This window comes from Pseudomonas sp. S3_E10 (assembly GCF_054667615.1).
The window spans coordinates 3,939,891-3,996,553 of the sequence record NZ_CP162743.1 but is presented as its reverse complement, the minus strand read 5'-3'; the positions used below and the strand labels follow the sequence as shown (position 1 = coordinate 3,996,553).

Genomic DNA, 56,663 nt, shown 5'->3' with positions numbered 1-56,663 from the left:
GTTGCTGGCAGGCCTTGAAGAGCAAAGCGGCAAGCATCCGCAACTGAAGGATGTGGTTGAGGTACTGACGCCTTGCCAGCATCGATTGTTCGATTTGGGCGGTGAGCTGGCGATGCCGGTGTACAAGGCGTTGAACGCCGCGGAAGTGGATCGGCTGGAAGCGGCGATTGATCGCTGGAATGAAGAGGTCGGGCCACTGGAGAACTTTATCCTGCCCGGTGGCTCGGCGCTGATTGCCCAGGCCCATGTGTGCCGTAGCCTGGCGCGCAGCGCGGAGCGGCGATGTCAGCACCTGAATGCGGTGGAGCCGTTGGAAGGCGTTGGGTTGGCGTATATCAATCGGTTGTCGGACTTGCTGTTTGTGGCGGCGCGGGTGATTGCCAGGCGCCAGGGAGTAGCGGAGGTTTTGTGGCAGGCGGCAGCCAAGCCACACTGAACCGCACTCCAAAGGGTATGCCCCGGTCAAATGTGGGAGGGGGCTTGCTCCCGATGAGGCCCGTCAGAACACCATCACTCCTGCGGCCAGAACGCCCTGATACCTGCCACACCCTGCGCCCCAGCCTCCCAAGCCTTCTCTCGTTCAGCCGGCCCAACACCACCCAGCAAAAACACCGGCTTGCTGAACCCACGGATCAACTCCATCGCCTGCTCCCAGCCCAACGGCTGCGCGTCAGGGTGGGTCTGGGTCGGTTGCACCGGCGACAGCGTGACAAAATCCACGTCCATCAATTGCGCCAATGCGAGTTCTTCAGCGTTGTGGCACGACGCCGCGAGCCAGCGGTCCTTCGGCAACGGTCGGCCTTTGCTCGCGTATTTACGCAGCTGGGCCGAGGTCATGTGCCAGCCGGCCGCAGGAAAATCCCCCAGCCATTCAAACGGCCCCTTGAGCATCAATTGTGCCTTGCCCGCGCACAGGCCCACCGCATCCACCGCCAGGTCGCGGTATTTGGGGTCGTAGCCGTTGGGCGCGCGCAGTTGAACCAGCTTGATGCCGCCAGCCACAGCCTTCTGAATCCCACGCAACAGTGTCGGGGTTTCCAGTTCGCCAGGAGTGATCAGGTAATCGGCGGGCAAGCGCGCGGCGGCAACGATCGGCGCGTTAGCGGCCGGGAATTCATAGTTGAGCAAATCCCGAGGCGCCACCCACTCCAAGGGTTGACCCTCGGCGCCATGCGGTTCGCCGGTAAACGCCGAAACTTCCCAGACATCCAGTAATACCTGTTTGTCCGGGTAGTCGTGTTGCACCTTGATCAGCGGCCGCGCCGTGGTGACCTGGATGCCCAACTCTTCCTGCAACTCGCGGGACAAGGCGGCGGCGACCGATTCATCCGCCTCCACCTTGCCGCCGGGAAACTCCCAGAGGCCGCCTTGATGCTGAGTATCGGCGCGGCGCGCCAGCAGGATCCTGCCATCGACACCGCGGATCACCGCTGCTGCTACATGCACTCGTTTCACCGCGCTCATCCTCCAGGCTTCAGGTACGGTATTCCGCGTTGATCTTCACGTACTCGTGGGACAGGTCGGTGGTCCAGATGGTTTCGCTGCAATCGCCACGGCCCAACTCGATACGGATGGTGATTTCTTCCTGCTGCATCACCGCCGAGCCCTGGGCTTCGGTGTAGCTCTCGGCGCGGGCGCCACGGCTGGCGATGCACACGTCACCGAGGAACACATCGATCTTGCTCACATCCAGGTCCGGCACACCGGCACGGCCAACAGCGGCGAGGATGCGGCCCCAGTTCGGGTCGGAAGCGAACAGCGCAGTCTTGATCAGTGGCGAGTGGGCCACGGTGTAGCCGACATCCAGGCATTCCTGGTGATTGCCGCCGCCGTTGACTTCGACCGTGACGAACTTGGTCGCCCCCTCACCGTCACGCACGATGGCCTGGGCCACGTCCATGCACACTTCGAACACCGCCTGCTTGAGGGCCGCGAACAGCGGGCCGCTGGCCTCGGTGATTTCCGGCAGGTTGGCCTGGCCGGTGGCGATCAGCATGCAGCAGTCATTGGTCGAAGTATCGCCATCAATGGTGATGCGGTTGAACGACTTGTTGGCACCGTCCAGGATCAGGCTGTGCAACACATCGCGAGAGACTTTGGCGTCGGTGGCAATGTAGCCGAGCATGGTGGCCATGTTCGGACGGATCATGCCCGCGCCTTTGCTGATGCCGGTGACGGTGACGGTCTGACCGTCATGCACGAACTGGCGGCTCGCGCCTTTTGGCAGGGTGTCGGTGGTCATGATGCCAGTCGCGGCGGCGGCCCAGTTATCCACAGACAGGTCATCCAGTGCGGCTTGCAGGGCGCCTTCGATTTTCTCGACCGGCAGCGGTTCGCCGATGACGCCGGTGGAGTAAGGCAGCACTTGGCTGGCATCCACGCCGGCCAGTTGAGCCAGCTTGGCGCATGTGCGCGCGGCAGCCACCAGGCCAGGCTCGCCGGTACCGGCGTTGGCATTGCCGGTGTTGGTCAGCAGGTAACGAATGGAGCCTGCAACACGTTGCTTGGCCAGGATCACCGGTGCGGCGCAAAACGCATTGAGGGTGAACACACCGGCGACGGTCGAGCCTTCGGCACAGCGCATCACCACCACATCCTTGCGCCCCGCACGTTTAATGCCGGCCGAAGCGATACCCAGTTCAAAACCGGCAACCGGGTGCAATGTGGGCAAAGGACCAAGACCAACAGCCATGAATGCGCTCCTTAAAATTAGGTGATGTCTGTGCCGCCATGATCGACGGTGAAATTAATGGCAAAACGCCGCGACGGCAGAGGCCGGTCGCGGCGCGGAGTGTTGCAGCGTCAGGCGAAAATCTTATTCGATCTGGCCGTGGCAGTGTTTGAATTTCTTGCCCGAGCCGCAATAGCACAGCTCGTTGCGGCCCAGCTTCTGCTCGTTGCGCACCGGTGTCTGGGCCAGGGCCACATCGACCTCCTCGCCCAGTACTTCAGGTGCGTCCAGACTCGGTGCTTCGTCGTGCTGGAACTGCATGCGCGCCGCCAGTGCCTCGGCTTCCTGGCGCAGGCGAGCTTCCTCTTCGATAGGGTCTTCGCGACGCACCTGAACGTGGGACAGCACGCGAATCGAATCGCGCTTGATCGAATCCAGCAACTCGGAGAACAGCGTGAACGACTCGCGCTTGTATTCCTGCTTGGGGTTCTTCTGGGCGTAGCCACGCAGGTGGATACCGTGACGCAGGTGGTCCATGGTCGACAGGTGGTCTTTCCACAGGTCGTCCAGCACGCGCAGTACGATTTGTTTCTCGAAGGTGCGCAGCGCTTCGGCACTCGCCTGCTCTTCTTTCTCGTTGTACGCGGCCAGCAACTCGGCCATCAGTTTTTCGCGCAGGGTTTCTTCGTACAGGTGGTCGTCTTCGTCCAGCCATTGCTGAACCGGCAAGTCGACACCGAAGTCGCTCTTCAATGCCGCTTCCAGGCCGGCGACATCCCACTGTTCAGGCAGGGACTGTGGCGGAATGTGCGCGCTGACGGTGGCGTTGAGCACGTCCTGGCGGAAATCGGCGATGGTCTCGCCAATGTTGTCGGCGGCCAGCAACGTATTACGCATGTGATAGATCACTTTACGCTGTTCGTTGTTGACGTCATCGAACTCGAGCAGTTGCTTACGGATGTCGAAGTTGCGGCCTTCAACCTTGCGCTGGGCCTTCTCGATGGCGTTGGTCACCATGCGGTGCTCGATCGCTTCACCGGACTGCATGCCCAGGGCCTTCATGAAGTTTTTCACCCGGTCCGAGGCGAAAATGCGCATCAGGCTGTCTTCCAGGGACAGGTAGAAGCGGCTGGAACCGGCGTCACCCTGACGACCGGCACGACCACGCAACTGGTTGTCGATACGACGCGATTCGTGACGCTCGGAGGCGATCACCTGCAGGCCGCCGGACTCCAGCACGGCCTGGTGACGCTTCTGCCAATCGGCCTTGATCTGGGCGATTTGCTCAGGGGTCGGGTTGTCCAGGGAGGCCACTTCCACTTCCCAGTTGCCGCCCAGCAGGATGTCGGTACCACGACCGGCCATGTTGGTGGCGATGGTCAGTGCGCCTGGGCGACCGGCCTGGGCAATGATCTCGGCTTCTTTTTCGTGGAACTTGGCGTTGAGGACCTTGTGCTCGATGCCTTCCTTGTTGAGCAGGTTGGACACGTGCTCGGAAGTCTCGATGGTGGCGGTCCCCACCAGGATCGGACGGCCCTGGGCCATGCCATCCTTGATGTCGTTGATGATCGCCGCGTATTTCTCTTCGGCGGTCAGGAACACCAGGTCGTTGAAATCTTTACGCGCCAGCGGCTTGTTCGGCGGGATGACCACTACCGACAGACCGTAGATCTGGTGGAACTCGAACGCTTCGGTGTCGGCCGTACCGGTCATGCCGGACAGCTTGTTGTACAAACGGAAGTAGTTCTGGAAGGTGGTGGACGCCAACGTCTGGCTTTCGGCCTGGATGTTGAGCATTTCCTTGGCTTCGATGGCCTGGTGCAGGCCTTCGGACAGACGGCGACCCGGCATGGTACGGCCGGTGTGTTCGTCGACCAGTACCACCTGGCCATCTTGCACGATGTATTCGACGTTGCGATGGAACAGCTTGTGGGCACGCAGGCCGGCATACACATGGGTCAGCAGGCCCAGGTTGTGCGCCGAGTACAGGCTTTCGCCTTCAGCCAGCAAACCGATCTGGGTCAGCATGTCTTCGACATACTGGTGGCCGGCTTCGTTGAGTTCGACCTGGCGGGTCTTCTCGTCGATGGTGAAGTGACCTTCTTTGGTCACCACGCCTTCCACTTCCTCGATGTGCTGCTCAAGGCGCGGGATCAACTTGTTGATCTCGGTGTACAGGCGCGAGCTGTCTTCGGCCTGGCCGGAGATGATCAGCGGGGTACGAGCTTCGTCGATGAGGATGGAGTCGACTTCGTCGATCACGGCAAAGTTGAGTTCGCGCTGGAATTTTTCTTCCATGCTGAACGCCATGTTGTCGCGCAGGTAGTCGAAACCGAATTCGTTGTTGGTACCGTAGGTGATGTCGGCGGCGTAGGCGGCGCGCTTCTCTTCCGGCGGCTGGAACGGCGTCACGACGCCGACGGTCAGGCCGAGGAATTCATACAGCGGGCGCATCCAGTTGGCGTCCCGGCGAGCCAGGTAGTCGTTCACCGTCACAACGTGCACGCCCTTGCCGGACAATGCGTTGAGATAAACACCCAGGGTTGCTACCAGGGTCTTGCCTTCACCTGTACGCATTTCGGCAATCATGCCTTCATGCAAGGTCATGCCGCCGATCAACTGCACGTCGAAGTGGCGCATGCCCATGACACGCTTACCGGCTTCACGGGCAACCGCGAACGCTTCGGGCAGCAGTTTGTCGAGGGTTTCACCTTTGGCTATGCGGGCCTTGAACTCTTGGGTCTTGGCGCGCAATTGCTCGTCCGACAGGGCAACCATCTGCTCTTCGAAGGCATTGACCAGCTGCACCGTCTTGAGCATGCGTTTGACTTCGCGCTCATTCTTGCTTCCAAAAAGTTTCTTTAACAAAGGCGCAAACATATCGGCAGGTTCTTCCACACATAGGGATGGAGGGCGCACCGTGAGTGGCCCGAGCAGCCCTCACGGCCGCATGCGAACGCGCATTCTACCCGGAATCGTGGGTGAGGAAAGTGGCGTTATTCCCCGATGCGGGCACGGCGCTGTGAGAGGGCTTGTTTAAAATAAGGGCTTTTGTCGGAACTTCAACCCATGCCGCGCAGAAGTCACCTATTGATTTCACGCAAAAAACCGCGTCGACGCTTTGCCTGGAAGGCGTGCAGGCGCTTTCTGCTAAGATGGCCGCTCTGTTACCTAAGGTGTCCAATCATGGCATTTCGCCCTCTTACAGCCCGCGCGCCCAGCGTGTTGCTTCGCGAAGCCAAGCCGTTGAAAGCCATCTTTGGCCATGCGCAACGCTTAGGCCATTTGCAGCGCCTGCTCGAAAGCCAGTTGCAACCGGCCGCACGTGAACATTGCCATGTGGCGTCCTGGCGTGAAGGCAACCTGCTGCTGATTGTCACAGATGGCCATTGGGCGACCCGCTTGCGCTATCAGCAAAAACGCCTGCAGCGTCAATTAATGGCCTTTGAAGAGTTCGCCAGCCTGACGCGCATCCAGTTCAAGGTGCAACCGCCGACCGTTCAGCAAGGCGCGGCGGGGCACACCATGGACCTGTCGGAAAGTGCGGCCGAGACCATTCAGGCCACGGCCGACGGGATCAGCGACCCGGGCTTGCGCGCCGCGCTTGAGCGGCTGGCCGCCCACGGCAAGCCCAAGCCCTGAACCGTTACTTGCGCTTGCCGCCGCCCAGCAAAGACCCCAACAAGCCGCGCACCAATTGCCGCCCCATCTGATTGGCCGCCTGTTGCATCGCTGATTTGAGCGCCTTGCCCGCTGCCGTTCCCAGAAACGCACCGGCCTTGTCGGTAAAGCTCGGCTCCTCGGCAGCTGGCACAGCGTCTTCGGCAGGGCTCAAGTCCTTGCGTGCCATCAGCACTTCATAAGCGGACTCCCGGTCGATCGGTTTGTCATAGCGCCCTTGCAGGGGTGAACGGGCAATCAGTGCCGTGCGTTCGGCCTCGCTGAGCGGCCCGATACGCGATTGCGGCGGCGCTACCAGTACCCGTTGGACCACCTCCGGCGTGCCCTTTTCCTGCAAGGTGCCCACCAACGCCTCACCGGTGCCCAGCTCGGTAAGCACCGACAAGGCATCAAATGCCGGGTTGGGCCGGAAACCGTCTGCCACCGCGCGCAGGGATTTCTGCTCTTTAGTGGTGAATGCGCGCAGGCCGTGCTGGATGCGCAAGCCGAGTTGAGCCAGCACCGTGTCCGGCAGGTCGCCAGGCGATTGAGTCACGAAATACACGCCCACCCCTTTGGAACGAATCAAGCGCACCACCTGCTCCAGGCGCTCTTGCAAGGCCTTGGGGGTGTCGGCGAACAACAAATGCGCCTCATCGAAAAACAGCGCCAGCAGCGGTTTATCCGCATCGCCACGCTCGGGCAGTTGCTCGAACAATTCGGCCAACAGCCACAGCAGGAACGTCGCGTACACCTTCGGCGCCTCGTGCACCAGGCGGCTGGCATCCAGCAGGTGGATACGCCCGCGCCCATCACTGGCCGGCTGCAGGATATCTTCCAGCTGCAGGGCCGGCTCGCCGAACAACGCCTCCGCGCCCTGCTGTTCCAGCACCGCCAGGCGCCGCAACAGTGCCTGGCTGGAGCCGGTGGTCATCAGCGCGGCATCGTCACCCAATAACTCCGGGTGATAGCGCAGATGGTTGAGCAGTGCCTTGAGGTCCTTGAGGTCCAGCAGCAGCAAGCCTTCGCGATCCGCCACTTTGAACGCCGCATAGAGGGCCGACTGCTGGCTGTCCGTCAGCTCCAGCAAGCTGCCGAGCAACAACGGGCCCATTTCGCTGATGGTGGTGCGCAACGGATGACCGGACTGCCCGTGGATATCCCACAACGTGACGGGATACTCCTGAGCCGTGTAATTCAGGAAAGGCATGCCGGCGATACGCTCGGCCACCTTGCCCTGTGGAAAAGCCGCGGCGCCCAGGCCGCAGAGGTCACCTTTGATATCCGCGGCAAACACCGCCACGCCCGCATCACTGAAGGCTTCGGCCAGGCGTTGCAGCGTGACCGTCTTGCCCGTACCCGTGGCGCCGGCAATCAACCCGTGACGATTGGCCAGGCGCATGGCCTGGGCGATGGGCTGGCCATCAAGGCCGGCACCTATAAGGAGTTGCGTGGAGTCAGGCATTTCGTCACCCATGGTTAATCTTTAGTGTCGCCAGGTCGATAAGACAGATGTGAGACCCACAAAGTCTAAAAAACGCTCAGATAGTTCCTACAGGGAACAACGGAAATATCAAACTTTTTTTGACGCTACCCTCCAGCGTGTTCCACAAGGACGCGCGTTGGATATTTATGACCTTAGCGGACCCTTCAAGCCATGAATAAAAATCTGCGTTTCAGCCATAAGATCCTGCTTGCAGCCTCCCTTATTGTCATCGCCGCCTTCGCGTTGTTTACCCTCTATAACGATTACCTGCAGCGCAATGCCATACGCGAGGACCTCAACAGCTATCTGCATGAGATGGGTGACGTCACCGCCAGCAGCATTCAGACCTGGCTGAGCGGGCGTATTGCGCTGGTGGAAAACGCCGCACAGAACATCGCCATCAACCCTGAGCCCAGCGTCGTCGCGAGCCTGCTGGACCAGAAAACCCTGACCTCGTCGTTCATGGCCACCTACGTGGGTGACAGCCAGGGCGCGTTCACCATCCGCCCCGACACCAAAATGCCGGACGGCTTTGATCCGCGCGTTCGCCCTTGGTACAAAGGGGCGCAGAGCAGCAACGGCTCGACCCTGACCGAGCCCTATATCGATGCCGCCACCGGCAAGTTGATTATTTCCATCGCGACCCCCAGCACCAAGGGCGGCCAGGCTGTCGGCGTGGTCGGCGGCGACCTGAGCCTGCAGACACTGGTGGACAACATCGGCGCGCTGAACTTCGGCGGAATGGGCTATGCGTTCCTGGTCAGCGCCGACGGCAAGGTGCTGGTACACCCCGACAAAAACCTGGTGATGAAGACCCTCGCCGATGTCTACCCCAGCCACACGCCGGCAATCAGCGGCAACTTCAGCGAAGTCGAGAGCAACGGTAAGGTCAACATCGTCACCTTCACACCGATCAAAGGTTTGCCGTCGGTGAACTGGTATCTGGGAGTATCGGTGGATAAAGACGAAGCCTACGCGATGCTCAGCAAATTCCGCACCTCTGCCGTGATTGCCACCGTGATCGCCGTGGTGATCATCATCGCCCTGCTGGGCATGCTGATCCGCGTACTGCTGCAACCGCTGCACGTCATGACCCGCGCCATGCAGGACATCGCCGACGGCGAAGGTGACCTGACGCGCCGCCTGGCCATCCAGAACCACGATGAGTTCGGCACCTTGGCAAATGCCTTCAACAGCTTCGTAGAGCGCATTCACACATCGATTCGCGAAGTGTCCTCGGCCACCGAGCACGTCAATGAAGTGGCCCTGCGGGTGGTAAGCGCCTCCAACTCGTCGATGGTCAACTCCGACGAGCAGGCCAACCGAACCAACAGCGTGGCCGCCGCGATCAATCAGCTGGGGGCTGCCGCCCAGGAAATCGCGCGCAACGCCGCGCAGGCTTCAAACCAGGCCAGCGATGCCCGCCACTTGGCTGAGGACGGCCAACAGGTGGTCGATCGCAACATCAAGGCGATGACCCAACTGTCCGAGATGATCAGCGCCTCCAGCAGCAATATCGAAGCACTTAACAGCAAGACCGTGAATATCGGCCAGATTCTCGAGGTAATCACCAGTATCTCTCAGCAAACCAACCTGCTGGCGCTGAACGCTGCCATCGAGGCGGCACGGGCCGGTGAAGCGGGCCGTGGGTTTGCGGTGGTGGCCGACGAGGTGCGCAACCTGGCCCATCGCACGCAGGAATCGGCACAACAGGTACAAACCATGATCGAAGAGCTGCAAGTCGGCGCCCGGGAATCGGTGACCACCATGAGCCAGAGCCAGCGTCACAGCCATGACAGTGTGGAAATCGCCAACCTCGCCGGTGAACGCCTCAATAGCGTGACCCTGCGCATTGGCGAGATCGACGGTATGAACCAGTCAGTGGCCACCGCCACCGAGGAGCAAACCTCGGTGGTGGAATCGATCAACATGGACATCACGGAAATCAACACCCTCAATCAGGAAGGCGTGGAAAACCTGCAATCGACATTGCGTGCCTGTGCCGATCTGGAACAGCAGGCTGCGCGGCTGAAACAGCTGGTGGGCAGTTTCCGCATCTGAGCCACCCAGGCGCCGGACCGACGCCTGCACGATGAACACCAACCGAACATCTATCCTTAGCTCAGGTCCACGTTTAGGAGAGCAATGGATCGGAGGGATGTTCATCGTGCATATCGCTGACATAACCATGTTCTACGCCCCAGCCAGCGGCGGCGTACGCACTTATCTGGATGCCAAGCACCGCCGCCTGGCCCTCAAACCCGGCATTCGCCACAGCCTTTTAATACCCGGCGCGCACTTGAGCGAACGCGATGGCGTGTTCAAAGTGCCGGCGCCCGCCCTGCCCTTCGGCAAGGGCTATCGATTCCCGGTGCGCCTGGCTCCTTGGCGAAATGTCCTGCGCGATTTACAGCCCGATCTGATCGAGGTAGGAGACCCCTACCTCACTGCGTGGGCCGCACTGGATGCTCGGCGCCAGCTGGATGTGCCGGTCATCGGTTTTTACCACTCCGACTTACCGCTGCTGGTGAGCAACCGCATGGGGCCGTGGTTTACACCCAATGTTGAAGCCTATGTCAGAAAACTCTACGGGAATTTTGACCGGGTACTGGCGCCAAGCCAGGTGATGGCCGACAAACTCATAGGCCTGGGGGTGAAGAATGTCTTCGTCCAGCCCCTGGGGGTGGACCTGCAGACCTTTACTCCGCAGGCCGGCGACCCGGGCTTGCGCGCCGAACTGGGGATCGACCAGGACACCCGCCTGCTGATCTTTGCCGGGCGCGGCTCCAAGGAGAAAAACCTGCCGGTCCTGCTGCGCTGCATGAAACGCCTGGGCAACGGTTACCATTTATTGCTGGTGGGCTCCGGCATGCCGGCCAGCGTGCCGGGCAACGTCACCGTCATCGACGGGTTTCGCCCGGCCCCTTACGTTGCCCGTCTGATGGCCAGCGCCGACGCCTTGCTGCATGCTGGCGACCAGGAAACCTTTGGCCTGGTCATCCTCGAAGCCATGGCCTGCGGCACCCCCGTGGTCGCCGTGGCAGCCGGCGCATTCAATGAGATCGTCAATGAACGCTGCGGTCTGTTATGCAGGCCCAACCACCCACAGGCGATGGCCGACGCCGTACGCGAGTTGTTCAACACCGACAGCCGGCGCCTGGGAGCCCAGGCTCGGCGTTATGTGGAACAGCATTACGCATGGGACAGCGTGGTCGACAGCCTGCTCGGGCATTACCATGCCGTACTGGGCAGCCACGACACGATGCTTTGTCATGGCTGAAACCGCCGTGTTACTGGTGCTGCACGATGTCGCGCCGCACAATTGGGCGGACTATCGTCCCTTTGTCGAGGCCGTGGACGCACTCGGCGCGGTGCCTATCACGTGGCTGGTGGTGCCGGACTTTCACCATCGCGATGCCTTGCACGATCACGCTGAGTTCCGACGCCTGCTCGACAGCCGCGTCGCCAGGGGTGATGAACTGGCGTTGCACGGCTACTACCACTGCGATGACCAACCGGCACCGCGCACGCCCAAAGACTGGCTCATGCGCCGCGTGTATACCCACGAGGGTGAGTTTTATCGCCTGTCATATGTCCAGGCCCTGAATCGACTTCATGAGGGCATAGCAGTATTCCAACGCAACGACTGGCCATTGTCGGGTTTCGTCGCGCCCGCTTGGTTGATGAGCCAAGGCACCCGCCAGGCATTGCGCCAATTACCGCTGAGCTACACCAGCGACCCGCAGCACCTGTACCGGCTTCCCGACTTCACGCGTATCGACGCCCCCGGCCTGGTGTGGAGTGCCCGCAGCGCCTGGCGCCGGCACCTGTCCAAAGCCCTCAGTGATTGCTGCGAGCACCGTTGGAAGACAGCCCAAGTCATCCGCCTGGGCCTGCACCCGGTGGACATGCGCCACGAGTTTTCCCGTCGCTATTGGCTTGAGACCTTGCAGCGCATGCTGAACGCGGGACGCATCCCAATGACCAAAGCCGCCTGGCTCGCTACCCGATCATGAACCGAGCCTTGTGCCAGGGCGGCTCAAGCGTCCTCTTCAGGTGCGGCAGGCGCTTCATCCAACGCCTGCAACTGCTTCCACAACTGCGCAGCGTCCGGGAAATCCGTGCCATCCTCGGCGTCCAGCGCATCCGGATCATAACGACTCAGGCACCCCTCACCGAGTGTGGCGGGCGCCCTGGACGTGGCTTTATCGAGCGGATCGTTCATGGCGTTGTCCTGACGGTCAGCTAACAACAAAAAAGGCCTGAAGCGATTAAACGCCCAGGCCCTTTCTTCAATCAACACGTATAAATCAGAACACCACAGTCTTGTTGCCGTGCACCAGCACTCGGTCTTCCAAGTGATATCGCAAGCCACGCGCCAAGACCATTTTCTCGACATCGCGGCCGAAACGCACCATGTCTTCAATGCTGTCGCTATGACTGACGCGCACCACGTCCTGCTCGATGATCGGACCGGCGTCCAACTCTTCGGTGACGTAGTGGCAGGTTGCGCCAATCAACTTCACGCCCCGCAGGGAAGCTTGGTGGTAAGGCTTGGCGCCGACAAACGACGGCAAGAAGCTGTGATGAATGTTGATCACCTTGCCGGCATATTCGCGGCACAGCTGCGGCGGCAGGATTTGCATATAGCGCGCCAGTACCACCACGTCGGCTTCATGTTGCTTGACCAGGCGGGAAACCTCGGTGAACGCCGGCTCCTTGTCCTGCGGGTTGACCGGCACGTGGTAGTACGGGATGCCATGCCATTCGACCATGCTGCGCAGGTCGTCATGGTTGGAAATTACACAGGCGATTTCGCAGTCCAGCTCATCGCTGTGCCAACGGTGAAGCAAGTCGGCCAGGCAATGGGATTCGCGACTGGCCATCAACACCACGCGCTTTTTCTGCTCGGTGTCGGTGATGCGCCAGGTCATCGAAAACTCTTCGGCGATTGGCGCGAATGCCTCGCGAAAAGCCTCAAGACCAAAGGGCAGCGTGTCGGCACGGATCTCGTGACGCATGAAAAACCAACCGCTGAGGTTGTCCGAGTGATGGCTCGCCTCGGTGATCCAGCCGTTGTGGGAGGCCAGAAAGTTACTGACTTTGGCAACGATGCCAACCCGGTCCGGGCAAGCAATCACCAGCCGAAAAGTGCGCATTAGGGGGGAACTCCAGGACTTCGCAAAGGCCGCCATTCTAGCGTTTGCGCAGAAAAACTGCAGTATTCGTTATCGCCTATTCTGACCGCGATGCCGCGTCATACCCCTCAATAGCCCAGGGTTTTATCCCTCATATATGAATCTATTGCGTTACCCGCGGGCGTTACCCTGAATACCTGGGGTATTGGCTTAAGCGCTGCGCCCTATAATTAACTCGATTGCATAGATTCGCTAAAAACAATCAAAGTAATTCACATAAATGCACGCTTAAATGTTTACTTGGGCAAACTGCCTGACTATTATTGGCCACTGTCCCTGTCAATCAGCGCTCTACATAAGGTAGTCCACATGTCTCTGATCAACGAATACCGTGCCACCGAAGAAGCTATCAAAGAGCTGCAAGCCCGATTGAAGAACCTGTCCCAAGACGACAAACTGAAAACCGAGCTGGAATTCGAAGGCAAACTGCGCACCCTCATGGGTGAATACTCCAAATCCCTGCGTGACATCATCGCGCTGCTGGATCCAGAGTCGAAAGTTAAAGCACCTCGCGGCGCCGTGAAAACTACCGGCACCAAACGTGCCCGTAAGGTCAAGCAATACAAAAACCCGCACAACGGCGAAGTGATTGAAACCAAAGGTGGCAACCACAAAACGCTGAAAGAGTGGAAAGCCAAGTGGGGCGGCGACGTCGTTGAAGGCTGGGCTACCCTGCTGGGCTAAGCTTCGACAGGCCTGCACCTGATACGCAACACATAAAAAACGCCAGCTTGCTGGCGTTTTTTAATGCCCGTCTATTTTGTTACAACGCTGATTACCGCGCCACGCGGGCCGCTAAAGAATCAGCATATTCCTGCCAAAGTGCCAACACCTGCTGCTGAAACGGAGTCGCATTAACGGCCAACTCCTGCCTGGCCAGCTTAAATGCCTCAAGGGTATTCGGCGCGCCCCATTCAGGATTTGACAAGCGCTGCTGACAGAAAAGTTTCCAGCGTTGTTGCTCCTCATTGTTCAACGTATCGGGGAAGTTGCGTGCCCGATAGCGAAACAATAATTCCGGTAAACGATGATCATCAAAAGGCCACTGCTGGAGCGCCAATTGCGCGGGTTCGGCCATGCGGACTTGTTCACATAAGCGTCGGTCGCGATCACCGATAAAACCGTCGTAAAGCTGCTGTTCCGGGTCTGCACTCGAGGCAAAATCTTCCGTGGCATAAATGGCCGCCAACTTATCGCACCAAAGTGCCTGTGCTTCAGTTAGCCGCAGCGCCCGCGCCTGATAAACGTCCATGTCCAATTGCAAACGTGCACGGTCTTCGGCGCGCAACACGCTCAAGGGCGCAACCACCGGGCAACGATTGATATGTACCAACTTGAGCGGCACCGGCAGTTCACCTTCGGCAAGCTCATCACGGCGGGTGTACAGGCGCTGGCGCAGCGTGTCGGCATCCTCGTTCAGCAGCGCCTGAGGGTCGAGCCCGAGGTCGCAGACAATCAACGCATTGCGATTGCGTGGGTGCCAAGCCAACGGCAGCACAACGCCCAGATAATGACGCTCGGCGGAAAACCGCCCGGAGATATGCACCATGGGTTGCAGCAAGCGCACCTGATCCATCACGCGCTGCTTGCTGCGCAGTTGAAACAGCCAGTCATAAAGCTTGGGCTGCTTCTGGCGAACCAACCGCGCCAGCGCAATCGTGGCGCGCACATCGGACAACGCATCGTGGGCCTGGCCATGGTCGATACCGTTGGCGGCGGTCAAGCGCTCAAGCTTGAGCGTCACGCGCCCGCCCTCCAGCGGCCACTCGATACCTTCCGGCCGCAGGGCGTAGGCGGTGCGAACCACGTCGATCAAGTCCCAACGGCTGTTACCGCCCTGCCATTCCCGCGCGTAAGGGTCGAAAAAATTGCGATACAGGCTGTAGCGGGTCATTTCATCGTCAAAGCGCAACGTGTTGTAGCCGGCGCCACAGGTACCCGGCGCGGCCAGCTGCGCATGCACCCGCGTCATGAAATCGGCTTCGGCCAGGCCTTTTTCCGCCAGTATTCCGGGGGTGATGCCGGTGATCGCACAGGCGGCGGGATGGGGCAGGATATCGTCGCTGGGCCGGCAATAAAGGTTGACCGGCGGGCCGACCTCGTTGAGCTCGAAATCGGTACGGATTCCCGCCACCTGCAATGGGCGATCGTTGCGCGGGTTGATGCCGGTGGTTTCGTAGTCGTACCAGAAAATCGAGGTCACGGGCTATTCCTGTGCTGAAGATCGGCAAAGTCTAGGCGCTGAACAGCACTCGGGGCCAGCACCAAATGCACTGTACAAACACCCAGTAAAATCTTGGAGAGTTGCTTCCATCGCCGACACTGCTAGCATCCGTGTCTCCAAACGCTCCGCACTGCCAAGGATCGCGATGCCATCAACCCCGTTGGACACCCGCTACCAGATCGAAACCCCTGAGGGTATCGACCTCCCGCTGCGCCCCGCCGGCCTGGTGCCCAGGGCGTTGGCCTTCGCCTTCGACCTTGGTGCGCGCGGCGTGGTCATGGGTGTGCTTCTGGTGCCGCTGGCGCTGCTCGGCAATATTGGAATCGGCCTGGGCTCACTGCTGCTGTTCGTGGCGAGCTGGTGGTACATGGTGCTGTTCGAAGTGCTCAACCAAGGCTGCTCACCCGGTAAACAAGTCATGGGCCTGCGCGTCGTACAGGACGACGGCACCCCCATCGGCTGGTCGGCGTCGCTCATTCGCAACCTGCTGCGGTTTGTCGACATGTTGCCTTTCGGCTACTTTCTTGGCGCTATCAGCTGCCTGCAGCATCCTAATTTCAAACGCCTTGGCGACTTGGCCGCCGGCACGCTGGTGGTCTACCGCGAACTGCCCCTGGCGCGGCCTCGGGTCCCGCAAGCTGCGGCCCTGCGCTTGCCGTTTGCGCTGGAACTGAGTGAGCAACGGGCGATCCTCGGCTTCGCCGAACGCCAGGGTGAACTCTCTGCTGAACGCGTGCATGAACTGGCCGCTATCCTCGCGACGCCTTTGCAAGTATCCCCGGCGCGCGCCGCCGAGCAACTCAATGGCGTGGCCCGCGGCCTGTTGGGGCCGACATGAAGCAAAGCATGTTCGAAAGCCGCTACCAGCCCCAATGGCACGCCTTTGCCGAACGACTGACGCAGTTGGAACAAGGCAAGGCCAAGGCCGCTGATGTAGCCGATTTCCCCCATCAATACCGGCGTCTGTGCCAGCAGTTGGCCTTGGCTCAGGAGCGCGGCTACAGCAGTTACCTGGTGGATCCTTTGCAACAATTGGCGTTACGCGGCCATCAACAGCTGTACCGTCATCGCAGCCAATTGGCGAGCAACGTGCTGAGCTTCGTCCTGGCGGACTTCCCGCGACTGGTGCGCGAGCAGTGGCGCTTCGTATTGATCGCCAGCCTGCTGTTCTTTACCAGCCTGTTGGGTATTGCACTGCTGGTCTACCTGTTTCCTGACCTGATCTACAGCATTGTCAGCGCGCAACAAGTGGCCGAGATGCAAAGTATGTATGACCCTGAAGCCAGCCGCCTGGGGCGCGCCGCCGAACGGGCATCGAGCGAAGACTGGATGATGTTCGGCTACTACGTGATGCATAACATCGGTATCGCCTTCCAGACGTTTGCCGCCGGTTTGCTGTTTGGCCTGGGCAGCGTATTTTTCCTGATTTTCAACGGGCTGATCATCGGCGCGATTTCCGGGCACTTGACCGAGATCGGCTACGGCCAGACCTTCTGGTCATTCGTCATCGGCCATGGTGCCTTTGAGTTGACGGCCATCGCCCTCGCCGGTGCGGCAGGCTTGCAGTTGGGCTGGGCGCTGATCGCCCCAGGGCAGTTGACCCGCGGGGAATCCTTGCGGCTCGCGGCACGCAAAAGCGTGCAATTGCTTTGCGGTGTGATGATGTTCTTGCTGATCGCCGCGTTCATCGAAGCCTACTGGTCGTCCACTACCCAGATCGCCCCCTGGGTCAAATACGTGGTTGGGGCTGCACTCTGGCTGCTGGTAATCGCTTACCTGACTTTTGCCGGGAGGGCTCGCCATGCGCCTGAGTGACTCCAGCGTGGTGATTCGACCGCGCACGGCCTGGGAAGCCATGGACCTCGGTGTACTAATGGCCAGGGAACATCGCCGGTTGCTAATGGGTAGCTGGGCGCTGGTGAGCTTGCCGGTATTCGCCGTGCTAAGCGCGCTGCTGTGGAAATACCCCTCCACCGCCATGTTCCTGTTCTGGTGGTTCAAACCGGCCTTCGACCGCTTGCCGCTCTATATCCTGTCCAAGGCCTTGTTCGGAGAAACGCCCAGCCTCAAGCAGGCCGTGCGCCAGTGGCCCCGCCTGCTCAAGGGTCAACTCTTGGCCAGCCTGACCTGGCGCCGACTCAGCCTCAGCCGCAGCTTTGTGATGCCGGTCAGTCAACTTGAAGGCCTGGACGGCCAGGCAAGGCAAAAACGCCTGGGCGTGCTGCAACAACGCAACGCCGGTGCCGCGAGGTGGTTGACCACGGTTGGCGTACACCTGGAAATCGGACTGTGGTTCGGCTGCATGGCGCTGTTCTACCTGTTCATTCCGCAGCAACTTGAACTGGATTGGGATTGGCAGCGCCTGGCACTGGCGACCACCACCGAAGGACTGTGGCTGGAGCATCTGGGCAACGCTTTCTACGCGTTGATCCTGGTGTTCTGGGAGCCCATTTACGTCGCGTGTGGTTTCAGCCTTTATCTCAATCGTCGCACCGTATTGGAGGCGTGGGACCTGGAGCTGGTGTTCCGCCGCTTGCGCCAACGCCTGAGTCATGTGGCCACGCTGTTATTGCTGGTGATCGGGCTGACACTGTTGCCCTTCAACCCTCCTGTCATGGCAGGCGAAGCCAAGCCGCTGAGTACCCAGGACGCGCGCCGATCCATCAAGTCGATGCTGGAAAAGCCCCCCTTCAAAAACCCGGAAACCGTGACCCGCTATCGCTTTGGCGAAGAAAAGCCCGCCGCAAAAAACAAGACACACGCCGACAGTAAACTGCCGGGATGGCTGCAAACGCTACTGGGCAACCTCAACAGCAATGCTTTCAAGCACATTGCCCAAGGCCTGGAGGTGCTGTTATGGAGTCTGCTGGCAGGTGGCCTGGCCCTGCTGGTCTGGCGCTATCGCGACTGGCTGCAAACATTTGTCAGCCGACGCGGGCCACCCAGCGCCAAAGCAACCCCACCGCTCCCCACGCAATTGTTCGGCCTGGAGCTGGGCACCGACACCTTGCCCGTCGATATCGCCAGCACCGCCGAGCAACTGTGGCCCACTCAACCGAGGGAAGCACTTGGCCTTCTGTATCGCGGCCTGCTGAGCCGGTTACTGCATGACTTCAACCTGCCGCTTAAGAGCGCCGATACCGAAGGCCAGGTGCTGGCACGCGTTCAACAATTACAGCAACCGCAACTGCTGGCCTTCAGCGACGAGTTGACCCGGCACTGGCAAAACCTTGCCTACGGTCATCACCTTCCCTCTGCCTCAACCCAGCAAAAATTATGCAGTGATTGGCGCGCCCTGTTCAGTTACGGGGGTCATCAATGAGCCGGCTATTGGTGTGGGTTGGGCTGTTATTGATATGCCTGATCGGAGCGGGTGGCCTTTACGCCTGGAGCAACGCGACGCCCTATGACGAAGTCGTGGATCGCGGCCCTGCCCCACAAGTGCTGGCCAACCCTTACCTGGCGGCCGAACATTTTTTGCGCCAGCAAGGCCTGACGGTGGAGCATGCCAATAGCCTTGATCGCCTGGCCACCCTGCCCGCCAAGGGCAACAGCCTGTTGTTGCTGGGCGAACGTAGCAATATGTCGCCACGCCAGGCCGGGCAACTGCTCGACTGGGCCAAATCCGGCGGCCATCTGCTCCTGGTCGCCGAGGCGCTATGGGATGAAGAAACCGGCAAAAGCGGTGACTTATTACTCGATAGCCTGCATATCCACCAGGCCCTGAGTGAGGAGCCGGCTGAGCCCACCCCACCCCGCAAAAAGAAAGCGCCGGACCTGACCAAACTCTATGTCGACAATGAAACCGCCCCGGCGTACTTCAGCTTCGACACCGACTTCAACCTCACCGACCCCAAGCACCTTGCCCAGTTTTCAGCCAATAGCGCCAGGTCAAGTCACCTGATGCAACGAGACCTCGGGCAAGGCCGTGTGACCGTGATTACCGACAGCGACCTGTGGAAAACCACCGATATCGGCAAACACGACAACGCCTGGCTGCTGTGGTACCTGAACCAGGGTACGGCGGTGACTTTCTTGTTCAACAGTGACGTGGACAACCTGCTGACCCTGCTGCTGCGTTATTTCCCCCAGGCCGCGGTCGCGCTCATTGCGCTGGTCGCCCTGGCGCTCTGGCAGGCAGGTATGCGCCAAGGCCCGATCCAGGCACCCGCTCCCAAGGCTCGCCGGCAGTTGCAGGAACACTTGAAGGCCAGCGCCGACTTCCTGCTGCGCCGCAGCAGCCAGGGTTCGCTATTGCACGCGTTGCAGCGCGATATCCAGCGTGCCGCCCGGCGCCGCCATCCTGGCTTTGAGCACCTCGACAACACCGAACAATGGCGAGTACTTGAACACCTGACGCGCCAACCCCCTCATGTCATCAGCCAGGCCCTTGGCCCACTCCCGGCAAAACGGCTTTCCAGCGCCGATTTCAGCCGGCGGGTGGCATGCCTGCAAACCCTCAGGAACGCCCTATGAGCGAATTTACCAGCGCCAACACCCTGACGACCGAAACCCTGCAACGCGCCAGCCGGCAGGCCCAGGCTCTGCGCGTTGAACTGCGCAAAGCAGTGATTGGCCAGGAGCAGGTGATCGACGACGTGCTCACCGCACTGATCGCCGGCGGCCATGTATTGCTCGAAGGCGTCCCAGGGCTGGGCAAGACTCTGCTTGTACGTGCCCTGGCGCGATGCTTTGAGGGTGACTTCGCGCGGATCCAATTCACCCCGGACCTGATGCCCAGCGATGTCACCGGCCACGCCGTGTACGACCTGCACACCGAGCAATTCAAGTTGCGCAAGGGGCCGGTGTTCACCCACCTGTTGCTGGCCGATGAAATCAACCGAGCCCCGGCCAAGACCCAGGCAGCCTTGCTCGAAGCCATGCAGGAGCGGCAGGTGACCCTCGAAGGCGAGGCGCTGCCCATCGAGCAGCCGTTTATGGTGTTGGCCACGCAAAACCCCATCGAACAGGAAGGCACCTACCCCCTGCCGGAAGCAGAACTGGACCGTTTCATGCTCAAGGTGCGCATGGACTATCCCGATGCACAGCAAGAGCTGGAGATGGTGCGTGAAGTGACGCGCTCGTCACGGGCCGACATGCTGGATGTGCAACCGTTGCGCACCGTGCTGCAAGCCTCGGACGTGCTGCAATTGCAGCAAATCGCCAGTGAACTGGCCCTGGATGAACAAGTGCTCGACTATGCCGTGCGCCTGGCGCGGGCCACCCGCAGTTGGCCAGGGCTGGCCATAGGTGCCGGCCCACGTGCGTCCATTGCACTGGTGCGCGGCGCCCGCGCCCGGGCATTGTTACGCGGCGGCGAGTTCGTCACCCCGGATGACATCAAGGGCTGCGCTTTGGCGGTACTGCGCCATCGGGTACGCATTGCACCAGAACTGGACATCGATGGGCTGGAGGTCGACCAGGTGCTCAAGCAGCTGCTGGACCAGATCCCAGCACCCCGCCAATGAGCTGACCATGAAGCCAACCCGTCTGCTGTTGATCTGGCTCGGCCTATTGCTGGGTTTGAACATCTTGCTGGGCACTGCCGCAGCATTGCAGTTCAAAGTGCCCGACACCGTACATTCGGTGGCGTGGGGCTTGCTCCTGGCGCTGTTGCTGCTGGCCATGCTCGACGCGCTACGGTTGCGGCACCGGCCCTCGCCACGGGTGCAACGGCAGATGCCCGGCAGCTTGGCGTTGGGCCGCTGGGGCGAAGTACGCCTGAGCCTGGAATGCGACTACCCACAGCCGCTGACAGTCCAGGTGTTCGACCATGTCCCCGATGGTTTAGGCAGGGAAAACCTACCCCAGGCCATCGAACTGCGCCCCGGTGAACGCAGTGAGCTGGGCTATCGCCTGCGCCCTCTGCGACGGGGGCATTTCACGTTCAGTCGCTGTGAAGTCCACCTGCCGAGCCCCTTGGGGCTGTGGTCCGCGCGGCGCTTTATCGAAGCCCACGACACCACTCGCGTCTACCCGGACTTCGCCCGTTTGTATGGAGCGCAACTGCTGGGCGTAGACAACTGGCTGAGCCAAATGGGGGTGCGTCAACGCCAGCGGCGTGGGTTGGGCCTGGAGTTTCATCAGTTGCGCGAGTTTCGTGAGGGCGACAGCCTGCGGCAGATCGACTGGAAAGCCACCGCACGGCAACGTACGCCCATTGCCCGAGAGTACCAGGACGAGCGCGATCAACAGATCGTGTTCATGCTCGATTGCGGCCGACGTATGCGCAGCCAGGATGACGAACTGTCCCATTTTGACCACGCGCTCAACGCCTGCCTGCTACTCAGTTACGTCGCGTTGCGCCAGGGCGACGCGGTGGGGCTGTGCACTTTTGCCGGCGACCAACCACGCTACCTCGCTCCCGTCAAAGGCAGTGGCCAATTGAACCTGTTGCTCAACTCGGTCTACGACCTGGACACCACTCGACGAGCCGCCGACTACGAGGCGGCGGCCAGCCAACTGTTGGCCAGGCAAAAACGTCGGGCATTGGTGATTATGGTGACCAACCTGCGCGATGAAGATGACGAAGCGTTGATGACTGCCGTGAAGCGCATCAGTCGCCAGCATCGGGTGCTGGTGGCCAGCTTGCGTGAAGAAGTACTCGATCGACTGCGCCAGTCGCCCGTGCAAACAATGCCAGAAGCCTTGGCCTACAGCGCAACGGTGGACTACCTCAACACCCGGGATGAACTGCATGACCGTTTGAACGCGCACGGCCTCTCGGTATTGGACACTTTGCCATCAGCCATGGGAGCGGCCCTGGTGACGCATTATCTGGGCTGGAAAAAAGCCGGCGTGTTCTGAACCATTAACGCCTGGCCACGGCCCGGGTAGCATTACCCGAGCCGGGTCAACCACCGTGCGGTAATCAGACGGATGCCTGCAGGGGGTCAAACCTGAAGTACTGCACCAACACACCAATCAATTGCTCATATTCCTCGGGCGCCTGAAGCACGTTGAACCCCGAATCGTAATACTGCGGGTTGATATCTTCGTGGCTCCACAGGCAGGTCGCCGTAAGGTCAATTGCATGGAAAGTGCCGTCAGCCTCGGGGATCTTCAAGCGCAGCTCGAATTGCGCATTGACCATCATGGGCAACTGGCTGATCAACATCAGTCCATTCCCCGAGACATTACCCAAGAAGCCGATAGGTTTATCGGTAAGACGATTAAACACTTGCAGGAAATAAGGTAGTTGATGCCGCTCGATCCGTCGGTCGGTAAACATGGTGAGATCGCCATCCAGTGGCCATTATTTGGCCGTGCCAGTGATTCGGAACGAGCACAAACACTCGCTCTCCCTGGATCTCGGTGTGACAACAGAAAACGTTTTGTCACTGGACAGCTGCCGAGTCCGGGCCCCTCATTCGTTCGAGTAAAACTTATACAAACGAACATACAAAGGATAGCCCAAGACTGGCAAGAGGCCAGTTAACAAATGACGAATAGCATTACAGTGACGCTGGACTCGGCTTCGCAACGCTCGCACCGGGGTAATGCCCCAGTTGTTGCAGGGTGTCCAGTCTGGCGCGGGCACGGTAGGCGTACTCGCTCGACGGGTATTGGTTGATGATGAATTGATAGGTCTGCACCGCGTCGACGAACAGTTTCTGCCGTTCCAGGCATTGCCCACGCAGCATTGAGACCTCGGGCTGCACATAACGCCGAGTGCGGCTTGTGCGGTCGACCTGGGACAATTCCAGGGTAACGCGCTCACAGTCACCCACCTTGTAAGCACGGTAGGCGTTGTTCAAATGGTGGTCCATTGACCAGCGGGTGCAGCCGACAACACTGACGGCCAGTGCAGCAATGAGCAGAATTCGCATGAGGGTTCTCCAGTCTTGTGCAGTGTATCGACCCCTCGTCAAAAATCTTCAAGGCAGTTCGTCTATTCAGCCACAACCAAAACAAGTCAATCGTCGATAAGTAGTGCAAACGAACAATGACTACAACGAAAGAGCATAGTAGCCTTCCTCAGCGCTTGAACTCAGGAGTCCGTGCATGTCCGTCCGTCGTACCAAAATCGTCGCCACCCTTGGCCCGGCCAGCAACTCGCCGGAAGTCCTCGAACAGCTGATTCTGGCTGGTTTGGACGTTGCCCGTCTGAACTTCTCCCACGGCACCCCGGACGAGCACAAGGCTCGCGCCAAGCTGGTGCGTGACCTGGCCGCCAAACATGGCCGCTTCGTTGCACTGCTGGGTGACCTGCAAGGCCCGAAAATCCGTATCGCCAAATTTGCCAACAAGCGCATTGAGCTGAAGATCGGTGACAAGTTCACCTTCTCCACCAGCCATCCGCTGACCGAAGGCACCCAGGACGTGGTGGGTATCGACTACCCCGATCTGGTCAAGGACTGCGGCGTCGGCGACGAACTGCTGCTGGACGACGGCCGCGTCGTCATGCGCGTCGACACCGCCACTCCAACCGAACTGAACTGCACGGTGATCATCGGCGGCCCGCTGTCCGATCACAAAGGCATCAACCGTCGTGGCGGTGGCCTGACCGCACCAGCCCTGACTGAGAAAGACAAGGCCGACATCAAGCTCGCCGCAGAAATGGAAGTGGACTACCTTGCCGTTTCCTTCCCGCGCGACGCCGCCGACATGGAATACGCCCGCAGACTGCGCGACGAAGCTGGCGGTACCGCCTGGCTGGTGGCGAAGATCGAACGTGCCGAAGCCGTGGCCGATGACGAAACCCTCGACGGCCTGATCAAGGCGTCCGACGCCGTGATGGTTGCCCGTGGTGACCTGGGTGTGGAAATCGGTGATGCAGAGCTGATCGGCATTCAGAAAAAGATCATCCTGCACGCGCGCCGCCATAACAAAGCGGTGATCGTCGCGACCCAGATGATGGAGTCGATGATCCAGAACCCGATGCCGACCCGCGCCGAAGTGTCCGACGTGGCCAACGCCGTGCTCGACTACACCGACGCCGTGATGCTGTCGGCTGAAAGTGCTGCCGGCCCCTACCCGCTGGAAGCCGTGCAAGCCATGGCGCGTATCTGCGTCGGCGCCGAAAAGCACCCGACCAGCAAGACCTCCAGCCACCGTATCGGCAAGGTCTTCGAAAGCTGCGACCAGAGCATCGCCCTGGCTGCCATGTACACCGCCAACCACTTCCCTGGCGTGAAAGCGATCATTGCCCTGACCGAAAGCGGCTACACGCCGCTGATCATGTCGCGCATCCGCTCCTCGGTGCCGATCTACGCGTTCACCCCGCACCGCGAAGCCCAGGCCCGCGCGGCGATGTTCCGCGGCGTGTACACCATTCCGTTCGATCCGGCCTCGCTGGCACCGAACGAAGTCAGCCAGAAGGCTATCGATGAGCTGGTTAAACGCGGCGTCGTAGAGAAAGGCGACTGGGTCATCCTGACCAAGGGCGACAGCTACCACACCACCGGTGGCACCAATGGCATGAAGATCCTGCACGTGGGCGACCCGCAGGTCTGAGTGACACGCTGAAAAACAAGAGCCCCGCCATGTGAATGGCGGGGCTTTTTGCTGTAGCCGGCTACTGATTCATTCAATTCGACGGCCCCGCCGACACGCTTTATCTGCGCGTGATAAACCCCGACAACGCCGCAATCGCCTCCGGCGACCTCAACCGCTGGGTAAACAACGCGCCCTCCTCTTCGATCACCTGCCGCAACTGCTCACGGTCCACGCTCTTCATCAATTGCTTGGTCACCTGCACCGCCCCCAATGCCAGGTGTTCAAAGCGCAACGCAACTTCCCGCGCCTTGGCCAATGCCGCATCACCACTGCTCAGCGCCTCGGTGGCGATTCCCCACGCGGCGGCCTGTTCACCGCTGAACGCCTCGCCCAACAGCAGTAATTGCGCGGCTTTCGCATGCCCAAGCAGACGCGGCAGGATCAGGCTCGAACCAAACTCCGGACATAACCCCAGGTTGACGAACGGCATGCGCAATCTGGCATCGCGGCTGATATACACCAGGTCACAGTGCAGCAGCAGGGTTGTACCAATGCCTATCGCCGGCCCCGCTACCGCGGCAACCACCGGTTTGCGGCAGTTGAGCAGGCTCTGCATGAAGTGAAACGGCGGGCTGTCGAGATCGCTGGGCGGCTGATCGAGAAAGTCGCCTATATCATTGCCGGCCGTGAAGCACTCGTGGCTGCCCTGGATCAGTACGGCGTTGAGGGTGGCGTCCGCATCGGCCCGCTCCAGAGCCTCGGCCAGTTGCGTGTACATGGCGCGGGTCAGGGCGTTTTTCTTGTCCGGGCGGTTGAGCTGCAGGGTCAGCAACCCGCGCTCGCGTTGCAACAGGATGGCGTCGGTCATGGTGCGTCTCGCGGCTGTGAAGTTCAGCGCTCAACCACGGGGCAGGAACACATCGGCCAGCAGTTGATTGCGCGGCAACCCGGCCAGGAACAGGCGCTTGGAAAACGCCTCGACGCTGGCGGGGTGCCCGCAGAGTAAGGCCAGCGTTTGCCTTGAAACAAGCCGCAGTTGCGCCAATGCCTGGGTCGACTCAGCCGCCGTCCACAGCTGCACCGTAAGGTTCGGATGCCCGGCGGCCAGCGCGGCCAAGGGTTCGGCCAGGTAATGGCCGCCAGCATCATGGGCCAGGTGAATCATACGGATGGGGCCCTGGTGATCCTGGCGCAACGCCTCGCGCAACACCCCCCACAACGGGCCCAGCCCGGTGCCGGACGCCAGCAGCCAGAGCGGCCGGGATTGCCAGTCGGGGTCGTATTGCAGCGCACCGCCGCGTAGTTCGCCCAGGCGCAGGCGGTCGCCGATCTGCAGCAGCCGGGCCCTATCGCAGAATTCACCGGGTAGGCGGCAGTCGATATGAAACTCCAGAAACGCATCTTCCTGCGGCAGGCTCGCCAGGGAATACGGCCGCGCCAACTGCCCCGCCCACAGCACCAGATGTTGCCCGGCGCGGTAACGCAGGCCACGCTCCGGTTGCAGACGCAGGCGCAACACCGTCGCGCTCAGCCAATCGACCCCCACCACCTGGGCCGGCAAACCATCACGCAGCGGGTCAAACGCTTCGACCTGCACATCCGCCGTCACCCGGCACTGGCACGCCAGGCGCCAGCCATCCTGGCGTTGCGCCGGGCTCAGGGCGTCGGGTTGTTTGTCCTCGACCTCACCTCGGCAACGCACCAGGCAGGCATGGCAACTGCCTGCGCGGCAACTGTAGGGCACCGCCACGCCCGCCTGGTTCAAGGCGTCCAACAGGTTGCTGCCGGTGGATACCGACCAATGGCGTTCGCCGACGTACAGTTCAGGCATGGAAACTCTCGAATCAAAAAGGCCCGCACAGGGAATCATGCCCGGCAGAGTTTGACCATAGTCGGGTGTATCGGCCACCGCGCCGGGTTATACTGCCGCGCCTTTTTAGCGTCGCGCCTGCACCACTTGGCGTGCCTTGGAAAGGTGGCTCCAGCCGACCGATGCAACACTGAAGCCACCTTTATTGAATGTTCCCTTATAGAGGAGCGCGACTCATGACCGTGATCAAGCAAGACGACCTGATTCAGAGCGTTGCCGACGCCCTGCAATTCATTTCCTACTACCACCCCGTGGACTTCATCCAGGCGATGCACGAGGCCTACTTGCGCGAAGAATCGCCGGCAGCCCGTGACTCCATGGCCCAGATCCTGATCAACTCGCGCATGTGCGCCACCGGCCATCGCCCGATCTGCCAGGACACCGGTATCGTCACCGTGTTCGTGCGCGTGGGCATGGACGTGCGTTGGGATGGCGCCACCATGGGCCTGGACGACATGATCAACGAAGGCGTGCGTCGCGCCTACAACCTGCCGGAGAACGTACTGCGGGCATCCATCCTCGCCGACCCGGCCGGGGCGCGTAAAAACACCAAGGACAACACCCCGGCGGTGATCCACTATTCCATCGTCCCGGGTAACACCGTAGAAGTGGACGTGGCCGCCAAGGGCGGTGGTTCCGAGAACAAATCGAAGATGGCCATGCTCAACCCGTCCGACTCGATCGTCGACTGGGTGCTCAAGACCGTTCCGACCATGGGCGCCGGCTGGTGCCCACCGGGCATGCTCGGCATCGGCATCGGCGGCACCGCCGAGAAGGCCGCGGTGATGGCCAAGGAAGTGTTGATGGAATCCATCGACATCCACGAGCTGATCAAGCGCGGCCCGTCCAACCGTATCGAAGAGATGCGCCTGGAGCTGTTCGAGAAGGTCAACCAACTGGGCATCGGCGCCCAGGGCCTGGGTGGCCTGACCACCGTGCTCGACGTGAAGATCATGGATTACCCGACCCACGCCGCCTCGTTGCCGGTGTGCATGATCCCCAACTGCGCCGCCACCCGTCACGCACACTTCGTGCTCGACGGTTCGGGCCCTGCGTCGCTGGAGGCGCCACCGCTGGACGCCTACCCGGAAATCGTCTGGGAAGCCGGCCCGTCGGCTCGTCGCGTAAACCTCGACACCCTGACCCCAGAAGACGTGCAAAGCTGGAAGCCGGGCGAAACCGTGCTGCTCAACGGCAAGATGCTCACCGGTCGCGATGCGGCGCACAAGCGTATGGTCGAGATGCTGAATAAGGGCGAAAGCCTGCCGGTGGACCTCAAGGGCCGCTTCATCTATTACGTCGGCCCGGTTGACCCGGTACGCGAAGAAGTGGTTGGCCCGGCGGGCCCGACCACCGCGACGCGGATGGACAAGTTCACCCGCCAGATCCTCGAGCAGACCGGCCTGTTGGGCATGATCGGCAAGTCCGAACGCGGCCCGACCGCCATCGAAGCGATCAAGGACAACAAGGCGGTGTACCTGATGGCCGTGGGCGGCGCCGCTTACCTGGTGGCGCAAGCCATCAAGAAGTCGCGCGTTGTCGCCTTCGCCGAACTGGGTATGGAAGCGATCTACGAGTTCGACGTCAAAGACATGCCGGTCACCGTCGCGGTAGACAGCAAGGGTGAGTCCGTGCACATCACCGGTCCTGCCATCTGGCAGAAAAAGATCAGTGAGAGCCTGGCGGTAGAGGTGCAGTAAGCACTTTAACTGGCCCATAAAGGCGACCGAGGCGATAAGCCCGGTCGCCTTTTTTTATGAGGGCGCGCCACCACAAGATCCGGGCAACGCGTGATATTGTGCTCACCCTTATTGCAGCTGTTCATCTTCGTATGATCGCGATTCCTCGCCCCCTGCGCCTGACCTTTTATTCCCTGTTGATCATCGCCGGTGCGGTGCTGGCCGCGGCATTGGCCACGCGCCATGCCGAACGTCAGGCCCTGATCGACGATGCCGCCCGCGCCAACCAGCAATTGGCGCTGTACGCCAACTCCCTGCACACCCTGATCGAACGCTATCGCGCGCTGCCCGCCGTGCTGGCGCTGGACTCGGAAATGATCAGCGCGCTCAAAGGCCCGATGGATGCCGCCACACAAGACACGCTCAACCGCAAGCTCGAACGCATCAACGGCGCTGCGCAATCCTCCACCCTGGAGCTGATGGACCGCACCGGCCTGGCCGTAGCCGCCAGCAACTGGGCATTGCCGAGTAGTTATGTGGGGCATAACTATGCGTTTCGCCCGTATTTCAGCCAGACCAGAAGCCAGGGTACCGGGCGTTTCTATGCGGTGGGGGTGACCACGGGGATTCCGGGATACTTCCTCTCCAGCGCGGTGCTCGATGAACAGGAGCAGTTTCTCGGCGCCATGGTGGTCAAGCTGGAATTCCCGGAGCTTGAGCGCGAATGGGCCCAGGGCAATGACCTGCTGCTGGTGAGTGATGCGCGTGGCATCGTATTTATCGCCAACCAGCCGGGCTGGCGCTATCGCAACCTGCGCCCGTTGTCGGACAGCGACCTGGCCGAACTCAAGGCCACCCGCCAATACGACAAGAAACACCTGCAACCGCTGGACACCAGCACCCTGCAACGCTTTGACGAAAACAGCCACCTGATGCGCGTCAACGGCCCCGACGGCAGCGCCAATTACATCTGGGAATCCCTGCCGCTGAAGGCCGAAGGCTGGACCCTGCACCTGTTGCGCAAACCGCAGTTCCCGTTTGAAGACCAACGCAACGCTGGCCTGGCCGCCGCCGGTTCCTGGCTGGCGCTGGTGTTCCTGGCGCTGTTCCTGAGCCAACGCTGGCGCCTGGCCCGCTTGCGCCAACGCAGCCGCGAAGAGCTGGAACAACTGGTGGAAGAACGCACCCAGGCCCTGCGCACCGCCCAAGAGGGTTTGGTGCAATCGGCCAAGCTGGCCGCGCTGGGGCAGATGTCTGCCGCCCTCGCCCACGAAATCAACCAACCTCTGACCGCCCAGCGCATGCAGTTGGCGACCCTGCGCCTGCTGCTGGATCACGGTCGCGTGGACGACGCCTACAAGGCGCTTACGCCCCTGGACGACATGCTCACGCGCATGGCCGCGCTCACCGGCCACCTCAAGACCTTTGCGCGCAAGAGCCCCAGCGGCCTGCGCGAGCGCCTGGACCTGGCCACGGTCGTCGACCAGTCCCTGCACTTGCTCGATGCACGCCTGCGTGATGAAGGCATCGGCGTCGTGCTGGACCTGACCCGCCCGGCCTGGGTACGCGGCGACGCGATACGCCTGGAACAAGTGCTGATCAACCTGCTGCGCAACGCCCTCGACGCCATGGTGGACAAGCCACGCAAACGCCTGGAAATCCGTGTGCATGCCGACCAGCAGCTTTGGGTTTTGAGCGTCAGCGACAGCGGCGGCGGCATTGCCGAAGAACACTTGAGCAATGTGTTCGACCCCTTTTTCACCACCAAGCCGGTGGGCGACGGCCTCGGCTTGGGGCTGGCGGTGTCCTACGCTATCGTGCATGAACTGGGCGGCCGCCTGATCGCCGGTAACCGCGGCGACGGCGCGGTGTTCACCCTGACCCTGCCCATCGCGCTGGAGACGCCGGACCTATGTTAAATGCGGTGATTGTGGTCGATGACGAAACCAGCATTCGCACGGCCGTGGAACAGTGGTTGAGCCTGTCGGGGTTTGAGGTGCAACTGTTCAGCCGTGCCCAAGAATGCCTGGCGCAATTGCCCAGGGACTTTGCCGGGGTCATTTTGAGCGATGTGCGCATGCCCGGGCTCAGCGGCCTGGAGCTGCTCGCCGAGGTGCAACGCCGCGACGCCGACTTGCCGGTGATCCTGCTCACCGGCCATGGCGATGTGCCGATGGCCGTCGAGGCGATGCGCGACGGCGCCTACGACTTTCTGGAAAAACCCTTCAGCCCCGATACCCTGCTCAATAGTCTGCGCCGCGCCCTGGATAAACGTGGGCTGATCCTGGAGAACCGTCGCCTGCATCAGCAGGCCGATCACCGCGCGCAACTCGAATCCAGCCTGCTTGGCGTGTCCCGTGGCTTGCAGAACCTGCGCCGCCAGGTGCTCGATTTGGCGAGCTTGCCGGTCAACGTGCTGATCCGAGGCGAAACCGGCAGCGGCAAAGAACGGGTCGCCCGTTGCCTGCACGACTGTGGGCCGCGGGCGAAAAAACCGTTCGTGGCGCTCAACTGTGCGGCGATCCCCGAGCAACTGTTCGAGGCCGAACTGTTCGGCCACGAAAGCGGCGCGTTTACCGGCGCCCAGGGCAAACGCATCGGCAAGCTGGAATACGCCCACGGCGGCACGTTGTTCCTGGATGAAATCGAAAGCATGCCCCTGGCCCAGCAGGTGAAATTGCTGCGGGTGTTGCAGGAACAGAAGCTGGAGCGATTGGGGTCCAACCAGAGCATCCACGTAGACTTGCGCATCATCGCCGCCACCAAGCCGGACCTTTTGGAAGAGGCCCGCGCCGGACGCTTTCGTGAAGACTTGGCATATCGTCTCAACGTGGCCCAGTTGCGCCTGCCACCGCTGCGCGAGCGCCGTGAAGACATCCCGCTGTTGTATGAACACTTCGCCCATGACGCCGCAGAGCGCTTGGGCCGCACTGCCCAGCCCTTGAGCGGTGCGGCGCTGGGGCGCCTGCTCAGTCACGACTGGCCAGGCAATGTGCGTGAACTGGCCAACGTCGCCGAGCGCCAGGTGCTGGGCCTCGGCGAGTCCGAACCGGAAGGCATCGAAGCCGGGCAATCCCTCGCCGCGCAGCAGGAAGCCTTTGAGGCCCATTGCCTGAAAGCCGCACTGACCCGGCATAAAGGCGATATCAAAGAGGTGTTGGCGGAGCTGCAACTGCCCCGCCGAACCCTCAATGAAAAGATGCAGCGCCATGGCCTTGCACGGGACATGTTTCTCAAGGATCAATGAGCGGATTTCCGCTCACCGCTGCAAAACCATCAGCAACATTCCGCTCAAAAAAAACCGCAAACCCCTCTAGACCGGGCCTTCATCCACCTGGCACAGCTCCTGCTATAGCCCCAGCCAGGCAGCGTTCGCGCCGCTCCATAAAAACAACTAGATGAAGGATCCTTCAATGGATAACTCCAACTCCCTGCCTCTGGGCTCGGTGGCTGCGCCTGCGCAGGAACGCACCACCACCAGTCGCATCAAATCGATCTTCAGCGGTTCGGTCGGCAACATGGTCGAGTGGTACGACTGGTACGTCTACGCCGCCTTTTCGCTGTACTTCGCCAAAGCCTTCTTTCCAGCCGGCTCCTCCACCGCTCAGTTGATGAACACCGCCGCGATCTTCGCCGTCGGCTTCCTGATGCGCCCCATCGGCGGCTGGTTGATGGGCATGTACGCCGACTACAAGGGGCGCAAGGCTGCGCTGATGGCCTCGGTGCTGCTGATGTGCTTCGGCTCGCTGTTGATCGCGCTGAGCCCTGGCTACGAAACCATCGGTATCGGGGCTCCGATCCTGCTGGTGTTCGCCCGTTTGCTGCAAGGCTTGTCGGTAGGGGGCGAATACGGCACTTCCGCCACCTACCTCAGCGAAATGGCGACACGGGAACGTCGCGGATTCTTCTCCAGCTTCCAATATGTGACCTTGATTTCCGGTCAGCTCATTGCCCTGGCAGTGCTGATCGTGCTGCAACAGGTGCTCACCACCGAACAACTCTATGCCTGGGGCTGGCGCATCCCGTTCGCCATCGGCGCCCTGTGCGCAGTGGTCGCGCTGTACCTGCGTCGTGGCATGGAAGAAACCGAGTCGTTCAGCAAAAAAGAAAAAGCCAAGGAAAGCGCAATGCGCACCTTGATGCGCCACCCCAAGGAACTGATGACCGTGGTCGGCCTGACCATGGGCGGCACCCTGGCGTTCTACACCTACACCACCTACATGCAGAAATACCTGGTGAATACCGTCGGCATGAGCATCTCCGACTCCACCACCATCTCGGCGGCCACGTTGTTTCTGTTCATGTGCCTGCAGCCGATCGTCGGTGGGCTGTCGGATAAAGTCGGTCGTCGGCCGATCCTGATCGCCTTCGGCATCCTCGGCACCCTGTTCACCGTACCGATCCTCACCACCCTGCACACCATCCAGACCTGGTGGGGCGCGTTCTTCCTGATCATGGCGGCGCTGATTATCGTCAGCGGCTACACCTCGATCAACGCCGTGGTGAAGGCCGAGTTATTCCCGACCGAAATCCGCGCCCTGGGCGTCGGCCTGCCCTATGCACTGACCGTGTCGATCTTCGGCGGTACCGCTGAATACATCGCACTGTGGTTCAAGAGCATCGGCATGGAAACCGGTTACTACTGGTACGTGACCGCCTGTATTGCGGTGTCGTTGTTGGTCTACGTGACCATGAAGGACACCCGCAAGCACTCGCGGATTACCACGGACTAAAAGCCTGACCCGCTAAACCTGTGGGAGGGGGCTTGCTCCCTCCCACATCGGTTTTATGTCGCTTGGTGAATCAGGACACCTCTGCCACTGGTGGTCGCCCATACCGTCGCTGTGCATACGCCGCGCCGACAATCATCACCACCAGGATTGCAGCCAACACGGCCGATGAACCAATGGTGCCGAAATCCAACCCGCCCTTTTCATGGGGCTTGGTCAGGAAGTCGCCCAGGGTCGCACCGAAAGGCCGGGTCAGCACAAACGCCACCCAGAACAACAGCACCGCCGAGATTTGGGTGAAGTACTTGAGCGCCACTACCGCAGCGATGGTCGAGCCGATCAACAAGGCGCCGCCGGCAAAGCCCAGCCCCGAATCATCCGCCAGGAAGTCACCCAATGCGGTGCCCAGGGTGTTGGAAAACAGGATCGCCATCCAATAGAACAACTCGCCCCGCAAGGTCTGCACCTTGTTCACGTTCAGCGAATCACCACTGAGGTGCCACAGCGCAAAGATGATCATCAGGATCACGATCAGGATCATTGAACCGGTGGCGTAGCCCAGGCCCAGGGTTCGGTCCATAAAGTCCGACATCGTCGTGCCAGCGGTGCTGGTGGACAAAATCACAATCCAGTACAGCATGGGGTTATAGGTTTTCGACCAGAGTTGTGTCACCAGGGTGACCAGGAACACGCTGATCAGGATCATCGAACTGAGTGCGTAGCCAACATTCAAGGTCATCGACAACAAGTCCCCGGCGGTTTCGCCCAGGGTGGTTGCGCAGATTTTCATGACCCAGAACGCCAGGGTGATCTGAGGAAGTTTATTCATAGGGGTAAAGGCTCCGAAGCTCAGTCTTTCAATGGCCGACTTATGGAGTGTCGACCTTGGCCGCAGACTGAACGGGACGCTGTGAAAAATAGGTGGGCAATCAATGAAAATTCCATGGGGCCAATGGAAATTCGCGCCCATGGGTTGCAGTATGGTCGCCTCCCAGAACCCCGCAGCAGGAACCCCGGCCCATGTCCGACGATATCCACTTCTACGAACCCGCCAACGGCCACCGCCTGCCTCATGATCCGTTCAATGCCATCGTCGGCCCACGGCCGATCGGCTGGATTTCGTCACACGACCGTGAAGGCCACCTGAACCTGGCGCCCTACAGTTTTTTCAATGCGTTCAATTACATTCCGCCGATCATTGGGTTTTCCAGTGTCGGGCGCAAAGACAGCCTGAACAACATCGAACAGACCGGCGAATTCGTGTGGAACCTGGCCACGCGCCCGCTGGCCGAGCAGATGAACCAGAGCTGCGCGGCGGTCTCGCCGCAGGTGGATGAATTCGAGTTGTCCGGCCTGACGCCGGTGGCTTCGAAAATCGTTGGCGTACCGCGCGTGGGTGAGAGCCCGGTGTCGTTCGAGTGCAAGGTGACGCAGATCATCCAGTTGCAACGCGCCGACAAGGAGCTGGTGCCAAGCTGGCTGGTACTGGGCGAGGTAGTCGCGGTGCACATCGCCAAGTGGCTGCTCAAGGACGGCATCTATGACACCGCTGCCGCCGAACCGATTCTACGCGGCGGCGGCCCGGCGGATTACTTCCAGCTGGGGCCCGAAGCGTTGTTCAAGATGTACCGGCCTGGCGCTGCAAAACCCTGAGTGGAATGCAACCCATGGTGGGAGGGGGCTTGCTCCCGATGGCGCTGTGTCAGTCAGCCTATCTGTAGCTGATACACCGCTATCGGGAGCAAGCCCCACCTTTAGTCAGCGGCAGGTGCCCACGTCAGTTGCCCCTCTACGTCCACATCGACCAGACGCTCAAGCTGCACAGTGGCGGCATCATCAGCATCCGAGGCGGTCTTGAACCTCTGCCCATCCAGGATCTTGTGAAACCGCGGGGCGCCCATGCCATCCAGCGCCTTGACGGCCACGGCGGCGCTGTAGCCTCCGTCACCCGGTACTACGGCGGAAACGGCTTCGTGGTGGGCAAATTGTTTACGTGCCATGTTGCAGGTCCTGGCCAATGGAAAGGCGGCCATTCTAAACCGGTTCAACCGGCGAGTTGCAGGTACTCGCCGTAGGCGCGTGCAGCGGATGCATCGGTGAAGGTCTGGAAGTCCATGCTGCGGATGACCATGTCGTTCAGCAGCTCGGTAAAGATCAGCAGGGCCGGCGAGTTGAAGTAGGCGCTCATCGCCTGCTCACTGCTCCAAAAGCCCGAAACCAGCCACACATCGGGGTCGACCTGGGAATGCTGCAACGAGAACTGCAGGCAACCCTGAGCCTGGCGGCCCGGTTCGATCAAACTGCTCAAGCGTGCACCGAGTTCGGTGCTGCACCCGGTGCGGGCGCGGATAAAGGCCATATGGCTCGCGGGAATGGGGGTGGACATGTTCGACTCTCCCGTTGAGAAGTGATGCTCGGCAAGCACTGTGAGGGTGTGTTGCCACAGGATCAACGATAACGGCGCGGGTGAGCGCGCGGTTAGTCAATTCCTGCCGGCTTATTGCACGATCCTGCGAGAAGCGTAGATAGGACGTTGGCCCAGCGGTTTTATTCCACGCACACACGCCATGTTTCAGGCAGATGAAACGCCTCGCGCTTGCCTGATTGACGACAGGCCGCAGGATCAGGCAAGGATTATGCAGAATCGACCTAACACTTTTTCAAAGGCCGCCGCTAAGCTGAGCCCCATCAAAGCCGCCGCAGAGGACGCGCCATGTCGTCGCCCGAACATAAGCCTACCCCCCTCGATGCCGAGATGGAAAAACAGCGCGCCGAACTGGCCAGCATCGTGCACCGGCATACCTGGGAAGATGGTTCCTACGGCACCGCAATCACCTCGTTGTACCTGAACCGTCACAACACACCGCGAGACTTCATGCCGGTGCTGGTGGAGCCCGCGTTGTGCATCCTCGCCAACGGCAGCAAGGAAGTGCGCCTGGCTGACGAAATCTTCGCCTATGACCCGCTCAACTATCTGGTGTTTTCGGTGGCGATGCCGGTGGCCGGGCGCATCATCGATGCCACGCCGGACGACCCGAACCTGTCGGTGCGCATCAACATCGACCCGGCGCAACTCACAGCGCTGATCGCCGAGGCTGGCCCCATGGGCGTGCCTACACGCCCAACGTCGCGCGGGATGTACGTGGACCGGATCGACCATCAACTGCTCGACGCCGTACTGCGCCTGGCGCGCTTGCTGGATACGCCCAAAGACATCGCCATGCTGGCGCCGCTGATCAACCGCGAAATTCTCTACCGCTTGCTGCGTGGGCCGCAGGGCTATCGTTTGTATGAAATTGCCGTGGCCAACAGTCAGAGCCATCGGGTGAGCCAGGCGATCAAGTGGCTCAATGGCAATTACGAACAGCCGTTGCGCATCGATGACCTGGCCAAGGAAGTCAACCTGAGCGTTTCGACCCTGCACCATCGCTTCAAGGCGATTACCGCCATGAGCCCGCTGCAGTACCAGAAACAGCTGCGCTTGCAGGAAGCGCGCAGGCTGATGATTGCCGAGGGGCTGGAAGCCTCGGCGGCCGGGTATCGGGTGGGGTATGAAAGCCCGTCGCAGTTCAGCCGGGAATACAGCCGGCTATTTGGTGCGCCGCCGCTCAGAGACTTGGCCCGGTTGCGCCAAAGCATCTGACCCACAGTTAGTCCAGCGTTCGCGGGAGCTGAAGGGTCACCCTCAGCCCGCCTTCGCGAAGGTTCTGCAAACTCACTTCCCCGCCATGGCTATGGGCAATATTGCGCGCGATCCCCAGGCCCAACCCATAACCCTGCTGCTGCCCGGCCAGACGAAAGTGGGGCTCGAACACCTGCTCCAAACGCTGTTCCGGCACCCCGGGCCCTTCGTCATCCACGTGCAGGATGAACTGCGCGCCATCATCTTCGATATGCAAATGGGCGTTCTGCCCGTACTTCAACGCGTTGTCGATCAGGTTGCCGATGCAGCGCTTGAGCGCCAGTGGCTTGCCTGGGTAGGCCGCCAGGGCGTAGCCATCCAGGGTCACGCGACCATTGCCGTTCGGCGCGACGTAAGGTTCCACCAGGCATTCGAGCACATGGTTGAGGTCGACGGGTTGGATGTTCTCGTGGATATCGGTGTCTTTGACGCATTGCAACGCGCCTTTCACCAGCAGCTCCAATTCATCCAGATCGCGACCAAATTTGGTTTGCAGGTTTTCGTCTTCCAGCAGCTCTACGCGCAGGCGCAGGCGGGTGATCGGGGTGCGCAGGTCGTGGGAAATCGCGCTGAATAACTGGCTGCGCTCGGTCAGGTAACGGCTGATGCGCTCGCGCATGGCGTTGAAGGCACGACCCACTTCCACCACTTCGCTGCCGCCGCCTTCGGCCACCGGCTCCACGTCGGCGCCCAGCGACATATCCCGCGCCGCCCGCGCCAGGCGCTTGAGTGGGCGGCTCTGCCAGTGCACCAACAGGCCGATGAATAACAGCAGAAAACCACTGGTCAGCACGATAAACCACACCTGCTGGGACGGCAGGCCTTGTTCCTCAAGGCTGGTGTAGGGCTCGGGCAACAGCGAGGCGATGTACAGCCATTCGCCGGGGGCGAGTTGAATCTGGGTGACCAGCACCGGCGGGTTCACGGGCTCCAGCGTCAAGGCGTAATGAGCCCAGGAGCGCGGCAGCTCATCAAGCTTGAGGCCGGCATTGAAGATGCGCAGGTCTTCGGCACTGACGAACTCCACTGAGATCACCACGTCGGCGCCAAGGGTCTGGCGCAGTACTTCATCGACCGCGACCAGCACCGCTTGTTTGCGCGGGGTTTCGGGCAGTACCTGCATCTCCAGCGGGCGATCGTTGAGCGTCACCACGAACCGGGTGCCGCCCATGCTGCGCAATTGGTCGAGGACCAACGGCCGATAGGCCACCGGCAACGAACGGAAGTAACTCACGCTGGCGGTCATCGAATGCGCCAGGCTCCGGGCGCTGGTGACCAGGCCTTCGAGCTGGGTCGCGCGTAACTGCGACACCCAGATCACGCTGGACAGCGCCTGGGCGAACAGCACCACCAGCAAGGTCAGCAGCAGCATGCGCCCCAGCAATGAGCGCGGCACCGGGAAGCGGCGGCGGCGTTCGGTTACAGGCTCAGTGGGCATTGCCGGCAACCACGCTGGCTGCCAGTTGATAGCCGCTGCCACGCACGGTGCGGATCAGCCGCGGCGGCTTTTCGGTGTCGCGCAGGCGTTGGCGCAGGCGGCTCACGGCCATGTCGACGATACGGTCCAGCGGCATCAGGTCGCGGCCACGGGTGGCGTTGCCGATGGTGTCGCGGTCGAGGATTTCTTGTGGGTGGTCGAGAAACAATTTGAGCAAGGCAAAATCGGCACCGGAAAGGATCACCTCTTCGCCATCCACGTGAAACAGCCGATGGCTGATCATGTCCAGGCGCCATTCATCGAACACCAGCACATCGCCGCCGCTGCTGCGCTCCTGACCGAACTGGCAGCGGCGCAACAGGGCCTTGATCCGCGCCTGCAACTCACGGGGGCTGAACGGCTTGCCGATGTAATCGTCGGCGCCCAGCTCCAGGCCGATCACGCGGTCGGCCTCATCGGAACTGGCGGTCAGCATGATGATCGGCACCTGCGCCTGGCGCGGGTGCTGGCGGATCCAGCGGCAAAGGCTGAAGCCGTCTTCGTCCGGCAGCATGACATCGAGGATGACCAAGTCGCACGGCGCCTCGTTCATCGCCTGACGGAACCCCGCACCATCCGGTACGCCCCGCACCTGGAAACCGGCGCGACTGAGGTAGGTTTGCAGCAATTCGCGGATTTCCTGGTCGTCGTCGACGAGGAGAATCGATTTACTGATTACGCTCACGGGGTCCTCCTTGTTGTTATGGGGTGTTCTTGATGCCTACGTAAAAGCCTGCTCAAGCGCCACACCCGCCCCGGTCAACCCCGAATACGGCGCTGTCACCAGCCACACCGGAATGCCGTTGAAATAGTCACTCATGCAGCCTTTGTCCGCGAAGCTTTTGGCGAAACCGCTGGTGATAAAGAAGTCGGCAAACCTCGGTATCACCCCGCCCACGATGTACACGCCACCGCGCCCACCGGTGGTCAACACGTTATTGCCTGCAACCCGGCCCAGCCAGATGCTGAACTGGTCCAACACTTCCATGGCGATCGGATCGCCGGCCAAACCCGCCGCCGTGATGGCTTCGGGCGTTTCCAGCACCGGCGTGTGGCCGTCCACCGCACAGATCGCCCGGTACAGACGCGGCAACCCGCCGCCGCTCAAGGCGGTTTCGGCGCTGACGTGGCCGATTTCGTTGTAAATGTGTTGCCACAACTGAGTTTCCCGCGGGCTGCTCAGGGGCAGGTCGACATGGCCGCCCTCGCCCGGCAACGCCGCGTAACGACCTGCGCCGAGGTCCAGCAAGGTGCCGACACCCAGGCCAGTACCCGGGCCGATTACCACCGCCGGGCGCAACGGCTCCGGCGTGCCCGCGCACACCACACGGTATTCGTCGGGCTGCAAACGGGTCATGCCCAGGGCCATGGCCGAAAAATCATTCACCAACAGCAGTTGCTCCACCTGCAGCGTGTTGCAGAACGCAGCCTTGCTCAGGCGCCAGTGGTTGTTGGTGAATTTGAATTCATCGCCGCTCACCGGCCCGGCCACCGACAGGCAGACTGCGCCGATATCGCCGATGTTCAGGCCTTCTTGCTGCAAATAGACCTTGATCGCTTCTTCAGGGCTGGAGTAATCCACCGTGGCATGCACACGAATCGAATGCAGTGCCGAATCCCGCCACAACGCAAAACGGGCGTTGGTACCCCCGATATCACCGACCAGCGCAAGCTTCACTTAAGCGTCTCCAAGGCAGAGGTAAAGGCGCTGGCGCCCTGCTCTGCGGAGCTTGCGGCCAAGCGCATAAATGCAAACAGCTCGCGACCGGCGCCCACGTTATTGCCCAACAGGCCCGTGGCAGGCGTGCGCGCTGCAAATTCTTCGGCGTCTACCTTAAGCTCCAAGGTACCTGTCACGCCATCCACGCGAATGATATCGCCATCGCGCACCCGCGCCAGCGGCCCGCCGCTCTGGGCTTCGGGGTTGACGTGAATCGCGGCGGGGATCTTACCCGACGCGCCGGACATACGCCCGTCTGTCACCAACGCGACTTTGAAACCGCGGTCCTGCAACACACCGAGGAACGGCGTCATCTTGTGCAGCTCCGGCATGCCATTGGAGCGCGGGCCCTGGAAGCGCATGACCGCGACAAAGTCCTTTTCCAATTGGCCGGCCTTGAACGCATCGGCCAGGTCCTGCTGGTCCTGGAATACCACCGCCGGTGCTTCAACCACCTGATGCTCAGGGGCCACGGCGGAAACTTTCATCACGCCACGCCCCAGGTTGCCTTCCATCACGCGCAGGCCGCCTTCGGGCGAGAACGCGCGGGCCACGGGGCGCAGGATGGTTTCGTCGAGACTTTCGATGGGGCCGTCGCGCCAGACCAGTTCACCGTCGACCAGGAACGGCTCCTGGATGTAACGGCTCAGGCCCTTGCCCGCGACGGTATTAACGTCTTCATGGAGCAGGCCGGCCTCAAGCAGCTCGCGGATCAGGAACGACATGCCCCCCGCCGCCTGGAAGTGGTTGATGTCGGCCTTGCCGTTCGGGTACACGTGGGACAGGGTCGGCACCACCTCGGAGAGGTCGGCCATGTCCTGCCAGGTGAGGATAATGCCCGCCGACATGGCGATGGCCGGCATGTGCAAGGTGTGGTTGGTGGAACCACCGGTGGCGTTGAGGGCGACGATGGAGTTGACGATGGATTTTTCGTCGACGATTTCGCCGATCGGCGTGAAGTTGCCGTTGGCCTTGGTCAGGCGTGTGACCTGATGCGCGGCCTCGCGGGTCAGGGCGTCACGCAGCGGTGTGTACGGGTTGACGAACGAGGCGCCCGGCAGGTGCAGGCCCATCACTTCCATCAGCAATTGGTTGGTGTTGGCGGTGCCGTAGAAGGTGCAGGTACCGGGGCTGTGGTAGGACTTCATCTCCGATTCCAGCAGCTCTTCGCGGGTGGCCTTGCCTTCGGCGTAGCGCTGGCGCACGTCGGCCTTCTGCTTGTTGGAAATGCCTGAGGGCATCGGGCCGCCCGGTACGAAGATCATCGGCAAGTGGCCGTAGCGCAGCGCGCCCATCATCAGGCCGGGGACGATCTTGTCGCAGATGCCCAGCATCAGCGCGGCATCGAACATGTTGTGGGACAGCGCAACCGCCGTGGACATGGCGATGACTTCACGGCTGAGCAGGCTCAGTTCCATGCCTGGCTCGCCTTGGGTCACGCCGTCGCACATGGCCGGGGTGCCGCCGGCGAACTGGCCGACCGAGCCGACTTCGCGCAGGGCTTTCTTGATCTGTTCCGGGAAATGTTCGTACGGCTGATGCGCCGAAAGCATGTCGTTATATGAAGAAACAATTGCCACGTTGGCGGCATTCATCATGCGCAGGCTGTTTTTGTCTTCGGTGCCGCAACCGGCCACGCCGTGGGCGAAGTTGGCGCATTGCAGCTTGCCACGCATCGGCCCGTCGCTGGCGGCACCGCGAATGAGCGCAAGGTAAGCCTCGCGAGTGGCGCGGCTGCGGGCGATAAGCCGTTCGGTGACCTCAAGAACGCGGGGATGCATGTGTAGAACTCCAGGCTAACGGATGTGGCGACCTGAGTGTCTATGCTGATCAAACGCCCGCAGCGCATGGGATGGCAGGGTGTCGTTTAAATCATCGGACCAGTTGATTCAGGTCACTCGTTGTAGATTGAACAAAATATTGCCACTAAAAAGGCTTGTTTTCTATTTTTATGCGAATAATCTTGTAATTCTTACAACAAATCGACGACAGGCACCTTCCAATGACTCTTCGTATCGCAATCAATGGTTTTGGCCGTATCGGCCGTAATGTCCTGCGCGCACTGTATACCCAAGGCTATCGCCAGGATTTGCAGATCGTCGCCATCAATGATCTGGGCGACAGCTCGATCAATGCCCACCTGCTTAAATTCGACACCGTGCACGGTACTTTCGACGCAGAGGTCGCCCACGATCAGGAAAGCCTGACCGTCAATGGTGACCGGATTGCCGTGAGTGCCATTCGCAACCCGGCCGACCTGCCATGGGCCGCACACAAGATCGACGTGGTATTTGAATGCACCGGTCTGTTCACCGACCGTGACAAGGCTGCCGCCCATATTACCGCCGGCGCACGCAAGGTGATCATCTCGGCACCGGCCAAGGGTGCGGACGCCACCGTGGTGTATGGCGTGAACCATGACATTCTGCGCCAGTCCCACCAGATCATCTCCAACGCCTCGTGCACTACCAACTGCCTGGCACCGGTCGCCCAGGTGCTTCATCGCGAGCTGGGTATCGAAAGCGGCTTGATGACCACCATCCATGCCTACACCAACGACCAGAACCTGACCGACGTCTACCACACCGACCCGTACCGTGCGCGTTCGGCCACCCAGAACATGATCCCGAGCAAGACCGGCGCCGCCGAAGCGGTGGGCCTGGTACTGCCGGAGCTGGCGGGCAAGCTGACCGGCATGGCCGTGCGTGTGCCGGTGATCAACGTGTCGCTGGTGGACCTCACCGTACAGTTGAAAAAAGAAGCCACCGCCGAAGAAGTCAACGCGCTGCTCAAGGAAGCCAGCCAGCACTCGAAAATCCTCGGCTACAACACCCTGCCGCTGGTTTCCAGCGACTTCAACCACAACCCGCTGTCGTCGATTTTTGACGCCAACCACACCAAGGTAAGCGGCAAGCTGCTCAAAGTGCTGGCCTGGTACGACAACGAATGGGGCTTCTCCAACCGCATGCTGGATAACTGCCTGGCACTGTGCAACGCCGAATAACGAGCGTTGTGCATGTGGCTTTTGTGGGAGGGGCTTGCTCCCGATGGCGATTTATCAGTCAGAGATGGGGGTGACTGACACCGCGCTATCGGGGCAAGCCCCCTTCCCGCATTTGCTCTATGTAGGCCTGCAGCAATAGCCACTTGCCATTTCAGTTGATGATAAGCATTATCATTAACTGAAAATCGGTCGGGTACGCCTGTGAGCCAATCTCGCTTTAACCATGTCTTTCTCACCCAACGGGTGATTCTGCTACGCACCTTGCAGCGGATGGTGAATAACCACAGCACCGCCGAGGACCTGTTGCAGGAAACCTACCTGCGCGTCACCCGGGCCCTGAGCGAGCGGCCCATCGATCACCTCGAACCCTTCGTCTATCAAACCGCACGCAACCTGGCGCTGGATCACCTGCGCGCGCGTCGGATCCAGGCCCGTACGTTGCAGGAAGATGTACCGCTGGACATCCTACAAAGCGTTGCCGCCCCCATCAGCCCCCCCGAAGACGCCACCCAGGCCGAGCAGTTGCTGGAACACCTGAGCGTCAGCCTGGGCCAGTTAAGCGCGCGCCAGCAGCAGATCTTCATCCTCAGCCGCCTGCACGGTTGCAGCTACCAGGAGATTGCCGATCAGTTGAACGTGTCCTTGAGCACCGTGCAAAAAGAACTGAAATTGATCATGGCCATTTGCGTAGGTGTGGCCGAACGGCTGGATCGGCCTTAAGCTGCATCCGACAGAAATGTCGACCCAAGCCGTAGAAAATGAATAGAACGTGGCGAAGACCCGAGGCACACCGTGACAGACCCGAACAAACTGCGCGCCCATGAGCTGGCTCATGAGGTGTTGCAAGACGCGGCTATGGACCAGGCCCTCGACTGGCTGATCGCCCTGCAGTGCCCGCAGCCCGGGCAGCAGGCCGAGTTTGAAAGCTGGCTGACCAGCGACCCGGCCCACGCCAATGCCTTCGAAAAAGCCCAGGCGGCCTGGGGTGGCGCGCCGGTACACAGCGCCGCCGCGGCCCTGGCGGCGCCGCGCACGCCCAGCGCCTGGCGCCGGATCAAACCGTACTGGAAGCCACTGGCAACAGCCGCCGTGCTGTTGATCGGCCTGTTCAGCTTCAGCAATTTGCCGGTGCGCCTGCAAGCCGACCACCTCACCGTGGTCGGCGAACGTCAGCGCTTGCAACTGGACGATGGCTCCAAAGTGCTGCTCAACACCAACTCGGCGTTTTCCAGCGACGTCAAGGATCACCAGCGCATCGCCCGCCTGTACCAGGGCGAAGCGTTTTTTGAAGTCACGCCGAACCACGACCAGCCCTTGCAGATCGACGCCGGCCCAGTGCGCGCCAGCGTACGTGACACCGCCTTCGCCGTGCGCTACCTCAATGGCGAGGCCCAGGTGCAAGTGCAGCGTGGTGATGTCGACCTGAGCAACACCGTCGACGACGCCCGCGTGCGCCTGAGCGCGGGGCAAAGTATCCGCATCGGCCCCAAAGGCTTCGGCCAGCCGGCCAAGCTGGATGCCAACAAAGACCTGGCCTGGGTCCAAGGCCGGCTGATCTTCGAAAACTGCCCGATGAGCGAAGTGCTTGCCGAATTGCGCCGGTATTATCCCGGCTGGATCGTCAACACCAACGACCGTCTCGCCCGCGTCGCCGTCACCGGAAATTACCGCCTCGACCAGCCGCTGGACGTGGTGCGTTCCCTGGCACACATCACCTCGGCCACGCTCTCGGAATACCCGGCGCTGGTTATCCTGAATTAAATGAGAACAATTTTTACTCGATAGCCCTCGGTGGTACGTCTCGTCTTAGCCAATGCAACTGATTCCTATTTGGTTCGGTTCGCAACTATAAGATTCGTACCCCGGAGCGCTCTCGATGTCCTCTCGTTTCAATCGCCGGTCTTCTTCGCCCGTCCTGTCCTTGCTGACCGCCGCCATCCTGCTGGCCGGCGTGCCGGTGATGACCGCCAGCGCCGCCGAGCCCGCCGCGCGCAGCCACGGCAATTACACCTTCAGCATCGAGCAGCAGCCGCTGGTCTCGGCGCTCAACGCATTTACTGCCGTGACCGGCTGGCAAGTCGGCCTGCCGGCAGAGCTCGGCCAAGGCGTGTCGTCGCCTGGCGTGCGCGGCCCGCTGCCGCCGGAAAAAGCGCTGGACCGGCTGTTGGTGGGGACCAACCTGGGCTACCGCAAACTGGGCAATAACAGCATCGTGCTGGAGAAACGCGCAGCCGGCGGCACCCTCAACCTGCAGCAGGTGACCATCAGCGCCACTCGCAACGAACAGGATGTGAACAGTGTGCCCAGCACCGTCAGCGTGCATGAACGCGAAGCGCTGGACCGTCAGAACGTGAACACCATCCGCGAACTGGCGCGCTACGAGCCCGGCGTGTCGGTGGGCGGCGCCGGCACACGGTCGGGCAATGCCGGTTTCAACATCCGCGGCATCGATGGCGACCGCATCCTCACCCAAGTGGACGGCGTGGAAGTACCCGACAACTTTTTCAACGGCCCCTACGCCAAGACCCGCCGCAACTATGTCGACCCGGAAATCGTCAAGCGCGTAGAGATCCTGCGTGGCCCCGCCTCAGCCCTGTATGGCAGCAGCGCCATCGGCGGCGCGGTGAGCTATTTCACCCTCGACCCGGATGACATCATCAAGCCCGGCCAGGATGTCGGCGCCCGCCTGAAGACCGGCTACAGCTCCGCCGATGAGAGCTGGCTGACGTCCGGCACCTTCGCCGGTCGCGTGCAGGACTTCGACGGCCTGCTGCACCTGAGCCAGCGCAACGGCCATGAAACCGAATCCTATGACGGCAATAACGCCACCGGGCTGGACCGCACCGGCGCCAACCCGGAAGACGCGCGCACCACCAACGTGCTGGCCAAGTTGGGCTGGAACTACGGTGACGACAACCGCCTGGGCCTGACATATGAGAAGTACAAGGATGATCGCGACATCAACCTGAAGAACGCGGTGGGCGGCCCGTTCATCGGCGGGCGCGGTTTCAACCTGTACCGTGACCGTCGCGGCAACGACACCATTACCCGCGAACGTTTCGGCCTGGAAAACAGCTTCGCCCTCGCGTCACCGATAGCCGACCGCATCAAGACCAGCCTCAATTACCAGATCGCCAAGACCGACCAGACGACCGCCGAAATCTATCAGTCGGGCCGGCGCGTGATGCGTACCCGCGACACGCTTTACGAAGAGAAACAGTGGGTTTTCGACGCTCAGTTGGACAAAGCATTCAGCCTGGGTGAAACCGATCACCAGGTGACCTACGGCACGACGCTCAAACAGCAAAAAGTCACCGGGTCCCGCGAGGGCTCGGCCTATTGCCTCGCTGTCGGCTCCGGTTGCACGGCCATCGGCGCGCCCAGCCCGCAAGCCGGCGACAGCGTGAAGAAGTCCAGTGACTTCCCCGACCCAACCATCAACGCTTACTCCTTGTTCGCACAAGACCAGATCAGCTGGGATAAATGGACGTTCCTGCCCGCCGTGCGCTACGACTACACCCGGCTCAAACCCAAGCTGACCGAGGAATTCCTCAACACCGTGAACCCCACCGGTGCGGACCAAGTGAGCGACAAGGAAAAAACCTGGCACCGTGTCACGCCCAAATTTGGCCTGACCTACGCCCTGACCGATCACTACACATGGTTCGGCCAGTACGCCGAAGGGTTCCGCACCCCCTCGGCCAAATCCCTCTATGGGCGCTTCGAGAACCTGAACATCGGCTATCTCGTGGAGCCGAACCCCGACCTCAAGCCGGAAACCAGCAAGGGCATCGAAACCGGGCTTCGCGGGAAGTTTGACGAGGGGTCTTTTGAGATCGCGGTGTTCTACAACAAGTACCGCGACTTTATCGACGAAGACAACGCCGTGGTCGCGGGTACCGTCGAGCAGTTCAAGGCCGTGAACATCAAACGCGCCACCGTCAAGGGCGTAGAAGCCAAGGGCCGCCTGAACCTGGACGCATTCGGCGCGCCACAAGGCCTCTACACCCAAGGCGCGGTTGCCTACGCCCACGGCCGCAACGACGACAACGGTGAACCGCTTAACAGCGTCAACCCGCTCAAGGGCGTGTTCGGCCTGGGCTATGAGCAGGACAACTACGGTGGCCTGCTGAGCTGGACCCTGGTGAAAAAACAGAATCGCGTCGACAGCAGCACCTTTCACGCCCCCGACGGCAGCACCGAAGGCCCGTTCAAGACCCCGGGCTTCGGCATTCTCGACCTGACCGCCTACTACAAGGTGACCAACGACGTGACCCTCAACGGCGGCTTCTACAACCTGACCGACAAAAAGTACTGGAACTGGGATGACGTGCGCAGCTACGACAGCGTCGGCGAAGCCGCAGTGACGGGCCCCGCCAGCCTTGACCGCCTGACCCAGCCGGGTCGCAACTTTGCGATCAACGTGGTCTGGGACATCTGACCACGCCTCCCTCACCTCGCCGAGATTTCATCGGCCAGGTGAGGATTTTTTACTGTGCCGCGTCTTCTTGTTCGTCTAGTTGATAACCGCTCTCTTTAGGGCAACAAGGCGCTTCCCTTCTCAAGGACTTTTTCATGACCGCTTCCCCTACCGCAGAACGCCCAAGCCTGCGCTCCCAGCGCTTGAACCAGATCACCAATGAGCCGCACACCAAGCTCGATGCGCTGGTAAAAGCCCATGGACCGTTCGAAACCCAGGCCAACTTTGCCCGTTTCGTGGTGGCGCAGTACTTGTTCCAATCGGAACTGGTGGGCCTGTACAACGATGCCGAACTGATCAAGATCGTCCCGGACCTGGCCGCGCGCTGCCGCGCCGACGCCGCCAAACTGGACCTTGCCGACCTGGACACTGAAGTGCCCGCACCGGTGGCCGGCGCGCTCAAGAACCCAAGCAAGGCCCAAGCGCTGGGCTGGCTGTTCGTGTCTGAAGGTTCCAAGCTGGGCGCCGCGTTCCTGATCAAACGCGCCGTGGGCCTGGGCCTGAGCGAAACCTTCGGGGCCCGCCACCTGGGCGAACCGGCCGGCGGTCGCGCCGAAGGCTGGAAGAGCTTCACCCGCACCCTGGATGCTCTGCAATTGAGCGCCGAAGAAGAAGCCGCCGTGGAACAAGGCGCGGTCGATGCGTTTGTACGCTTCACCGTGTTGCTGGAACAGGCGTACGCTAGCGCGCCTGAACTGGCCTGACGTCTGAATTGAAATGCGATCAACTGTGGGAGGGTGCAAGCCCCCTTCCACCGTTAAACTGCATTTCAGTTCGCACTTTTGTAAACCTTCTCCCCAGATAAGTTTCACCATGACCGGTAAAACCCAATCCACCTCGAAAATCGTCCAGCTCCTTTTCGGACTGCTGGCCTACATCAGCCTGGGCATCGGGTTGGTGGCGATTGTCGTGCCGGGTTTGCCCACCACCGAATTCATCCTGCTGGCTGCCTGGGCTGCCACTAAAAGCTCGCCACGCCTCAGCGCCTGGCTGGAAAACCACCGCCTGTTCGGGCCGATCCTGTTCAACTGGCGCAACGGCAAGATCATCGCGCGCAGGGCCAAGGTCAGCGCCACCGTGAGCATGCTGCTGTGCGCCATAGTGATGCTGGTGATGCTCGACCACGGCTGGCCGATTTACCTGGCCATTGCCGGCATGAGCCTGGGCAACCTGTGGATCTGGTCACGCCCCGAACGGCATACCCAGCCGCTCTGAACGCTCCTGCACCGCCAACGATCCGCTCACCAACGCCATGAAGCCGCTGTGGGAGCGGGGTTTGCCAGCGCCCACATCAAGCAGCTCAGTGATCGTTCAAAGACCGTTCCAGGCTTGAACAAACTGCGCCACATCTTCCTTCGGCGCCGTGCGCGGTGGGTTTTGCGGCGTGCCCAGGTAAAGGAAGCCAATCACTTCTTCATCCGGCTTCAGCCCCAGGCCCTTGGCGACATGAGCGGAGTAAGACAATTCGCCGGTGCGCCACACCGCGCCGATCCCCTGTGCGTATGCCGCCAGCAGAATGCCGTGGGCCGCGCAGGCAGCGGCCAGCAATTGTTCGGATTTGGGTACCTTGAAGTGTTCCTGCAAACGGGCAATCACCACCACCACCAGCGGTGCGCGCAACGGGCCGTTCTGCGCCTTGTCGATGGCGGCTTGCGGGGCGTCGGCGTCTTGCAGGCGCGCGGCTTCGGCCAGCAGCGTGCCCATCCGCTCGCGGGCGGCGCCCTCCACCGTGAGGAAACGCCAAGGACGCAGCTGGCCGTGGTCAGGCGCGCGCATGGCGGCGGCGAACAACACGTCGCGCTGCGCCTGGGTCGGTGCCGGCTCCAGCAAGCGCGGCACGGAAACACGGTTGAGCAAAGCGTCGATAGCCTGCATTGGTCACCTCCAAAAAAAATGTGCGGTCATTCTAGCGGGAATGAATCGGCTACCACCAAACGATAATTGCTCTTATTCATTCCCCCCGGCCCTGTTAGACTTTGCGACCAGATTTTTCGCCTTCGTTCAGGAAACTCGATGTTCCGCTCGCTTTTTCGTCTGTCCATCGCTTGCATGGCCCTGGGCCTCACTGCGTGCGATAACGCCCCCAGGTTTGCCAAGGCCGAGCCGGGTGAGGCGCGTGCGGGCGGCGCGGCGACGGTGAACAAGCGCGACCAGAACGCGTTTTCCCTGCCGTCGGCCAACCTGTCGCCCACGCGCCGCCTGGACTTCAGCGTCGGCAACAGCTTTTTCCGCAGCCCCTGGGTGATCGCGCCGTCCACCACCACCGCGCGTGATGGCCTGGGCCCGCTGTTCAACACCAACGCCTGCCAGAACTGCCATATCAAGGATGGCCGTGGCCACCCGCCGCTGCCCGACGCCGCCAATGCAGTGTCGATGCTGGTGCGTCTGTCGATCCCGGATGCGCCCGCCTACGCCAAACTCATTGAACAGGCCGGCGTGGTGCCCGAGCCGGTCTATGGCGGGCAATTGCAAGACATGGCCGTGCCCGGTGTAGAACCCGAAGGCAAGGTGCGCGTCGACTACACGCCGGTCAACGTCACCTTCAAGGACGGTACCGTCGTCGAGTTGCGCCAGCCAAACCTGCAGATCACCCAACTGGGCTATGGCCCGATGCACCCCGACACGCGTTTTTCTGCGCGCATCGCCCCGCCGATGATCGGCCTGGGCCTGCTCGAAGCCATCAGCGAGGCGGATATCCTGCGCAACACCGACGCGAAAACCGCCGATAGAGAAGCCCTGGTCGGCCGCGCGAATTGGGTGTGGGATGACGCTCGGCAAAAGACTGTTCTGGGGCGCTTTGGCTGGAAAGCCGGGCAACCCAACCTCAATCAACAAAATGTTCACGCGTTTTCTGGTGATATGGGCCTCACCACCTCCCTGAGACCCTTCGATGACTGCACCGACGCCCAAGTGGCCTGCAAGCAGGCGCCCAACGGCAACGGCCCCGACGGCGAGCCGGAGGTCAGCGATAACATCCTGCGCCTGGTGCTGTTCTACACCCGCAACCTCGCCGTACCCGTGCGTCGCGATGTCGACAGCCCACAAGTGCTGGACGGCAAGAACCTGTTTTACCAGGCGGGTTGCCAGGGTTGTCACAAACCGTCGTTCACCACCGCAGCGACGGCCGCCGAACCTGAACTGGCCAACCAAGTGATCCGCCCCTACAGCGACCTGCTGTTGCACGACATGGGCCCGGGCCTGGCCGACAACCGCAGCGAATTCAAGGCCGGCGGCCGCGACTGGCGCACCGCGCCGTTGTGGGGCATCGGCCTGACGCAAACCGTGAGTGGCCACACCCAGTTTCTGCATGACGGCCGCGCGCGCAACCTGCTGGAAGCCGTGCTCTGGCACGGCGGTGAGGCACAAGCGGCGCAGCAGCATGTGTTGTCCTTCAATGCCGAGCAGCGCGCTGCGTTGCTGGCGTTCCTGAATTCTTTATAAGCTTTGCCCCACTTACAGAAGGGAGCTCGACATGTTCCGTCCCAAGTTGTTGTTCACCAGCCTGGCCGCCCTTGCGCTGGGCGCCTGCTCGCCACAAGACCCGCAAGCCGTGACCTCGGCGGCGATCGCCAAGCAAGTGATCCTGCCGACCTACAGCCGCTGGGTCGAGGCCGACCGTCAACTGGCCGTCAGCGCCCTGGCCTACTGCCAAGGCAAGGAGAGCCTGGACACCGCCCGCGCAGACTTCCTCCACGCGCAAAAAGCCTGGGCCGAGTTGCAACCGCTGCTGATCGGCCCGCTGGCTGAAGGCAACCGTTCGTGGCAGGTGCAGTTCTGGCCGGACAAAAAGAACCTGGTGGGCCGTCAGGTAGAACAACTGGTCGCCAGCCAGCCGCAGATCGACGGCGCCGAACTGGCCAAGTCCAGCGTGGTGGTACAAGGCTTGTCGGCCTACGAATACATCCTCTACGACGCCAAGACCGACCTCGCCGACGCGGCACAGAAAGCGCGTTATTGCCCGCTGCTGGTGGCCATCGGCGACCGTCAGAAAGCCTTGGCTGAAGAGATCCTGGCCAGTTGGAATAGCACCGACGGCATGCTCGCGCAGATGAGCAAGTTTCCCAACCAGCGCTACGCCGATTCCCACGAAGCGATCGCTGATCTGCTGCGTGTGCAAGTGACCGCGCTGGACACCCTGAAGAAAAAACTCGGCACGCCGATGGGCCGCCAGACCAAGGGCATCCCGCAGCCGTTCCAGGCTGACGCATGGCGCAGCCAGTCGTCCCTGCAAAGCCTGGAGGCCAGCCTCGCCGCCGCCCAGACCGTGTGGGTCGGCGTCGACAACAAGGGCCTGCGCGGCCTGCTGCCGGCGGATCAGAAGCCATTGGCCGACAAGATCGACGCTGCCTATGCAGCATCGCTGAAACTGTTCGCCAGCAACCAGCGCACCCTCAACGAACTGTTGAACGATGACGCCGGGCGCCAGCAACTCAATGACCTCTACGACAGCCTCAATGTGGTTCACCGCCTGCACGAAGGCGAACTGGCCAAGGCGCTGGGCATCCAACTGGGCTTTAACGCCAACGACGGTGACTGATGATGCTCAGGCGACAGGCTTTGGCCATTGGCAGCGTACTGCTCAGCGCACTCACCCTGGGTGGCTGGACGCTGTTCAAAAGCAAAGACAAACGCCCGCTGCTGTTGTCGGCGCGGGATGATGCGGACGGCAAGCACTACGCCGTGGGCTACCACCTGGACGGCAAACCCGTATTTGCCACCCAGGTTGGCCAGCGTTGCCACGACATCATCAACCACCCCACGCTACCGATTGCGTTGTTTGTTGCCCGACGCCCAGGCACCGAGAGTTACCTGATCGACCTGCGTGATGGCGCATTGCTGCAAACCATTACCTCGAACGCCAATCGCCACTTCTATGGCCATGCGGTGATTCACCAGAGCGGCGACTGGCTGTACGCCACCGAAAACGACACCTCCGACCCCGGTCGCGGCCTGCTCGGTGTGTATAAGTTCGAAGGCGAGCGGCTGGTGCACAGCGGTGAGCTTTCTACCCACGGTATCGGCCCGCACCAGGTGTCGTGGATGCCCGACGGCGAGACACTGATCGTGGCCAACGGCGGCATTCGCACCGAAGCCGAAAGCCGTGTGGAGATGAACCTCAACGCCATGGAGCCAAGCCTGGTATTGATGTGCCGCGACGGCACACTGATCAGCAAGGAAACCCTGGCGCAACAGATGAACAGCGTGCGCCACATGGGCATCGCCAGCGATGGCACCATCCTTACCGGTCAGCAATTCATGGGGCCGTCCCAAGAGCGTTCCGAGCTGCTGGCGATCAAGCGGCCAGGGCAGCCGTTCGTCCCCTTCCCGGTAGCCGATGAGCAGTTGCAGGCGATGGGGCATTACACCGCCAGCGTCGCGGTGCACAGCGAGTTGCGCCTGGTGGCGCTGACCGCGCCGCGTGGCAACCGCTTCTTTATCTGGGACATGGACAGCGGCGAGCTGCGCCTGGATGGGCCGTTACCGGACTGCGCGGGTGTCGGCGCGGTGGCGGATGGTTTTGTCGTCACCTCCGGTCAAGGGCGTTGCCGCTTCTACGATTGCCGCCAGCAACCGTTGGTGGCAACACCGCTGGAGTTGCCGGCGGGGCTCTGGGATAACCATCTGCACCTGATTTGAGCCGAGTTTGGCCGTTTCCCGGCGGTGAATAACGCAAAAAAAAGGGCCTCGCATCGCAAGGCCCTTTTCGGCTGGCTTGATCGTTTCAACTCTGTGGCCTCATCCCTTGAGACATGCCAAACATGAACAGCAGCAGCTCGTGATCAGGCTTGGCCGCCACACTCGCCTTGGCGACGCGCGGCAACAAGCATTGCGCGCCCTCCTGCGTTGCACTGAGTACTTGTGTGCGAGGCTGCTCCCACGCGGCCAGGGCCAAGGCTGCAACGCCCAACGCCCCCACCAGGAACAGACCTCGTGCTATTTCTAGCTTCATTTGGTTAAACCCTTGATAGCGCTGCCAAACGCCGTCTCGTAAAAGTAGCTGAGTTTTTGCCAGTCGCTATCGCTCCACGACGAATGGCGGCGCAGTTGCCGCATGTCATGGGACGCCGCCCGATGAGCGGTCAGGCGCTGGCGACATTTTTCAAAATCCAGCAGTGCCACGTCCACAGTGGCCGAGTCGCCCTCGCCCATCACCCGCACAAAAATATGCTTGATGTACAGGCAACCGTGCTGCCAGCGCCCCTTGTGCATACGCGCCAGGGTGCCGGCTAATTCCTTGAGCACACGCTCGTGCACTACTTCGCCGTAGCGTTCACGGCCACCGGCGGCGTACCAGTGTTCAATTTCGTCGAAACCGTCGAGCGCCGCTGTCACCAGCAGTGCCTTCCAGTGGTGATCCGCATCGCGACGCGCCTCGCAGAACACCAGCTCCGGTACGCGCACATCCAACAAGCGCAGGCCCTTGATGGCGTCCCGCTCGCGCAACACGGTGGGGCGACCGAACGGGTGCAGCCAACTGCGATAGATGTGCCCGGTCTGGCGCTTGCTGTAGAGCAAGCGGCCATTGGCGCTCATCACGCGTTGCACACCGCTTTCACCGCCGCGCCGACGATTGGGTTCCTCGACCCACTCGCCTTGCTGGCGCCAGAAATAATCAAACTTGTCTTCGGGAGCTACGTGACTGCCTGCTACGCACTCAACTGCCATCCTGCTACCTCTTGCGCAATACATACACTCGCCACATGGCGTACAACGGTATGAAGTCCAGAGACTCCTGGACACGAAAACCGGCTTCTTCGAACTCTGCCTCAACAGTAGCAGCTGGTAACACAAATCTGTTTTGGTAACTTTCCTGCTCACCTTTTCTACGCCGCTGCCCTTCGAGGCGCTTGCGTTTCCAGGCTTTGAAATTGCCGTCGACCCACAGCGAAATGATCACACTGTCGCGGGTAACCCGTTGGAACTCCCGCAATATCGCCAGCCGGTGCGCCGGGTCACCAATATGGTGCAGCAGGCGCATACAGAAAATGCTGTCGACCGCGTTATCTGGCAGGTCGATATCAAAGGCTGATGTCTGCAAGGGTCGTACCCGTTTCACAACTTCCGCGGGTTGGGCGACGGTTGCAACCTTCAACATCGACGCTGAATTGTCCGCGCCGATAATCACACGGTTGGGTTTCTCTGCCAGCAACGGCCAGAACCGCCCCGCGCCGCACGGCAGGTCCAGTACCAGGCCTGGCTCACCGGCCATCGCCAGGGCGCCACGAGCCAATTGCTCGTCGCGTTTATGGGACAGGCGACGCGCCAGATTGTCTTGATGCTTGAGTAAATATTCCCGCGCATGCTCATCGTCATACTTTTCGGAAAATTCGAGCTTGATAGGGTTAGACATCACTGATCTCCAGTTACTGATGCCTACAACGTTAAGCACCGAACTGTGATCAACAGGTCAACCATGTGTGAAAAACCTGTCCTGTCCAACCCCATACATTTCAAAACTTTACAGACATAAACAATATCATGGGGCCATCTTCGCCGAATGACGACGATGTTTGGCAGGATTGCGGCAGGGTGGACGGGTCAGGCGCCGGGCTGACCCAGTTCGACATGAAAGCGGCAGCCATTGGGCTCCATGGTGCTGAGGCTGACGCTCCAGCCCTGGTTCTCGCAGATCCGTTGCACCAGCGACAAACCAAGCCCCAGGCCATCACCACGCTTCTCGCTGCCGCGCACGAAGGGCTCGAACATCGCTTCGCGTTTCTCTTCTGGAATGCCGACGCCACTGTCTTCCACCACAAAGCCCGCCGGCTCCAGGGTCAGCCGGATAAAACCATGCTCGGTGTAATGCAAGGCATTGCGCAGCAGGTTGCCCATCACCGCATGCAGGAACGTCGTGTTGTAGCGCGTGTCCAGGGGGTTGCCTGGCTGGTAGATCAGTTCCAACCCCTTGTGTTCGATTTGTTCACGCCAGATGCCGAGCAAATCGTCCGCCACCTGGCTGAGGGTGACCTGGGCCGACATAGAGGCATCGTTATGCTGGGCGCGGGCCAGCATCAGGAAGGTCTGTACCAGCTCGCGCATTTCTTCGCAGGCACGGGCAATGCGCTGCACCTGGTTACGCCCGCGCTGGTCGATGGCCGGGTTTTCCAGCAACAGCTCGCAGGAGCTAGCCAATACCATCAAGGGGGTGCGCAATTCGTGGCTCACATCGCTGGTAAACAACTGCTCACGCGACAACGCCGCGCGCAGCCGCCCCAACGTGGCGTCGAACGCCACCGCCAGCTCACCCACTTCATCGGCCGCATAGTCCGGCGCCAGGGGCGGCGCCAGCCCCAGCAACTGGTCGCGGTGACGCACCTGACGCGCCAGGCGCACCACCGGCGCCATCACCTTGCGCGCCAGCACCCAGCCGAGGAACACCGCCAATGCCAGGCTGAGCACAAAGCCCACCAGCACCACGGCAAACAGCACACGCTCACGCTCTTCGAAATCGCTTTGGTCTTGCAGCAACACATAACGTCGCCCGTCAATCACTTCGACCATGGCGTGGTACGACAGCGATTCGCGAAATACTTCATGAAAGCCCGGCTCCAGATGCCGCAGGTCCTTGGGCAATTCAAAATCGCCCGGCCCGCCGCTGAAATAGAACAACTGGTCCGGCTCGGGTCGGTGGCGCCAGTCTTCGACCGTGTCCATCAGCAGCAAGCGTTGCAAGTCACCGCCCAGGCCCGCCGAGATCAACTTCTCTTCCACCAGGTGCACGGTCGCGATAATGCCCATGGCGAAGGCCCCCGCCACCAACGCACTCATCAAGGCAAAGGCGATGATGATCCGCTGGGAAAGGCTTTGCTTAAACTCCATCACGCCCCTCGGCCAGACGATAACCAACGCCGTGCACTGTCTGCAGTAACGGTTTGGCGAAGGGCTTGTCGATGACTTGGCGCAACTGGTGGACGTGGCTGCGCAGGCTGTCGCTGTCCGGGCAATCGTCGCCCCACAGCGCCTCTTCGAGGATTTCGCGGCGCAGCACGTGCGGACTTTTTTGCATCAGCACCGCCAGCAGCTTGAGGCCGACCGGGTTGAGCTTGAGCAGGCGCCCTTCACGGGTGACTTCCAGGGTGTCGAGGTCATAGCTCAAATCGCCGACCTGCAAGGCGCGGCGGCCGCCGCCCTGAGCACGGCGCAGCACGGCTTCGATACGCGCGGCCAGTTCCGACAGAGCAAACGGTTTGAGCAGGTAATCATCGGCGCCGGACTTGAAGCCCTGCAACCGGTCGTCCAACTGGTCACGCGCGGTGAGCATGATCACTGGCGTGTCGCGGCGGGCGTCTTCGCGCAGGCGCTTGCACAGGGTGTAGCCATCGATACCGGGCAGCATGATGTCG

52 protein-coding genes and 1 pseudogene (2 of these 53 cut by a window edge) are annotated in these 56,663 nt (G+C 61.2%); 29 read left to right on the top strand and 24 right to left on the bottom strand.

Features of this window, described 5'->3' with window-relative positions:
- Positions 1-436 carry the 3' portion of a cob(I)yrinic acid a,c-diamide adenosyltransferase gene (locus AB4N98_RS18225; RefSeq protein ID WP_017529226.1) on the top strand. 143 nt of this gene lie to the left of the window's left edge, so 436 of the gene's 579 nt are visible here — the last part of the coding sequence; its start codon lies off the left edge, out of view; the stop codon is at positions 434-436.
- Between the two features lie 74 nt (positions 437-510).
- On the opposite strand, the gene AB4N98_RS18220 is transcribed toward AB4N98_RS18225, so the two are convergent.
- From AB4N98_RS18220 to secA, 3 genes are all read right to left on the bottom strand, one after another.
- Positions 511-1,455 (bottom strand): Nudix family hydrolase, encoded by a 945-nt coding sequence (locus AB4N98_RS18220; protein WP_065876987.1) that lies wholly within the window; start codon positions 1,453-1,455, stop codon positions 511-513.
- A 19-nt stretch (positions 1,456-1,474) separates the two neighbouring features.
- Positions 1,475-2,692 (bottom strand): bifunctional glutamate N-acetyltransferase/amino-acid acetyltransferase ArgJ, encoded by a 1,218-nt coding sequence (argJ, locus tag AB4N98_RS18215; RefSeq protein WP_017529228.1) that lies wholly within the window; start codon positions 2,690-2,692, stop codon positions 1,475-1,477.
- 123 nt (positions 2,693-2,815) lie between these two features.
- Positions 2,816-5,551, bottom strand: coding sequence for a preprotein translocase subunit SecA (secA, locus tag AB4N98_RS18210; protein ID WP_068937492.1), 2,736 nt, complete (start codon positions 5,549-5,551; stop codon positions 2,816-2,818).
- Positions 5,552-5,857: 306 nt separating this feature from the next.
- On the opposite strand from secA, the gene AB4N98_RS18205 reads away from it, so the two are divergent.
- A complete protein-coding gene (locus AB4N98_RS18205; RefSeq protein ID WP_017529230.1) occupies positions 5,858-6,313 on the top strand; it encodes a DUF721 domain-containing protein in 456 nt (151 codons plus the stop codon).
- 4 nt (positions 6,314-6,317) lie between these two features.
- Here AB4N98_RS18205 and AB4N98_RS18200 read toward each other — a convergent pair whose 3' ends face one another.
- Entirely contained in the window at positions 6,318-7,796 is a 1,479-nt protein-coding gene (locus tag AB4N98_RS18200; RefSeq protein ID WP_026067372.1) for a helicase HerA-like domain-containing protein, read from the bottom strand.
- A 192-nt stretch (positions 7,797-7,988) separates the two neighbouring features.
- On the opposite strand from AB4N98_RS18200, the pseudogene AB4N98_RS18195 reads away from it, so the two are divergent.
- The 4 genes and pseudogenes from AB4N98_RS18195 to AB4N98_RS18180 form a co-directional block, all read left to right on the top strand.
- Positions 7,989-8,972: pseudogene (locus AB4N98_RS18195) on the top strand (PDC sensor domain-containing protein); the annotation flags it as partial.
- A gap of 141 nt (positions 8,973-9,113) precedes the next feature.
- Positions 9,114-9,878, top strand: a complete 765-nt coding sequence (locus AB4N98_RS18190) for a methyl-accepting chemotaxis protein (protein ID WP_370737723.1) — start codon at positions 9,114-9,116, stop codon at positions 9,876-9,878.
- A gap of 97 nt (positions 9,879-9,975) precedes the next feature.
- Complete coding sequence (locus AB4N98_RS18185; protein ID WP_065876974.1) at positions 9,976-11,097, top strand: glycosyltransferase family 4 protein; 1,122 nt, start codon at positions 9,976-9,978, stop codon at positions 11,095-11,097.
- Positions 11,090-11,833, top strand: coding sequence for a DUF2334 domain-containing protein (locus AB4N98_RS18180; RefSeq protein WP_460062989.1), 744 nt, complete (start codon positions 11,090-11,092; stop codon positions 11,831-11,833). Before AB4N98_RS18185 ends, AB4N98_RS18180 begins: the two co-directional genes overlap by 8 nt.
- Before the next feature lie 23 nt (positions 11,834-11,856).
- On the opposite strand, the gene AB4N98_RS18175 is transcribed toward AB4N98_RS18180, so the two are convergent.
- Entirely contained in the window at positions 11,857-12,042 is a 186-nt protein-coding gene (locus tag AB4N98_RS18175; protein ID WP_017529235.1) for a hypothetical protein, read from the bottom strand.
- 85 nt (positions 12,043-12,127) lie between these two features.
- Positions 12,128-12,976, bottom strand: a complete 849-nt coding sequence (purU, locus tag AB4N98_RS18170) for a formyltetrahydrofolate deformylase (protein WP_017529236.1) — start codon at positions 12,974-12,976, stop codon at positions 12,128-12,130.
- Positions 12,977-13,324: 348 nt separating this feature from the next.
- Here purU and mvaT point away from each other — a divergent pair, with 348 nt between their 5' ends.
- A complete protein-coding gene (mvaT, locus tag AB4N98_RS18165) occupies positions 13,325-13,699 on the top strand; it encodes a histone-like nucleoid-structuring protein MvaT (protein ID WP_003175830.1) in 375 nt (124 codons plus the stop codon).
- A gap of 91 nt (positions 13,700-13,790) precedes the next feature.
- Here the strand turns inward: mvaT and sbcB are convergent, their stop codons facing one another.
- On the bottom strand, positions 13,791-15,218 hold the full coding sequence (gene sbcB, locus AB4N98_RS18160; protein ID WP_368949326.1) for an exodeoxyribonuclease I: 1,428 nt from the start codon (positions 15,216-15,218) through the stop codon (positions 13,791-13,793).
- Positions 15,219-15,384: 166 nt separating this feature from the next.
- Between sbcB and AB4N98_RS18155 the strand changes: the two genes are divergently transcribed.
- From AB4N98_RS18155 to AB4N98_RS18130, 6 genes are read left to right on the top strand one after another with little or no spacing between them, the layout of a single operon-like run.
- Positions 15,385-16,077 (top strand): RDD family protein, encoded by a 693-nt coding sequence (locus AB4N98_RS18155; protein WP_017529238.1) that lies wholly within the window; start codon positions 15,385-15,387, stop codon positions 16,075-16,077.
- A complete protein-coding gene (locus AB4N98_RS18150) occupies positions 16,074-17,054 on the top strand; it encodes a stage II sporulation protein M (RefSeq protein ID WP_068937512.1) in 981 nt (326 codons plus the stop codon). Before AB4N98_RS18155 ends, AB4N98_RS18150 begins: the two co-directional genes overlap by 4 nt.
- A complete protein-coding gene (locus AB4N98_RS18145; RefSeq protein ID WP_065876977.1) occupies positions 17,041-18,561 on the top strand; it encodes a DUF4129 domain-containing protein in 1,521 nt (506 codons plus the stop codon). The genes AB4N98_RS18150 and AB4N98_RS18145 overlap by 14 nt, the downstream gene beginning before the upstream one ends.
- Positions 18,558-19,715, top strand: coding sequence for a DUF4350 domain-containing protein (locus AB4N98_RS18140; protein WP_116079243.1), 1,158 nt, complete (start codon positions 18,558-18,560; stop codon positions 19,713-19,715). The genes AB4N98_RS18145 and AB4N98_RS18140 overlap by 4 nt, the downstream gene beginning before the upstream one ends.
- Positions 19,712-20,707 (top strand): AAA family ATPase, encoded by a 996-nt coding sequence (locus AB4N98_RS18135; RefSeq protein ID WP_017529241.1) that lies wholly within the window; start codon positions 19,712-19,714, stop codon positions 20,705-20,707. The genes AB4N98_RS18140 and AB4N98_RS18135 overlap by 4 nt, the downstream gene beginning before the upstream one ends.
- A 7-nt stretch (positions 20,708-20,714) precedes the next feature.
- Positions 20,715-22,046 (top strand): DUF58 domain-containing protein, encoded by a 1,332-nt coding sequence (locus AB4N98_RS18130; RefSeq protein WP_068937508.1) that lies wholly within the window; start codon positions 20,715-20,717, stop codon positions 22,044-22,046.
- 64 nt (positions 22,047-22,110) lie between these two features.
- Here AB4N98_RS18130 and AB4N98_RS18125 read toward each other — a convergent pair whose 3' ends face one another.
- Both AB4N98_RS18125 and AB4N98_RS18120 read right to left on the bottom strand, forming a co-directional pair.
- Complete coding sequence (locus tag AB4N98_RS18125; RefSeq protein ID WP_017529243.1) at positions 22,111-22,470, bottom strand: PilZ domain-containing protein; 360 nt, start codon at positions 22,468-22,470, stop codon at positions 22,111-22,113.
- A 223-nt stretch (positions 22,471-22,693) separates the two neighbouring features.
- On the bottom strand, positions 22,694-23,068 hold the full coding sequence (locus tag AB4N98_RS18120; RefSeq protein ID WP_017529244.1) for a tol-pal system YbgF family protein: 375 nt from the start codon (positions 23,066-23,068) through the stop codon (positions 22,694-22,696).
- 175 nt (positions 23,069-23,243) lie between these two features.
- Between AB4N98_RS18120 and pyk the strand changes: the two genes are divergently transcribed.
- A complete protein-coding gene (gene pyk / locus AB4N98_RS18115; RefSeq protein WP_017529245.1) occupies positions 23,244-24,695 on the top strand; it encodes a pyruvate kinase in 1,452 nt (483 codons plus the stop codon).
- Between the two features lie 100 nt (positions 24,696-24,795).
- Here pyk and AB4N98_RS18110 read toward each other — a convergent pair whose 3' ends face one another.
- On the bottom strand, positions 24,796-25,545 hold the full coding sequence (locus AB4N98_RS18110) for an enoyl-CoA hydratase (RefSeq protein WP_017529246.1): 750 nt from the start codon (positions 25,543-25,545) through the stop codon (positions 24,796-24,798).
- A gap of 30 nt (positions 25,546-25,575) precedes the next feature.
- Positions 25,576-26,508, bottom strand: a complete 933-nt coding sequence (locus AB4N98_RS18105; RefSeq protein WP_017529247.1) for an iron-sulfur-binding ferredoxin reductase — start codon at positions 26,506-26,508, stop codon at positions 25,576-25,578.
- A gap of 215 nt (positions 26,509-26,723) precedes the next feature.
- Here AB4N98_RS18105 and AB4N98_RS18100 point away from each other — a divergent pair, with 215 nt between their 5' ends.
- From AB4N98_RS18100 to AB4N98_RS18085, 4 genes are all read left to right on the top strand, one after another.
- A complete protein-coding gene (locus tag AB4N98_RS18100) occupies positions 26,724-28,247 on the top strand; it encodes a fumarate hydratase (protein ID WP_017529248.1) in 1,524 nt (507 codons plus the stop codon).
- A gap of 131 nt (positions 28,248-28,378) precedes the next feature.
- The gene (locus tag AB4N98_RS18095; protein ID WP_017529249.1) at positions 28,379-30,145 is read left to right on the top strand and encodes a sensor histidine kinase; all 1,767 of its coding nucleotides are present in this window, start codon (positions 28,379-28,381) and stop codon (positions 30,143-30,145) included.
- Positions 30,139-31,473, top strand: a complete 1,335-nt coding sequence (locus tag AB4N98_RS18090) for a sigma-54-dependent transcriptional regulator (RefSeq protein ID WP_017529250.1) — start codon at positions 30,139-30,141, stop codon at positions 31,471-31,473. The genes AB4N98_RS18095 and AB4N98_RS18090 overlap by 7 nt, the downstream gene beginning before the upstream one ends.
- A gap of 166 nt (positions 31,474-31,639) precedes the next feature.
- Positions 31,640-32,959, top strand: coding sequence for an MFS transporter (locus AB4N98_RS18085; protein WP_017529251.1), 1,320 nt, complete (start codon positions 31,640-31,642; stop codon positions 32,957-32,959).
- Between the two features lie 70 nt (positions 32,960-33,029).
- Here AB4N98_RS18085 and AB4N98_RS18080 read toward each other — a convergent pair whose 3' ends face one another.
- Positions 33,030-33,785 carry a COG4705 family protein gene (locus AB4N98_RS18080; protein ID WP_065876982.1) on the bottom strand — a complete coding sequence of 252 codons (756 nt, stop codon included), beginning with the start codon at positions 33,783-33,785 and terminating at the stop codon, positions 33,030-33,032.
- Positions 33,786-33,976: 191 nt separating this feature from the next.
- Between AB4N98_RS18080 and AB4N98_RS18075 the strand changes: the two genes are divergently transcribed.
- Positions 33,977-34,609 (top strand): flavin reductase family protein, encoded by a 633-nt coding sequence (locus AB4N98_RS18075; RefSeq protein ID WP_065876983.1) that lies wholly within the window; start codon positions 33,977-33,979, stop codon positions 34,607-34,609.
- Positions 34,610-34,710: 101 nt separating this feature from the next.
- Here AB4N98_RS18075 and AB4N98_RS18070 read toward each other — a convergent pair whose 3' ends face one another.
- Both AB4N98_RS18070 and AB4N98_RS18065 read right to left on the bottom strand, forming a co-directional pair.
- On the bottom strand, positions 34,711-34,956 hold the full coding sequence (locus tag AB4N98_RS18070; RefSeq protein ID WP_026067373.1) for a hypothetical protein: 246 nt from the start codon (positions 34,954-34,956) through the stop codon (positions 34,711-34,713).
- A gap of 44 nt (positions 34,957-35,000) precedes the next feature.
- Positions 35,001-35,342: a putative quinol monooxygenase gene (locus AB4N98_RS18065; RefSeq protein ID WP_017529255.1), complete on the bottom strand. Its 342-nt coding sequence runs from the start codon at positions 35,340-35,342 to the stop codon at positions 35,001-35,003.
- Positions 35,343-35,669: 327 nt separating this feature from the next.
- On the opposite strand from AB4N98_RS18065, the gene AB4N98_RS18060 reads away from it, so the two are divergent.
- Positions 35,670-36,599, top strand: coding sequence for an AraC family transcriptional regulator (locus AB4N98_RS18060; RefSeq protein ID WP_017529256.1), 930 nt, complete (start codon positions 35,670-35,672; stop codon positions 36,597-36,599).
- A gap of 7 nt (positions 36,600-36,606) precedes the next feature.
- Here AB4N98_RS18060 and AB4N98_RS18055 read toward each other — a convergent pair whose 3' ends face one another.
- From AB4N98_RS18055 to edd, 4 genes are read right to left on the bottom strand one after another with little or no spacing between them, the layout of a single operon-like run.
- Entirely contained in the window at positions 36,607-38,076 is a 1,470-nt protein-coding gene (locus AB4N98_RS18055) for an ATP-binding protein (RefSeq protein WP_017529257.1), read from the bottom strand.
- Positions 38,066-38,800 (bottom strand): response regulator, encoded by a 735-nt coding sequence (locus tag AB4N98_RS18050; protein ID WP_017529258.1) that lies wholly within the window; start codon positions 38,798-38,800, stop codon positions 38,066-38,068. Before AB4N98_RS18050 ends, AB4N98_RS18055 begins: the two co-directional genes overlap by 11 nt.
- Before the next feature lie 36 nt (positions 38,801-38,836).
- A complete protein-coding gene (locus AB4N98_RS18045) occupies positions 38,837-39,793 on the bottom strand; it encodes a glucokinase (RefSeq protein WP_065876985.1) in 957 nt (318 codons plus the stop codon).
- A complete protein-coding gene (gene edd, locus AB4N98_RS18040; RefSeq protein WP_003175855.1) occupies positions 39,790-41,616 on the bottom strand; it encodes a phosphogluconate dehydratase in 1,827 nt (608 codons plus the stop codon). Before edd ends, AB4N98_RS18045 begins: the two co-directional genes overlap by 4 nt.
- 221 nt (positions 41,617-41,837) lie before the next feature.
- Between edd and gap the strand changes: the two genes are divergently transcribed.
- From gap to AB4N98_RS18010, 6 genes are all read left to right on the top strand, one after another.
- On the top strand, positions 41,838-42,839 hold the full coding sequence (gene gap / locus AB4N98_RS18035; RefSeq protein WP_003175856.1) for a type I glyceraldehyde-3-phosphate dehydrogenase: 1,002 nt from the start codon (positions 41,838-41,840) through the stop codon (positions 42,837-42,839).
- Between the two features lie 201 nt (positions 42,840-43,040).
- A complete protein-coding gene (locus AB4N98_RS18030; protein ID WP_017529260.1) occupies positions 43,041-43,559 on the top strand; it encodes an RNA polymerase sigma factor in 519 nt (172 codons plus the stop codon).
- A 72-nt stretch (positions 43,560-43,631) separates the two neighbouring features.
- Positions 43,632-44,600, top strand: a complete 969-nt coding sequence (locus AB4N98_RS18025; protein WP_065879542.1) for a FecR family protein — start codon at positions 43,632-43,634, stop codon at positions 44,598-44,600.
- Between the two features lie 115 nt (positions 44,601-44,715).
- Positions 44,716-47,280, top strand: coding sequence for a TonB-dependent receptor (locus tag AB4N98_RS18020; RefSeq protein ID WP_460148851.1), 2,565 nt, complete (start codon positions 44,716-44,718; stop codon positions 47,278-47,280).
- 134 nt (positions 47,281-47,414) lie between these two features.
- Positions 47,415-48,023, top strand: a complete 609-nt coding sequence (locus AB4N98_RS18015) for a biliverdin-producing heme oxygenase (RefSeq protein ID WP_460148850.1) — start codon at positions 47,415-47,417, stop codon at positions 48,021-48,023.
- A 109-nt stretch (positions 48,024-48,132) separates the two neighbouring features.
- Complete coding sequence (locus tag AB4N98_RS18010; RefSeq protein ID WP_460148849.1) at positions 48,133-48,534, top strand: YbaN family protein; 402 nt, start codon at positions 48,133-48,135, stop codon at positions 48,532-48,534.
- 96 nt (positions 48,535-48,630) lie between these two features.
- Here AB4N98_RS18010 and AB4N98_RS18005 read toward each other — a convergent pair whose 3' ends face one another.
- Entirely contained in the window at positions 48,631-49,194 is a 564-nt protein-coding gene (locus tag AB4N98_RS18005; RefSeq protein ID WP_017529265.1) for an NAD(P)H nitroreductase, read from the bottom strand.
- 138 nt (positions 49,195-49,332) lie between these two features.
- On the opposite strand from AB4N98_RS18005, the gene AB4N98_RS18000 reads away from it, so the two are divergent.
- Genes AB4N98_RS18000 through AB4N98_RS17990 form a run of 3 tightly spaced genes read left to right on the top strand, consistent with a single transcriptional unit; the run spans position 49,333 to position 52,956 of the window.
- Entirely contained in the window at positions 49,333-50,760 is a 1,428-nt protein-coding gene (locus tag AB4N98_RS18000; protein ID WP_368949330.1) for a di-heme oxidoreductase family protein, read from the top strand.
- A 31-nt stretch (positions 50,761-50,791) separates the two neighbouring features.
- On the top strand, positions 50,792-51,856 hold the full coding sequence (locus AB4N98_RS17995; RefSeq protein WP_017529267.1) for an imelysin family protein: 1,065 nt from the start codon (positions 50,792-50,794) through the stop codon (positions 51,854-51,856).
- 2 nt (positions 51,857-51,858) lie between these two features.
- Positions 51,859-52,956 (top strand): DUF1513 domain-containing protein, encoded by a 1,098-nt coding sequence (locus AB4N98_RS17990; protein ID WP_068935934.1) that lies wholly within the window; start codon positions 51,859-51,861, stop codon positions 52,954-52,956.
- Positions 52,957-53,041: 85 nt separating this feature from the next.
- Here the strand turns inward: AB4N98_RS17990 and AB4N98_RS17985 are convergent, their stop codons facing one another.
- The 5 genes from AB4N98_RS17985 to colR form a co-directional block, all read right to left on the bottom strand.
- Entirely contained in the window at positions 53,042-53,269 is a 228-nt protein-coding gene (locus AB4N98_RS17985) for a hypothetical protein (RefSeq protein ID WP_017529269.1), read from the bottom strand.
- The gene (locus tag AB4N98_RS17980; protein ID WP_017529270.1) at positions 53,266-53,985 is read right to left on the bottom strand and encodes a lipopolysaccharide kinase InaA family protein; all 720 of its coding nucleotides are present in this window, start codon (positions 53,983-53,985) and stop codon (positions 53,266-53,268) included. Before AB4N98_RS17980 ends, AB4N98_RS17985 begins: the two co-directional genes overlap by 4 nt.
- Positions 53,986-53,989: 4 nt before the next feature.
- Positions 53,990-54,670: a class I SAM-dependent methyltransferase gene (locus AB4N98_RS17975; protein WP_017529271.1), complete on the bottom strand. Its 681-nt coding sequence runs from the start codon at positions 54,668-54,670 to the stop codon at positions 53,990-53,992.
- A gap of 188 nt (positions 54,671-54,858) precedes the next feature.
- Positions 54,859-56,139 (bottom strand): sensor histidine kinase, encoded by a 1,281-nt coding sequence (locus tag AB4N98_RS17970; protein WP_065876663.1) that lies wholly within the window; start codon positions 56,137-56,139, stop codon positions 54,859-54,861.
- Positions 56,129-56,663 carry the 3' portion of a two-component system response regulator ColR gene (colR, locus tag AB4N98_RS17965; protein ID WP_003175870.1) on the bottom strand. The gene runs 149 nt beyond the window's last position, so the window shows 535 of its 684 coding nt (coding positions 150-684); the start codon falls outside the window, past its right edge — the gene reads right to left on this strand; it ends in the stop codon at positions 56,129-56,131. The genes AB4N98_RS17970 and colR overlap by 11 nt, the downstream gene beginning before the upstream one ends.

Excerpts from the sequence above, each read along its gene's own strand:
- edd (WP_003175855.1), bottom strand. The coding sequence starts at position 41,616 with ATGCATCCCCGCGTTCTTGAGGTCACCGAACGGCTTATCGCCCGCAGC.
- AB4N98_RS18100 (WP_017529248.1), top strand. The coding sequence starts at position 26,724 with ATGACCGTGATCAAGCAAGACGACCTGATTCAGAGCGTTGCCGACGCC.
- AB4N98_RS18155 (WP_017529238.1), top strand. The coding sequence starts at position 15,385 with ATGCCATCAACCCCGTTGGACACCCGCTACCAGATCGAAACCCCTGAG.
- AB4N98_RS18065 (WP_017529255.1), bottom strand. The coding sequence starts at position 35,342 with ATGTCCACCCCCATTCCCGCGAGCCATATGGCCTTTATCCGCGCCCGC.
- AB4N98_RS18205 (WP_017529230.1), top strand. The coding sequence starts at position 5,858 with ATGGCATTTCGCCCTCTTACAGCCCGCGCGCCCAGCGTGTTGCTTCGC.
- mvaT (WP_003175830.1), top strand. The coding sequence starts at position 13,325 with ATGTCTCTGATCAACGAATACCGTGCCACCGAAGAAGCTATCAAAGAG.
- AB4N98_RS18130 (WP_068937508.1), top strand. The coding sequence starts at position 20,715 with ATGAAGCCAACCCGTCTGCTGTTGATCTGGCTCGGCCTATTGCTGGGT.
- AB4N98_RS18005 (WP_017529265.1), bottom strand. The coding sequence starts at position 49,194 with ATGCAGGCTATCGACGCTTTGCTCAACCGTGTTTCCGTGCCGCGCTTG.
- AB4N98_RS18070 (WP_026067373.1), bottom strand. The coding sequence starts at position 34,956 with ATGGCACGTAAACAATTTGCCCACCACGAAGCCGTTTCCGCCGTAGTA.
- AB4N98_RS18060 (WP_017529256.1), top strand. The coding sequence starts at position 35,670 with ATGTCGTCGCCCGAACATAAGCCTACCCCCCTCGATGCCGAGATGGAA.
- AB4N98_RS18090 (WP_017529250.1), top strand. The coding sequence starts at position 30,139 with ATGTTAAATGCGGTGATTGTGGTCGATGACGAAACCAGCATTCGCACG.
- AB4N98_RS18075 (WP_065876983.1), top strand. The coding sequence starts at position 33,977 with ATGTCCGACGATATCCACTTCTACGAACCCGCCAACGGCCACCGCCTG.
- AB4N98_RS18105 (WP_017529247.1), bottom strand. The coding sequence starts at position 26,508 with ATGCCTGAACTGTACGTCGGCGAACGCCATTGGTCGGTATCCACCGGC.
- AB4N98_RS18125 (WP_017529243.1), bottom strand. The coding sequence starts at position 22,470 with ATGTTTACCGACCGACGGATCGAGCGGCATCAACTACCTTATTTCCTG.
- AB4N98_RS18120 (WP_017529244.1), bottom strand. The coding sequence starts at position 23,068 with ATGCGAATTCTGCTCATTGCTGCACTGGCCGTCAGTGTTGTCGGCTGC.
- AB4N98_RS18010 (WP_460148849.1), top strand. The coding sequence starts at position 48,133 with ATGACCGGTAAAACCCAATCCACCTCGAAAATCGTCCAGCTCCTTTTC.
- AB4N98_RS18000 (WP_368949330.1), top strand. The coding sequence starts at position 49,333 with ATGTTCCGCTCGCTTTTTCGTCTGTCCATCGCTTGCATGGCCCTGGGC.
- AB4N98_RS18150 (WP_068937512.1), top strand. The coding sequence starts at position 16,074 with ATGAAGCAAAGCATGTTCGAAAGCCGCTACCAGCCCCAATGGCACGCC.
- AB4N98_RS18185 (WP_065876974.1), top strand. The coding sequence starts at position 9,976 with ATGTTCATCGTGCATATCGCTGACATAACCATGTTCTACGCCCCAGCC.
- AB4N98_RS17995 (WP_017529267.1), top strand. The coding sequence starts at position 50,792 with ATGTTCCGTCCCAAGTTGTTGTTCACCAGCCTGGCCGCCCTTGCGCTG.
- AB4N98_RS18200 (WP_026067372.1), bottom strand. The coding sequence starts at position 7,796 with ATGCCTGACTCCACGCAACTCCTTATAGGTGCCGGCCTTGATGGCCAG.
- pyk (WP_017529245.1), top strand. The coding sequence starts at position 23,244 with ATGTCCGTCCGTCGTACCAAAATCGTCGCCACCCTTGGCCCGGCCAGC.
- AB4N98_RS18140 (WP_116079243.1), top strand. The coding sequence starts at position 18,558 with ATGAGCCGGCTATTGGTGTGGGTTGGGCTGTTATTGATATGCCTGATC.
- argJ (WP_017529228.1), bottom strand. The coding sequence starts at position 2,692 with ATGGCTGTTGGTCTTGGTCCTTTGCCCACATTGCACCCGGTTGCCGGT.
- AB4N98_RS17985 (WP_017529269.1), bottom strand. The coding sequence starts at position 53,269 with ATGAAGCTAGAAATAGCACGAGGTCTGTTCCTGGTGGGGGCGTTGGGC.
- AB4N98_RS18175 (WP_017529235.1), bottom strand. The coding sequence starts at position 12,042 with ATGAACGATCCGCTCGATAAAGCCACGTCCAGGGCGCCCGCCACACTC.
- AB4N98_RS18180 (WP_460062989.1), top strand. The coding sequence starts at position 11,090 with ATGGCTGAAACCGCCGTGTTACTGGTGCTGCACGATGTCGCGCCGCAC.
- AB4N98_RS18020 (WP_460148851.1), top strand. The coding sequence starts at position 44,716 with ATGTCCTCTCGTTTCAATCGCCGGTCTTCTTCGCCCGTCCTGTCCTTG.
- AB4N98_RS18135 (WP_017529241.1), top strand. The coding sequence starts at position 19,712 with ATGAGCGAATTTACCAGCGCCAACACCCTGACGACCGAAACCCTGCAA.
- AB4N98_RS18145 (WP_065876977.1), top strand. The coding sequence starts at position 17,041 with ATGCGCCTGAGTGACTCCAGCGTGGTGATTCGACCGCGCACGGCCTGG.
- AB4N98_RS18085 (WP_017529251.1), top strand. The coding sequence starts at position 31,640 with ATGGATAACTCCAACTCCCTGCCTCTGGGCTCGGTGGCTGCGCCTGCG.
- AB4N98_RS17980 (WP_017529270.1), bottom strand. The coding sequence starts at position 53,985 with ATGGCAGTTGAGTGCGTAGCAGGCAGTCACGTAGCTCCCGAAGACAAG.
- AB4N98_RS18095 (WP_017529249.1), top strand. The coding sequence starts at position 28,379 with ATGATCGCGATTCCTCGCCCCCTGCGCCTGACCTTTTATTCCCTGTTG.
- AB4N98_RS17970 (WP_065876663.1), bottom strand. The coding sequence starts at position 56,139 with ATGGAGTTTAAGCAAAGCCTTTCCCAGCGGATCATCATCGCCTTTGCC.
- AB4N98_RS18110 (WP_017529246.1), bottom strand. The coding sequence starts at position 25,545 with ATGACCGACGCCATCCTGTTGCAACGCGAGCGCGGGTTGCTGACCCTG.
- AB4N98_RS18015 (WP_460148850.1), top strand. The coding sequence starts at position 47,415 with ATGACCGCTTCCCCTACCGCAGAACGCCCAAGCCTGCGCTCCCAGCGC.
- purU (WP_017529236.1), bottom strand. The coding sequence starts at position 12,976 with ATGCGCACTTTTCGGCTGGTGATTGCTTGCCCGGACCGGGTTGGCATC.
- AB4N98_RS18190 (WP_370737723.1), top strand. The coding sequence starts at position 9,114 with ATGGTCAACTCCGACGAGCAGGCCAACCGAACCAACAGCGTGGCCGCC.
- AB4N98_RS18080 (WP_065876982.1), bottom strand. The coding sequence starts at position 33,785 with ATGAATAAACTTCCTCAGATCACCCTGGCGTTCTGGGTCATGAAAATC.
- AB4N98_RS17975 (WP_017529271.1), bottom strand. The coding sequence starts at position 54,670 with ATGTCTAACCCTATCAAGCTCGAATTTTCCGAAAAGTATGACGATGAG.
- gap (WP_003175856.1), top strand. The coding sequence starts at position 41,838 with ATGACTCTTCGTATCGCAATCAATGGTTTTGGCCGTATCGGCCGTAAT.
- AB4N98_RS17990 (WP_068935934.1), top strand. The coding sequence starts at position 51,859 with ATGCTCAGGCGACAGGCTTTGGCCATTGGCAGCGTACTGCTCAGCGCA.
- secA (WP_068937492.1), bottom strand. The coding sequence starts at position 5,551 with ATGTTTGCGCCTTTGTTAAAGAAACTTTTTGGAAGCAAGAATGAGCGC.
- AB4N98_RS18055 (WP_017529257.1), bottom strand. The coding sequence starts at position 38,076 with ATGCCCACTGAGCCTGTAACCGAACGCCGCCGCCGCTTCCCGGTGCCG.